Source organism: Streptococcus sp. ELY_125 (assembly GCF_058314535.1).
This window is the reverse complement of the sequence record NZ_JBZFUM010000014.1, coordinates 1-57671: the sequence shown is the minus strand read 5'-3', so window position 1 is coordinate 57671 and position 57671 is coordinate 1. Positions and strand designations below refer to the sequence as shown.

The window sequence follows — 57671 nt, the reverse complement described above, 5'->3', positions numbered from 1 at the left end:
TGTTGACAGCAAAGGTTTGTTTATGTTAGAATGAACCCTAGTTGCATGGAAGGGTAGCGAAGAGGCTAAACGCGGCGGACTGTAAATCCGCTCCTTCGGGTTCGGGGGTTCGAATCCCTCCCCTTCCATTGTTAAGATACAAAGAGCGTAAAGCGCCCAGTCAAAATAGGAAGGCGATAGAAAATCCTGATTTTCTAATCGGCTTATCTTTTTGACCCAGCGCTTAGCTCGTGTTCAGTTGCACTATTGTTATCTTAACCATCGATTCTTGGGGTATAGCCAAGCGGTAAGGCAAGGGACTTTGACTCCCTCATGCGTTGGTTCGAATCCAGCTACCCCAGTCTGAGGTATTAGGATTTACCTAAGACCGCCATAGTGATATTAGTGTGTCCTTGCGGGTTTGCCTTAAGAAAATATAGTGTTGTCAGGCAGTTGACCGATTTTTGTCAGCTGTCTACTGGAGGATTTTTTAGAATGAACGAATTTGAAGATTTGCTAAACAGTGTTAGCGAAGTTAACCCTGGTGATGTTGTCACTGCTGAAGTTTTGACAGTTGATAATGGTCAAGCAAACGTAATTATAGAAGGTACTGGTATCGAAGGTGTCTTGACACTTCGTGAATTGACAAATGACCGTGAAGCTGATATTAACGACTTTGTTAAATCCGGCGATAAAATCGAGGTGCTTGTACTTCGTCAAGTTGTTGGAAAAGACACGGATACGGTAACCTACTTGGTTTCTAAAAAACGCTTGGAAGCACGGAAAGCTTGGGACAAACTTGTAGGTCGCGAAGAAGAAGTTGTTACTGTAAAAGGCACTCGTGCCGTTAAGGGCGGTCTTTCTGTTGAATTTGAAGGACTCCGTGGTTTCATTCCAGCATCAATGCTTGATACGCGTTTTGTTCGCAATACTGAGCAATTTGTCGGTCAGGATATCGAAGCTAAAATCAAAGAAGTTGATCCAGCAGAAAACCGTTTTATCTTATCTCGTCGTGAAGTTGTTGAAGAAAAATCAGCAGCAGCCCGCAAGGAAGTATTTTCAAAACTTGAAGTGGGTTCAGTCGTTACTGGTAAGGTTGCTCGTTTGACAAGCTTTGGTGCCTTTGTTGACCTCGGCGGTGTTGACGGACTTGTTCACGTTACTGAATTATCTCATGAGCGCAATGTTTCACCAAAATCAGTTGTATCTGTTGGTGATGAGATTGATGTTAAGGTTCTTGCTATCGATGAAGAAGCAGGCCGTGTATCCTTGTCATTAAAGGCAACGACACCTGGACCTTGGGATGGCGTAGAACAAAAATTGGCTGCTGGTGATGTTATTGACGGAACTGTTAAACGTTTGACCGATTTTGGCGCTTTTGTTGAAGTATTACCGGGTATTGATGGTCTGGTTCACATTTCACAAATTTCGCACAAGCGTGTTGAAAATCCAAAAGATGTTTTGTCTGTTGGTCAAGAAGTTCAGGTGAAAGTACTTGATGTAAATGCTGAGGCTGAGCGTGTATCATTATCGATCAAGGCTTTGCAAGAGCGTCCAGCACAGGCTGAAGGTGAGGGTGAAAAACGCCCGTCACGTCCACGTCGTCCAAAACGTGAAGCTAAGCACGATTACGAATTACCAGAAACACAAACAGGTTTCTCAATGGCAGATCTCTTTGGTGATATCGAATTATAAGAAAAATGAGCTTGGGCAAGTGTCCAAGCTCATTTTTATAGAAGCAACAAATTTATAGCAGTGGCAGTGTTAGGCCTATTCTATTATTAGTCCACAAGTTTTCAAACATGGCAGTTTTCTAATGTTTGTTAGCTAGTTGGGCTGTTTTTTCATAAAAAGCAGATTTTCAGTCTAAAACCTAGCAGATAAATCTCCTGAAAGCTTGCTATAACAGTCTATATGAGTATTATTTTTCAACAAAAAAACTGTAAATAACTAGTAATTTTTTTGAAAAAATGCTAATATAGTTTGGTGAGTAAAATAATTCAGCCTCCGATATTATTTTACCAGCTAAAACTTATTAAGGAGAGAATGATTTTCATGGAGAGAAAATTACGTTACAAGTTGCATAAGGTTAAAAAGCAATGGGTGACTATTGCTGTGGCTTCTGCTGGTTTGGCAAGTGTAGTCGGAGCAGGGGCGGTCAGTCAGACTGTTTCTGCGGATGAGACTGCTAAAGATGTACAGGCGGTTGACAGTATTCAAGATCAAGGAGCCGACAATGAAGTAGTAGCGGACTCTAAAGATGCTGGTACTGTCAGTGCAACGGCCACCTCTGAACAGTCTCAGGCACAGGCAGCAGATACTGCACCAGTGGAGCAGCAGTCTCAGCCTTCAGCAGCTCAAACTCAACCAGCGGCCGATGTGAAAGCTCAGCCTACTCAACAGGCTTCAGTAAGCAGCCAAACGGCCACTTCTGAAGAGGCAGCGGTTGCAACTCAAACTCCAGAAGCCGCTAAGTCAAGTCTGACAGAGCAAGAAGAAGCTGCAGCCTTGTCTTTGGATAAGATTAAAAAGGTAGACGGTAAATACTATTATGTCTTAGAAGATGGTTCTTATAAGAAGAATTTTGTCATTACCGTTAAGGGTCAAATGTTGTATTTTGATGGGGAGACCGGGGCACTTTCAAGTACATCAACCCATTCTTTTACACAGGGTTTGACTCCGATTGTGACAGACTTTTCAGTTAACAATAAGGCCTACGATTCATCTGAAAAGAGCTTTGAACTTGTAGATGGTTACTTGACCGCTGAAAGCTGGTACCGTCCTGCTAAGATTCTGTCAAACGGCCAGACTTGGGTTGATTCTAAAGAAACTGATTTGCGTCCTGTTTTGATGGCTTGGTGGCCAAATAAGGATACACAGGTAGCCTACCTCAATTATATGATTGATGCTTTAGGAATCAAGGACGAAAAATTTACCAATAAAACATCGCAAGTAGCTCTTAATACGGCTGCTGAGTTGATTCAAAAACATATTGAACAACGTATCAGCAAAGAGAAGAGTTCAGCATGGTTGCGTGAAGCAATGGCTGCTTTCGTAGCAACCCAGTCTCAATGGAACAGCGATTCTGAAAATTATGATAAAAAAGACCATCTTCAAGGTGGTGCTATCCTCTACACCAATAATAAATTAACGGAATGGGCAGATTCTAAATACCGCCTGCTCAATCGTACCCCTACCTACCAAACTGGTAAAACTAAATATCATTTAGCCGATACTTATGGTGGTTATGAGTTCTTATTAGCTAATGATGTAGACAACTCTAATCCAGTCGTTCAAGCAGAAATGCTCAACCAAATCCACTACCTTATGAACTGGGGTTCTATCGTCATGGGAGACAAGGATGCCAACTTTGACGGTATTCGTGTCGATGCGGTTGATAATGTTAACGCCGATATGCTTCAAATCTATACGAACTACTTTAACTCTGTCTATGGCGTTAATAAGTCAGAGGCTAAGGCTTTGGCTCATATCTCTATCTTGGAAGCATGGTCTTATAACGACAACTATTACAACCAGGATACTAAAGGGGCAGCCCTAGCCATGGATAATGGTCTACGTACGTCTCTTCTTTACACGCTGACGCGTCCTTACAGTGAGCGTTCAGCTGGCATGGAAAATCTGATTAAATCAGAATACGGCTTGACTGATCGTACGGTCAACGATAAGTATGGTGATACACAGGCTTCTTATGTCTTTGTTCGTGCTCATGACTCAGAAGTACAAACCGTCATTGCTAAGATTATCGCTGAAAAGATTGACCCAACGACGGACGGCTTTACTTTCACCTTAGATCAATTGAAAGAAGCCTTCAAAATTTATAATGCGGATATGAAGAGTGTGGATAAGGTTTATACCCACTATAATATCCCAACAGCCTATGCTTTGATGCTGTCGAATATGGAGTCTGTCACTCGTGTTTATTACGGCGATCTCTATACTGATGATGGGCAATACATGGCGACGAAGTCTCCATACTATGATGCTATTGATACCTTGATGCGGGCTCGTATTCGCTACGCAGCTGGTGGTCAGACAATGGATCTCAAGGGCTATACACCTGATGACAGCATGGACACTAACCATTCAGATGCTGTCCTGAATAATACAGAAGTGTTAGTTTCTGTTCGCTATGGTCAAGATGTCATGTCTGCGGATGATACGACTGGTGGCAAATTGGCCAAAACATCTGGTATGTTCACATTGGTTTCCAATAATCCAGAGCTTAAATTGGCTAAGGATCAAGAGATTAAGGTCAATGTTGGTAAGATTCATGCTGGTCAAGCCTATCGACCATTGCTCTTAACGACTGATAAGGGCCTGCAAAAATATCTTAACGATTCAGATACGACCATCACAAAGGTTGCCGATAAGGATGGTTTCATTACTTTCACAGGCAGTGAAATCAAGGGTTACAAACAGGTTGAAGTCAATGGTTATTTGGCTGTTTGGGTGCCAGTTGGCGCTAAGGAAAATCAAGATATCCGTGTTGTTGCCTCAAACAAAGCTTATGGTAAGGACGATCAAACTTATCAAGCAACTCAGGCTTTAGAATCACAATTGATTTATGAAGGTTTCTCTAATTTCCAAGATTTTATAACGACAGATGCTGAGTATACCAATAAGCTGATTGCACAAAATACAGATCTCTTCAAGGCTTGGGGAGTAACGTCATTTGAGATGGCGCCGCAGTATGTATCAGCAACTGATGGTACCTTCCTGGATTCGATTATTCAAAACGGATATGCCTTCAGTGACCGTTATGACCTTGCTATGAGCAAGAATAATAAATATGGTTCTAAGGAAGACTTGGCTAATGCCCTTAAGGCTCTCCATGCTGCAGGTATCCAAGCAATTGCTGACTGGGTTCCAGACCAAATCTATCAATTGCCAGGTAAAGAAGTAGTTACTGGTACGCGTGTTGATAATTACGGTAAGGTTAAGCATGACCAACCTTTAGTTAAAAAACTCTATCTAGCTAACACCAAGAGCAGCGGTAAGGACTATCAGGCTCAGTACGGTGGGGAATTCCTTGCAGAATTGCAAAAGCAATACCCTGAAATGTTTGATGTTAAGATGATCTCAACTGGTAAGACGATTGATCCGACTGTTAAACTTAAGGTTTGGGAAGCTAAATACTTCAACGGAACCAATGTCCTGGGACGCGGTACAGACTATGTCCTTAGTGACAGCGGAACAGGTAAATACTTTACGGTTAATGATAAGGGTGAATTCTTACCAGCTGCGTTGACAGGTGATAAGACCGCTCAGACTGGTTTCTATCATGATGGTAAGGGAATGACTTACTATACGACTTCTGGTAATAAGGCTAAATTAGCCTTTATTCAGGAAGGTGGTCATCTCTATTACTTTGACCGTGAAGGTTATATGGTTACTGGCCCAGCTGTCATTAACAGTCAATTCTACTACATGCTGCCAAATGGTATCACTCTTCAAGACACTATTCTGGAGAGAGAAGATGGTAAATCTTACTACTATGGTAAGACCGGTATCATGTACAAGGGTAATAAATGGTTCCAAACAACAGATGCTGATGGTAACCTTCAATACCGTTACTTCGATCGCAATGGTGCTATGGCCATTGGCCTGGTTACGATTGATGGCAACATCCAATACTATGATGAAAATGGTTATCAGGTCAAGGGAGATTTTGTGACGGATAAGGATGGTCAAACCCGTTACTTCGATAAAAACAGTGGTAATCTGGTTAAGGATCAATTCCTTCTTCACCAGGGCCACTGGTATTACCTGAATGAGCAAGGTCTCCTCGCTAAGGGGGCTCAGACGATTAAAGGGCAACAGCTGTACTTCGATGTTAAGACGGGTGCCCAAGTTAAAGGGAATTTTGTCACAGATAAGAAAGGCAACATCTCTTACTACGACGCACAGTCTGGCGAGCTTAAGGTTGCAACCTTCTTTACGACTGGCCACAATGCTTGGTATTATGCTGATGCTGATGGGCATTTAGTCAAGGGTGAGCAAACCATCAAGGGACAGAGATTGTACTTTGATGCCAAGACTGGTAAACAAGTCAAAGGCGGATTTGTCAATGATCAAAAAGGCAGACGCTACTATGATGCTGACACTGGTTCCCTTGTTGTTAACGCCTTTATTGAGACGCAAGCCGGCTCTAATGAATGGTATTATATGGGAGCAGACGGCTATGCTGTTAAAGGTGATCAAAGAATTAAGAATAACCAACTCTACTTTGATGCTAAGACAGGTAAGCAGGCTAAAGGTATTATTGTTGCCGCAGCTAATGGTCGTAAATACTTCTATGATGCTGATACAGGTGCACGTGTCACAAATCGCTTTGTACTAGTTGATGGAAACTGGTATTACTTTGGTTACGATGGTGCAGCCTACAGAGGTTTCCACGATATTAATGGTCAACATCTCTACTTTAATGAAGACGGCACTCAAGCTAAGGGTACGACCGTTAGAATTGATAATAGAACCTATACATTTGATGCTGATTCAGGTGAATTACTTTCTGTTATCTTTGACTAAATAGACTAAAAGGAGTTGAAAGCTTGCCTTCAGCTCCTTTTGCATGCTCTAATTGCAGTAACTGTTTAAATACTCTTTGACTGAAAACCGATGAAAAAACTGATTTAGGGCTAGTTGTGATTTGTACTAAAAAATGCGGGAACCTAACGAGACCTCTACTTAGTATTTTTTTACTAAAAAATAAAGGTAGGAACATTTCAAGCTAAAATATCGACATTTAACGATATTTTTCTTGACGGATGGTCGTGAATTTATTAAATTAGAGGATAGTTGAGTTTTCTCAATGTTATCATTTTAATTAAGGAAGGCCTTTCTAGTCATGAAATTACCAGTTAAAAAAATTCTTTTGACTTCAGCTGTGGTAGGGGCTATGCTAGCAACAACATCTAGTGTTTCAGCCCTAGGGATTACGGAGACTAATCGTTACGGAAGAACTCCTAATCCAGATTTAACCCCAGCTCCCCGTCAGGTTTATGTCACTAATCCCAATGTTGTCAACGTTAATGTTGCTGGCTACGGTATCCCAACTGAAGGGACAGATTTTTCTCAGTATTACTGGCGTGGCGACTCTACTAGCACAAATGTAGTCTATGATGAAGGCAGCAATACTTTCACTCATACAGAATATACCATTCGTTATTGGGAAGCCAAATAAGTTAAAGGAAAAAGTCTCGGTCTTGCCGGGGCTTTTAATCTATCCAGTTTTTCGAGTAGAGTACTTATTAGGCAGAGGGTCACAGTTATTACTCCTTTTTCTCAAAGGTAGAGCTCAAACACAGGTACCGAAAAATCATTTTTAAGCGGCGAGGCTGAGCTGTTTTTGCTATAATGAAGTAACTTTAAAAGAAAGAGGAGTCATACCTTATGACGAATACAATAGATCTATCAAAACCGGTGGCCCTTATTATTAAGGAACATCCGGAAGTCAAGGACATCTTGATCGAGCTCGGCTTTAAACCCTTGGCTAACCCAGCTATGCTCCATACACTTGGGCGGACCACTAGTTTAAAAGCTGGTTCTAAATTAGCCAGTATTCCTCTGTCTAAGATTAAACAAACCTTGGAATTTAACGGTTATGATGTGATAGGAGACTAAGATGGATACAAATCGTATTGACATACTAAAGAATATTCTGATAGACCTCCACCATGGCGCCAGTCAGGAATCGGTTCAGGAGCGTTTTAATCAACATTTCAAGGGGGTATCTGCACTGGAAATCTCTTTGATGGAACATGAGCTGATGTCTGATGAGCATTCAGGTGTTACCTTTGAGGATGTCATGGAGCTGTGCGATGTGCATGCTAATCTTTTTAAAAATGCAGTTGAAGACGTTGAAGTAGATGACACAGAGCATCCTGGGCACCCTGTCTATGTTTTTAAACAGGAAAATTTAGCGCTGCGCGGTGCACTTATGCGGATTCGCCGGATTTTAGATAATTATGCCAAACCTGAGAATGCCGGATTTCAAAAAGACATTATCAAGGGTCTAAAGCATCAAATGCGTTTGCTAGGAGAGTTTCGCTGTCATTATAAACGTAAGGAAGAACTCATGTTTCCTATCATGGAGGCCTACGGTCATGATTCTCCTCCCAGAGTAATGTGGGGTGTGGACGATGAGATCCGAGAGCTTTTTAAGCAGGTCCAAGATTTGGTAGACCAACTGCCCAGTGTTGACATAGCAAAGGTTAACGAAGCGTTTGAGGCTTTTGCAGAAGAATTCGAGCAAATGATTTTTAAAGAAGAATCTATTTTGCTGATGATTCTGCTGGAAATCTTCACCCAGGATGATTGGCTGAAGATTGCTAGAGAAAGCGAGACTGTTGGTTATGCTATTGTTAAACCTGAAGAAGAGTGGATCCCTCACAGAGAGTCTTTTGAGACAGCGAAAGCTGAAACTGAAGCAGTACCTACTAGTGAGACTGAGCTACAAGGTCAATCGCTGAGCTTAGAAGAGGGGCAGCAGGTTATTGATACACCTGAAGGTCAATTTACTATTACCTTTACCCCAAAAAAGAAAACCGCTATTGATCGAACAACCCCCCAACCTTTTACTCATGGCTACCTATCCCTTGAACAGGCAAATTTGATTTTTGATCACCTACCATTAGAGATCACCTTTGTCAATAAGGACGATATCTTCCAGTATTATAACAACCATGTGCCGGCTAAGGACATGATTTTTAAACGTCTGCCCAGTCAGATTGGTCGCAATGTAGAGCTTTGTCACCCTCCTAAGGTTTTGGACAAGGTCAAAAAAGTGTTTGAAGTTCTGCGTACAGGCCAAAAAGACAAGGTGGAAATGTGGTTCCCATCTGAGCGCTTGGGGAAATTCGTTTATGTCACCTATGCAGCAGTTCGTGACGATGCTGGAGAATTTCAGGGAGTCTTAGAATATGTGCAAGACATCAAACCTTTTAGGGAATTGGACAGTGAAATTCATCGTGATGTCTAAAAACAGTAATGATTTTGAAATAAAGTGATAGCATTTTGTTAAAAAATTTTTGTAAATATCACGCTTCTTAGTGTTAAAATATGGCTGAAGTTTATTTCTAGGGAGGTTTTATTTATGTTGGCAGACGATCGTAGTGCAGGCTTTTTGGGCAGGTTAATTGTTGGTTTTATTATTATTATCATTGGTATGGTACTAGCTGTCACTATTCGTTCTGATGGCAGTAATCATATCGTAGGCACCACGGCTGGCGGTGTATTCATCGCTATTGGTGTCTTTTACGTTACAACAGGTTTTCGCCAGAAACGTTTGAGCCAGCAGGCCTATACGGAGCTTTACAATATTTATCCAGAGCTGAGCGGTAACTTGCAGTTGGCGAGAGAACAGGCAGATTATTGGGATGATGAGCTGCAGTTTTTAGTTTATCGCCATCACTTGATTACTTATCACAGTGGATTTTTCATTGCAGATTTGGACAGCGCGACTACTATTTATCACCATATCTTTAAGCCACAGACACGGAACGGTTCGGCTGAGAGGACCTTTTCATATTTAAATGTTGTCAGTATTTTTAGCAAAACAAGATCCCTCAGTATTAAAAATGTGGGAAGGATAACCGATCAGAGATTACAATCTTTATTTGTATTTTTAAGCAGCCGTTATCCCCATATGATGGTTGGTTACCGTTCCAATCAGTGAGAAGAAGGTGGCTGCTGCCATTATTAAAAACGATTGTTTGGTATCTGACTTGTAGGGAGTCATAGCAGAAATATAAGAGAGATGAACAGCTAGATGTCTCAATGCTATGTAATGAAATCGTTACTGAGTTAAAGTAAAAATAAAGAAATCGGATGAGCAGAAGGGGCAGTTAATGAAGCCCCTTTTGATTTGTTCAAGAAACTTATTTATCATAGTCTTATTTGCGAATCAAAATAATTGAATGCGCTAGCGACTCTGGTGAGATTGGAGATAAGATGAACAATGTTCATCACATTCGTTTAGGCTTCTCTGCTTTGGCCTTGTAGCAAAAGAAAGACCAGCCAACAATAATTCATTGGTGCCGAAGTGCCTAATGAACGGTGTAGGGGGAAGGCTAAGTTGGCGTCGCCAACAAATCTTGCCTCCAACCACTGCTGCGCCGAGAGCTTATTCCAAAACAGGGATACTGGGCGAGTTTTTACCCAGCCTCAACAGATTGTGATTTTAAATTTTTTACTGAATAGTACCACATATTGGTTATTGGTGGTTAAGGTCAGATAATCTATGATATAATGGGAGGTATGATTTCGGGAATTATCAATTTGAAAAAGGAAGCTGGTATGACCAGCCACGATGCAGTTTTCAAACTACGAAAAATTTTAGGGGAAAAGAAAATTGGTCACGGTGGGACCTTAGATCCAGATGTGACCGGTGTTTTACCTATTGCTGTCGGCAAGGCAACTCGGGTGATTGAGTATATGACAGAGGCTGGTAAGGTCTACGAAGGCGAAATAACTCTTGGTTACTCAACGACGACAGAGGATGCAAGCGGCGAGCTTATCAGTCGGACGCCAGTACCGCAGTATTTAACAGCAGAAGAGGTCGACCGGGCGATGACAGCTTTTGTCGGTCAGATTGAACAAATTCCTCCTATGTACTCAGCGATTAAGATCGCGGGGCGGAAACTTTATGAATATGCTCGAGCTGGTGAGACCGTTGAGCGTCCCAAGCGTCAGGTCACTATCAGGGAGTTCATCCGGACATCACCTTTATTTTTTGAAGATGAACTCTGCCGTTTCAGTTTTCGCGTGACCTGCAGTAAGGGGACCTACGTTCGTACCTTGGCGGTTGATTTAGGAGGTCATCTGGGGTACGCTAGTCATATGTCTGGACTTCAGCGCACGGCCTCAGCAGGTCTACGGTTAGACACTGCCTTGAGCCTAGCTGAGATAGCTAATAAGGTAGTGGCGAAGGATGATTCTTTTTTGCTTCCCATAGAATACGGGGTTACGGATTTACCGAGAGTAGATGTATCAGAGGATGCTAAAAAAGCTATCGCTGTCGGTCGTTTTATTCCCTTGGAGAGGCAGGAAGAAATCTTGGCTGCCTTTCATGAAGAACATCTTATTGCTATTTTAGAAAAAAGAAGGGCTTCTTATAAGCCGCGAAAGGTTTTAATTTAATATATTATGGATATTATTTCTATTAGAGGGCCGGAGGATATTGAGCTAAATACTGATACAGTTTTAGTCTTGGGATATTTTGACGCTCTGCATAGTGGCCATAAAGTTCTCTTTGACAAAGCTCGGGAAATTGCTCAGCAGGAGCAGCTGAAGGTGGCTGTGCTGACCTTCTACGAATCTCCCAAGTTAACTTTTGCGCATTTTGAGCCGGATCTGCTTAATCATTTAACCTATCCGGAAAAGCGCTATAATTTGTTTGCGGATTATGGAGTGGATTATCTTTATTTAACGAGTTTTACAGCGGCTTTTTCTAAGGTCAGTTCGGATGATTTTATCAATACTTACATCAAGCGACTGCAAGCCCAGGTTATCGTAGTTGGTTTTGACTATAAATTTGGTCATAACCGGACCGATGCAGACTACTTGTCTCGAAATTTTAGAGGTCGGGTGGTTACTGTTCCGGAAGTGAAATCAAAAGGAGAAAAAATTTCTTCGACGCGTATCCGCCAACTGGTGGCACAAGGAAACGTAGCTCAGGCAAACCATCTCCTCGGTTATGAATTTTCTACTCGAGGGCTTGTTGTTCACGGGGATGCACGTGGCCGTACTATAGGTTTTCCAACGGCTAATTTAGCCCCGATTGACCGTACATTTCTTCCGGCGGATGGGGTTTATGTTACGGATGTTCTTATGACAGATAAGCGTTATCGGGCTATGACTAGTATTGGAAAAAATGTTACTTTTGGAGGAAGCGAATTACGACTAGAGGCCCATATATTTGATTTTGATGGCGACATTTATGGTGAGCAGCTAGAGATCATCTGGTTGGATAAAATTCGTGAGATGATCAAGTTCAACAATATCGATGAGCTTGTTGATCAGCTTCATCAGGATCAAATAGCTGCCAAAAAATGGGAAGCTTCTCACCCAGTTTAAATCGGATTGGGGAAGGAAATTTTGGACAGCAAGTGAGGCTCGTTCAAAATTATCTAGTAATTTAGAATGATTTTTTGTATAATGTCAGGGTGAAAGGGTTTGAGGTTTTGCTTTTATGATTACGCTATTTTTATCACCTAGCTGCACCAGTTGCCGTAAAGCCCGTGCTTGGCTGAGCAATCATGAGGTGGCCTTTCAGGAGCATAATATTATTACCAGTCCCTTATCTCCTGAGGAATTGAGGGCTATTTTAGCCTTGACTGAAAATGGGACTGAAGATATTATTTCGACCCGATCAAAAGTTTTTCAAAAATTAGATTTGGATGTTGACGAGCTGTCTATTTCAGAATTGATTGATTTAATTGCTGAAAATCCGAGCCTGCTTCGCCGCCCGATTATTTTGGACAAGAAAAGGATGCAAATCGGTTTTAATGAAGATGAAATTCGCGCCTTTTTGCCCCGTGATTATCGGCAGCAGGAGCTTCGTCAAGCAACACTTAGAGCAGAATTAGAGGGAAGCCATGAATAAAAATTATTCTTATCCGCTCGATTCTTCTTGGAGCACTGACGAGATTACATCAGTGCTCTCTTTTTTGAATCGTATTGAGGAAGTTTACGAAACAAGAGCTGATGCCCAAACACTGCTAGGTACTTACAAAGCATTTAAGGCAGTGGTTCCGAGCAAGATGCAGGAAAAGCAGATTGATCGTGCCTTTGAAAAGAGCAGCGGCTACTCTATCTATAGAGCAGTGCAGGCTGCTAAAGCTCAAGAGAAAGGATGGATTTCTCTTGGAAGCTAAATTTCAGTTTGCACAAGATTTAATCCGTCAGGCCGGTGCCTATGTTCGCGGGCGAATGGCGGAAGATTTACAGATTGAAGAAAAAGAACGCTTTGATGATTTAGTCACCAATATTGATAAGGATACCCAAGACTTTATGGTCGAGCGTATTCTGGCTGCCTACCCGCAGGACAATATCTTGGGTGAGGAAAATAATCTTTATCATGATCTTAAGGACGGCCGCGTTTGGGTTTTGGATCCCATTGACGGAACGGTTAATTTCATTGCGCAGGGGCGTGATTTTGCCGTGATGATTGCCTATTATGAAGAAGGACTGGGTAAATTTGGACTTATTTATGATGTCATGGCTGAGAAGCTTTACAGCGGGGGTGATCAATTTCCTGTTACCTGTAATGATCGTCAGCTAGTTCCTTATCGCCCTTATCCCTTGAGTCGCCAGTTAATTGGTGCTAATGGCAGTATGTATGCCAGAAATTATCATGGCCTAGCTGACTTGGCTCAGGAACTTCTGGGTGTAAGGGTGCTTGGCAGTGCAGGTATTAGCATGAGTAGGGTTCTAGAAGGGCAATTGATGGGCTATTTTTCAGTTATTTCACCGTGGGACTACGCGGCTGCTAGTATCATGGGGCAAAAGCTTGGCTATGAGCTGCTGAGTATGTCAAAAGAACCGATAGATTACCGGAACCGTCAGGCTGTTATGCTAATTCCTAAGCAAGAGGTTGAGCGTATTAAATCTATCATAAGGTGATTCTCTTACTGAAACACACCTAGCTCTCCTCATAGTTTATGCTGAACTCAAGAGGCTGGGCAAAACATCCATGATGGCTCCGCCCTCACCCACAGGATAATGAAAACGGGCACAAAGCCCTCACTAGGTGTATAATCTTAGTGAGGGCTTTGTGGTTGACGAGTTAATGATTCTAGTAATCGAGGGCAAAACTCTTGATGCGGTGGTTGGCTGGTTTTCCTTTTGCCGCAAGGCCAAAGCGGAAAACCTAAACAAATGTGATGAACGCTGTTCATCTTATTTCCAACCTTAAAAGATCCCCCAGATCTTTGGGAGCTTATGCGGGGGTGGGTTAAAAAGGTCTGGAAGACCTTTTTAATCGGGATAAAACTTGCAAAGCAAGTATCAAAAACGGTCTGGGGAGAGACCGTTTCAGGTCACCGCCTAGAAATTAGAGAGTGGTGAGAACCAAAATTTTCAATTTTTGGTTCTTTCCTACTCCCTTTTTATTTATGTAAAAAAACGAACTAAAAATGAAACATAAGCTGTTATCGTAGTAATTATTCAGTATAAATTATATAATATTACATATAAATTAAAAAGGAGAGAGATCAGTGAAGCACACTATCAGAGAAAAACAGCGGTTTTCGATCAGAAAACGCAAACATATTGGAGCCGGTTCGATCCTTTTGGGATTGACCTTATTTATGGTGTCTTTGGGAGCGTCTGCTAAATCAGAGGATCTTGTAACTCAAAATAGTAACGCAGGTGCAGTTCAGCTAGCAGATGAGTCCCCTAATGTGGCTGATAGTGGCGATGCTTCGGCAGCTTCTAATGAAGAAAATCAGGATTCGGTCAATGAGGCTCAAGAAGCAGCAAGGACAGTAACGATTACTTATACGGTTGTTTACGCTGATACCTCTGGGCAGGAAGTTTATCGAACAACTAAGACAAAGACCGTAACCGTTCTAGATCAAACTCCGGCTAGCACTTCCGTAACGGAAAATGGCGAAGAAATTTCTTCAGCTGCTGCCTTGGCTAACTATCAGCTGCTTGGGGGAGCCGTAACGCAAACCATTACGGAATCTGCTGATAATACGATTACCTTGCAAGTCACGGCTAAAGAAACTGGCGAAGATTCAAAAAAGGCTGGAGAGGACAGGGAAGTTTCTGAGCCCTCCTCAGCAGTTTCGACTAGTTGGGAAAATACGGATCAGCAAAGGGATAGGGCACCTCAAGTAGCTGTTGTCAATCAGAATACTATCAACTCAGCAACTGAGATTGACTCGTCTGCCAGCCCTAGATTTGACCTTAAACCGGAGGAAAGCCAGCCCTTGGTTCGTGCTTTTCGCGCATCGGTAGCCAGCAGCACTGCGTTGAATATAGCGGCAACAGCACCCGAGAGCCCAAGTGATTCTGAGCTTCCACCGGAACCTGACGAGGCTGCAGATATTTCTGGTTTAGGCATTACAGAAGTCAAATTTTATAATGAAAATGAGCTGGTATCTACCCAATATGTTAAGACGGGCGATTATCTTTTAGAACCAAATCTTCCAATATCGGGAGATAAGGCCTTCAAAGGGTGGTTGTATAATGGCCAAATTTTAGACTTCAGCCAGCCCGTTGATTTTCCAGCGGGAGAAGAAGTTGCTATTCATGCGAATTACTCGGATACAGTCCGCGTAACGTTTAAAAATGACGAGGGTGTCATCGTATCAGTGAAGGAAATTCCGACAGGGACAACAACTGATGCTGATGATGTGGCTATCTTGTCTCCGAAAGATTCCTTTATTTTTTCTCACTGGTCAACTTCGCCTAATGGCAGTGATTCTTTTGATTTTAATCGAGCGATTACACGGGACACTACCCTTTATGCTGTTATTAAAAATCAAAAGACCATTGCATTTGATTCCAACGGTGGAACCAGCATTGCCAGCATTTATATTGATTCTGGATCTGTAGCAGATAATCTACCAAATGGTCTGCCCCAGCCCACTCGTCAAGGTTATACTTTTGCAGGTTGGATTAACAGCCGGACGGGTGCTGCTGTTGATACGGCTGCTGAGATTACAAATGATCAATTTTATAAGGCGCAGTGGACGGCTAATACCGATACTCCCTATAAGGTTGTCTACTGGATAGAAAATCCAACTGGAACGCGTGAATCTAGCGGTATTAATTATGCGGTTGGAGCGATTGACGAATTAAGAGGACGGACGGGGGATCTCATCATCCACCGTACCCCAACTTTCCTTACCAGCAATAATCTCTATGACCTGTCTTCTTACCAACCGGAAGTTGGTCAAAAAAGCATTACAGGTGACGGTGAAGCCGTTCTTAATGTCTATTATGAACGGCACAAATTCCGTTTGGATGTTGTGATGAGGACTTATTGGGGAAATAATACATCAACCTACTATGTTAAGTGGGGAGAGCCGCTGACTCCTTATCTGGATAATAAGGGTGTGTCATCATGGCGTATAAGCCCATCTAATAACCTATTGGCCCGACTCAACTTCCCTATGCCAACCCAGGATACGACTGTTACTCAGGATACTATCGTATTATCTGCCCGGCCAACACTTTACTATATTGATGTTGATACTGGTGAAACGATCAATCAGGTAACTATTAATTCATCTGTTGGCAATACACTTAATATTACGGCACCGGTAGAAGGGTATAGTTTTGTTCGTATTGAGGGACAAAGACCTGGTGCGACTAGTATTAGAATTGACGGCAGTGATATTAGGGCCTACTATCGTAAAAAGAAATTCAATGTCACCTTTGTGACCAATAATGATGCTATCAGAGACTTTGTGTCAAATGTCGACTACAAATCAAAAGTAGAACCCCTTGTCCCAACTTCAATGGAGCAGTATGTGACCAAGAAAAAGGACGAATTCGGGGTCAGCTACGTCTTTACCGGCTGGTATGACAATGCGACTACAAGTGGTGAGCCCGTTGATTTTTCTGATGCACGGGTGCCATCTGGCGGCTTGGTCTACTACGCTGGCTGGGCTAAAGAGTATGTAGATGTAACGGTTCATAAAGATACGGTCCTAGATAACAGTGCGACAGATAAATATGTTTTATTGGTCAGCTCGGGTAATTCTGTTCTCAATCCGGATAATAAATATGCTGTTTTAGATAGTGGGGGTAATGTTGAGAAGGATGAGACTGGTACTCCGCTAGTTGATAGTAGCAAGGTATTTGATGGTGATCTAGAGGTTAATGACAAGATTAACTTTGATGGCAGTCTACTTGCGCCAACATGGTATAAATTAGTTAATGGTCGCCTAGAAAAGGCAAACTTAGCGGATGAAATTACTGAACCAGGAACGATCCTAGTACCTGTCTGGGAGTATCCAGCCAAGACAATCGTCTATAATGCTAACGGCGGTAGTGATGCGCCAGCTACAGATGACTTGCAATTTTTGGAAAATACAACGATTGTTGATCAAGGAAACATGAAAGCTCCAAGTGAGGAGCAAGTATTTACTGGTTGGAATACCTCACCTGATGGAAGTGGCAAGCGTTATACGCCTAGGGAAGTAATTGCATTTAATCAATTTTCTGGAAATACTTTGACTTTATATGCTCAATGGCGTCAGAATCCAGATTATAATTTTTCTACGATCACTTACAATCCAAATGGTGGTAATGGTCCAGTTGTTGAGAAACGTTACAAGGCCAACAGTCCGGTCTACATTAGAAATCAAGGCTACTGGCGTCCCGATCATAATTTGATTGGCTGGTCTACAAAAGAAGGTGCCGTTGAAGGAGACGAAAACTATGGCACCGGCGCCAAAATTCCAGCATCAAATGTGACGCTTTATGCGGTTTGGACTGAAAAGCTAACCGCACAAGCAGTAACACCAAACATCTTGGTAGATAAGACTGATGCAGGGGGAAAGTCGGTTGTAACTACTAATAAACCAAATGCCACCATTGTACCAAGCACTGATGCTTATGGCCTTTCAATAGATGAAAATGGCCATTTAGTCGGTAGAGCAGATGTCACGGATTGGAACGGCAGACAAGATGAAGAGAGGAATATCAGTCTATCCGTTTCTGTAACATTAAAAGTAACACGACCAAATGGTAATTCTACTAATGAAGTTGTTACTGTTCAGGTGCCGATCCAAGTGCAACGGGATACGGATGGCGACGGGGAACCGGATGTGACGGACGTGGACGATGATGGCGACGGCCTTTCGGATGACCAGGATCAGAATCCGAAGCGTCGGGATACGACGGGGNGGATGGCGACGGGGAACCGGATGTGACGGACGTGGACGATGATGGCGACGGCCTTTCGGATGACCAGGATCAGAATCCGAAGCGTCGGGATACGACGGGGCCACTCATCAGTGCGTCGGATCAGACGGTCTTGGAGAAGACGCCATTTGAGATCGAGGTCAGCGTTAGCGATAATGACGATCCGAGCGCGAGGGTCACGGCAGTGACGGGCTTGCCAGCCGGTGTTAGCTACGATTCAGCAAGCGGTAAGATCAGCGGCTCGGCCGACCAAGAAATCTGGACGAGCGATGAGGACGAAAGTCATGCTTATCCTGTGACGATCGAGGCGATCGATGGCGCCGGCAATGCGACGACGAAGGAGATCACGATCCAAGTGCAACGGGATACGGATGGCGACGGGGAACCGGATGTGACGGACGTGGACGATGATGGCGACGGCCTTTCGGATGACCAGGATCAGAATCCGAAGCGTCGGGATACGACGGGGCCACTCATCAGTGCGTCGGATCAGACGGTCTTTCCAAATCGTACCCGAGTTCATAAAGATGGTGCTAAAGTTTCTTCATCAAAATCAAAGGAGGCTTTACCTAAAACGGGTGATTCTATTAGTTACTTGCCATACCTAGGCGTAGCCTTCCTTTTAATTCCCTTTACTTTCTTCGGACTTGAAATAAAGAAAAGAAATAATGGCAGAGACTAGAACATTATTAAGTTTTTAATATTTAAATCTGGAAAACGAGTCAGCTACAAAAGTGGCTGACTCGCTTTTTCTTATCCGCAAAAGATTAAAAGTAAAAATTTTTTTGTAAAAAATTTAATACTATCTAGTAAAAATTCATATAATTTGGTAAAATCATTAGAAGGTTGAAATAGTTTTTAATAACTTACTGTTTTAACCATCGAATATTTTTTTACAAAGGAGTTTTTTTCATGGAGAGAGAAACAAAATTGCATTACAAGATGCGAAAAGTTAAGAAGCGATGGGTGACTGTGGCCATTGCTACAGCAGCCATTTCAATGACAATGTTGGGAGTAAGCACTGTAAATGCGGACTCGGCAGTAGCTAATGAGGCATTGTCAGCGGATCAGGCTCTTGTGACTAGTCAAACAGAAGTTGTGAAACCCCAAACTGTAGCAGAGCAGCAAGTAGTTCAGGATGCTCCGGCAGCTCAAACTGCTCTTACTCAGCCTGAAGTTGGGGAAAGTGCTGATCTTTCAGTAAACAAGGGTGCTGATCAAGCCAATGTCACAAACCAAGTCAGTCAAGCTCCTGTTGAAGAGAGACAGGTACAAACCACTCAAACGGCTGTAGCTCAACCAAGGGCTGCTAGACAAGTTAACCGTTTGGTGCAGGCCCCAGCAACGGTCAAGACAGATGTTAACCAGTTGGTTGCTGAAACGCCTGAGCTAACGACTCCTCAGCTTGACAATTTAAGCTTATCTAAGTTAGTACAAACACCGTCAGCAAATGATTTTGCCGTCAATAATCAAGCTTACAGCAATCAGGCTAGCAGTTTTGAAACAGTTGATAATTATCTGACAGCTGACTCTTGGTATCGTCCTAAGGCTATCTTGAAAGATGGCCAAACGTGGGTGGCCAGTGGTGAAAATGATTTTCGCCCTATCCTGATGTCATGGTGGCCAGATACAGCGACCAAGGCTGCCTATGTTAATTTCTGGGCTAAGGAAGGCCTAATTTCTGGCAGCTACACACAAAGTTCCCGTAACCTTGATAGTGCTGCCCAAACTATTCAGGCTGCTATTGAAAAGAGAATTTCTTCCGAAGGTAATACGACTTGGTTGCGCAATAAGATGAGTCAGTTTGTTCAATCGCAGTCTCAGTGGAATATCAATTCGGAAAATCCAACAGCTTACCCTAATCAGGACCACTTCCAAGGGGGAGCCTTACTCTTTAGCAATAACGATGCAACGGCCCATGCTAACTCAGATTGGCGTTTGCTCAACCGCAATCCTACTCAGCAAAATGGTCGCGTCAATTACCATAAATCTTCTTATGGTGGTTATGAGTTACTTTTAGCGAACGATGTTGATAATTCTAACCCAATCGTTCAAGCTGAACAACTCAACCATTTCCATTACCTCATGAACTGGGGCGAAATTGTTATGGGTGATAAAGAAGCTAACTTTGATGGCGTTCGGGTTGATGCAGTGGATAATGTCGATGCTGATCTCCTGCAGATTCAGCGCGATTACTACAAGGCAAAATACGGCATTGACCAAAATGAAAAGAATGCCATTGATCACTTGTCAATCTTAGAAGCTTGGTCTGGTAATGATAATGATTATGTCAGGGATCAGGATAATTTCTCCTTGTCTATTGATAATGACCAACGCAGTGCCATGTTGAGAGCTTTTGGCTATGCAACAGCCTACCGCAGCGATTTAAGCACTTTGGCGACAGCTGGCTTGAAAAATCGTAGTCAAACCAACAGCGGTGACCCTATTCCTAATTATGTTTTTATTCGTGCCCATGACTCCGAAGTTCAGACACGGATTGCCAGCATCATCCGGGAGCGTTTAGGAAAAGCGAATACCGATGGTCTAACCAATATCACCTTGGATGACTTGGAAAAGGCCTTCGCTATCTATAATAAAGATATGTACGCAACGGATAAGCAGTACTATATCAACAACCTTCCAATGGCCTATGCTTGGATGCTGCAAAATAAAGATACAGTGACCCGTGTTTACTACGGTGATATGTACACAGATGACGGCCAATACATGGCTACAAAGACTCCGTTCTACAATGCCATTGAAACCATGCTCAAGGCACGTATCAAGTACGTTGCTGGCGGTCAAACTGCTGGTTACAATCAGGATTGGAATGGTGGAGTCTTGACCTCAGTCCGTTATGGTAAGGGAGCCAACAGTGCTACTGACCGCGGAACTAGTGAGACACGTACATCTGGTATGGCTCTTTTGATTAATAACATGCCTAACTTCCAAGCTTACCGTGGTGTGACTCTCAATATGGGAGCTGCCCACACTAATCAAGCTTATCGTCCCCTCTTGCTTTCAACGTCAACAGGTATTGCGACTTATTTGAATGACAGTGATGTTAAGAGTAGTCAGTACAAGTACACAGACAGTCAGGGACGACTGACCTTCAATGCCTCAGAGCTCCATGGTGTAGCTAATGCACAAGTTTCAGGGATGATTCAGGTTTGGGTACCAGTCGGTGCTGCTGACAATCAGGATGTTCGTATTGCTCCTAGCACTAGCCGTAACAAATCATCTGATATCTATACTCAGAGCGATGCCTTGGATTCCCAAGTGATCTATGAAGGCTTCTCCAATTTCCAAGCTTTTGCTAAGACACCTGAACAGTATACCAATGCGGTGATTGCTAAGAATGCAGACCTCTTTAAATCATGGGGCATTACCCAATTTGAAATGGCACCGCAGTATGTGTCATCAGAAGACGGTACCTTCCTGGATTCCGTTGTTTTAAATGGTTATGCTTTTAGCGATCGCTACGACTTGGCCATGAGTAAGAACAACAAGTATGGCTCCAAAGAAGATTTAGCTAATGCTATTAAGAGTTTGCACCAAGCTGGTATCAAGGTTCTTTCTGACTGGGTACCGGATCAGATGTATAATTTGCCAGGCAAAGAAGTCGTAACTGCAACCCGGGTTGACCAATACGGTAGACCTAAGGCTGGTGCGACGATCAACAAGACACCTTATGTAGTTAATACCAAGACTTATGGTGATTACCAAGAGCAGTATGGCGGTAAATTCTTAGATGAACTGCAAAAGCTCTACCCAAGTCTCTTTACGACCAAGCAAATTTCAACAGGAAAACCAATCGATGGTTCGGTTAAGATTACTAATTGGTCGGCTAAGTACTTCAATGGTTCTAATATCTTAGGGCGTGGGGCTAAATATGTGCTCGGCGACAGCAAGGGTTACTTCAATCTGACAGATAACAAGCTCTATTTACCAACGGCTCTGCTTAGCAAATCAACAAATCCGTCACAACCATCTCAGCCGTCACAACCGTCAAGGCCATCCGAGCCTTCAAAGCCATCTGTTTCAGGTATTTCTCATGATGGTAAGGGCTATGTTTACTATAAGAATGGTGTGCAGGCTAAATCTAGCTTTATCACTGAAAATAATAACCTGTATTACTTTGATCAAAAGGGATACATGGTTACAGGTATGCAAAAGATTAACGGTGCAACTTATTACTTCGGAAAAGATGGTAAGGCTCTGAAAGATGGCATCTATACGGATAATGCTGGTAAAAGCTATTACTTCAACAGTCAAGGAAAACGCCTTGAAAATGGCTACTATCCATTTGGCGATAAATGGCGTCATTTTGAAAATGGTGTCATGGCTGTAGGCCTAACTCAAGTCAAAGGTAAATCTAAGACTTACACCCAATACTATGATGCTCAAGGTTTCCAAGTCAAAGGGGAGTTGGTAACTGATAAAGATGGTAAGGTGAGATATTTCGATAAGCAGTATGGTAATATGGCTATTAATCAGTTTATCACCAATGCGCAAGGGAAAAAATCTTACTTTACTGGAGATGGTACGCGTTACGAAAATGGCTACTATCAATTTGGTAATAAATGGCGTCATTTTACCAACGGCATTATGGATGTTGGCTTGACTCAAGTCAAAGGTAAGTACAAGACTTACACCCAATTCTACGACTCTTACGGTTTCCAAGTTAAGGGCAGTTTTATTACTGACGATAACGGCAAGATAAGATATTTCGATAAAGAATATGGAAATATGGTTTCTAACGAGTTCGTCAAAAATTCAGATGGTGAAACTTTCTATCTTGATAAAAATGGTATTGCCGTAACTGGTTGGCAGGTTATCGATGGACAGCGACTTTACTTTAATACGAATGGTGTTTTAGTTCAAAGGTCAAAACAATCTCGTAATCAGAGATATGAGCGTCCTCGTTATCAAGATCGCCATTCCTTAAGCCGATACTTTTATCGCTATCCGCGTCACTCTGAAAGAAACCGTTACAGTTATGGTTTCAGAAATGATGGGTTCCATGGTATCCGTAATTTCTTCCGCTGGGATAGATTTTAATAGCTGGTATTAATAGATAAAAGTCGATTATATAAGCAGAAAAAATGCTTTAAAAGGCTAGATTGGTGCAAACCACTAGTCTTTTTTGATATAATATTTTTATGACATTACCTAAGGACTTTATTGGAAAATATCAAGCAATTTTAGGAGATGACAGTGATGATTTCTTAGCAAGTTTGCAGCACGAAGCTGTTCCGGCTTTTCGATTGAATCCCTTGAAAAAAGTGCAGCAGAGTTTTCCTGATGCGATTCCTCATACACCTTGGGGCTATTATGGGAAGATCTCGGGAAAATCTATTGCGCATGTTACTGGTTTGGTCTATTCGCAGGAACCCGCTGCCCAAATGGTAGGGCAGGTTGCTGCTCCGACCAAGGGGATGAAGGTCTTAGATTTGGCGGCTGCTCCTGGTGGTAAGACGACCCATCTGCTCAGCTATTTAGATAATACTGGTCTGCTTATCAGCAACGATATCTCTAAAAAACGCAGCAAGATTTTGGCAGAAAATGTTGAACGCTTTGGTGCGCGCAATGCCGTGGTTACAAATGAGCCCCCCCAGCGTTTAGCCAAGGTCTTTCAGGATTATTTTGACCTGATTGTCCTTGATGCGCCCTGCTCTGGTGAAGGAATGTTCCGTAAGGATACAGATGCTATCCAATATTGGCATCAGGATTATCCTGCCCAATGTGCTGGCTTGCAAAAAGAGATTTTAAGGGAGGCTATGACCATGTTAGCTCCTGGTGGCCGTCTCATTTATTCGACTTGTACTTGGGCCCCTGAAGAGAATGAAGACATCATTTCTTGGCTTTTAGAACAATATGCTGATTTAAGCCTGCTTCCGGTAGAAAAAATGAATGGGATGGTTGATGGCATTGATATGCCTGAAACCGCTCGAATGTATCCTCATCATTTTAAGGGTGAAGGGCAGTTCATCGCTCATCTGCAAGATAGGCGGCCTGCGCTCAAGAAGCCCCTAAAAGTCAAATCTCCTAGGAGCAATTTGACTCAGGAGCAGAAGCGCCTCTGGCAGGATTTTGCGGATCGGCTACTAAACATCGAGCTAACAGGTATACTGCAGACCTTCGGTGATGAGCTCTACTGTCTTCCTAAAGGCTTACCCGATTTGTCGGGCTTAAAGATAGCCCGCAATGGCCTCCATCTTGGAACCTTCAAAAAGAAGCGATTTGAGCCCTCCTTTGCGCTTGGTGTGGCTTTAACGAGTGACCAAGTGACCCAGACAGTATCGCTCGATGATCAACAATTCCGCACCTATGTTTCTGGTAATACTCTCACCTTAGATCCCCCTGTGACCAATGGCTGGTATCAGATTTTAGCAGGCGGTAATGGTCTGGGATTTGCGAAAGTTGTCGGAAGCACTTTGAAGAATTCTTATCCAAAAGGATTGAGATTTCAAGGGCAGATGTAACAGTTTTGTTACAATGAAAACTGGTATATCCAAAATAAAGGTAATGTGTTATCATTAAAAGTGGAGGTTTGATGCTTCCAATTATATATTACAATCGCTTGATTTTAGAACTAAATTGACAGGAATTGAAGATGAAAAAATGGAATAAAAAACGTTTACTTCTCCTTGCCATGATGGGGACAGCTCTCTTTTGTCTGTCCGCCTGCGCTAGCTGGATTGATCGAGGGGAGAATATCACTTCCGTCGGGTCAACCGCCCTGCAGCCTTTGGTAGAAGGAGCAGCTGATAGCTTCTCTGAAAAGAATCAAGGTAAGATTATCAACGTTCAAGGTGGTGGTTCTGGAACGGGGCTGTCCCAAGTTCAGTCCGGTGCTGTCCAGATCGGTAACAGCGATGTCTTTGCTGAGGAAAAAAGTGGTATTGATGCCAGCAAATTAGTTGACCACCAGGTTGCTGTCGCAGGGATTGCCGTTATCGCGAATAAAGAGGTAGGAATGAAAAATCTAACACCGGAGCAGCTGCAAAAAATCTTTACCGGTGAATATACCAATTGGAAACAATTAGGTGGCAAGGACTTAGAAATTACTATTATCAATCGCGCAGCAGGTTCAGGAACACGCTCAACCTTTGACAGTGTTATTATGAAGGATAAAGATAGTAAACAAAGTCAGGAGCAGGATTCAAACGGTATGGTGCGTTCTATCGTGTCACAAACACCGGGGGCTATCTCGTATTTGGCTTTTGCCTATGTTGATGATAGCGTAGCAACAGTTAACCTTAATGGCCATGCCCCGACTGCCAAAAATGTTACTACTAACGACTGGCCTCTCTGGTCTTATGAACACATGTATACTAGGGGAAAAGCTACAGGCCTAACCAAGGAATTTTTGAAGTATATTCTCAGCGATGAGGTTCAAAATGGAGTGGTTAAGGATATGGGCTACATTTCCATCAATGACATGAAAGTCATCAAGGATGCAGATGGTAATGTGACTGCAAAATAAGAGGAGTTTTCATGAAAAAACAGGATTTGGCGACGCAATTAACCTCGCCATCGAAAAATTCACGGCTGGAAAAATTTGGTAAGACTATCACCTTTCTTTGCTTAATGCTGATTGCCTTCATTGTGGCCATGATTTTAGTTTTTGTCGCTCAAAAAGGTTTGTCTACCTTCTTTGTTGATGGTGTCAATATCTTTGATTTCCTATTTGGAAAAAATTGGAAGCCGTCAGTTAAAGATGCTCACGGTCAGTATATGATGGGGGCTCTACCGATGATTACAGGATCCTTCATCGTTACTATTTTATCAGCCTTGATCGCGACACCGTTTGCAATTGGAGCTGCTATCTTTATGACAGAGATCTCTCCTAAACGGGGAGCACGCCTACTTCAGCCTGCTATTGAACTTTTGACAGGGATTCCATCAGTAGTCTATGGTTTTATTGGTTTGCAAGTAGTCGTACCGGCTGTGCGGACCCTTTTTGGCGGCACGGGGTTTGGGATTCTTTCGGGAGTTTTTGTACTCTTCGTCATGATTCTGCCCACTGTTACCTTTATGACAACAGATAGCCTGCGTTCAGTTCCCCGCCACTACCGCGAAGCTAGTCTGGCTATGGGGGCAACGCGCTGGCAAACGATTTGGCGTGTCATCCTGCATGCTGCTAAGCCAGGTATTTTCACAGCTGTTGTCTTTGGAATGGCGCGCGCTTTTGGTGAGGCGTTAGCTATCCAGATGGTTGTCGGAAATTCAGCCGTCATGCCAACTTCGTTGATTACTCCAGCGTCAACCTTAACGTCAGTTCTAACCATGGGGATCGGAAATACTGTTATGGGAACAGTTCAGAACAATGTTCTCTGGTCTTTGGCTTTGGTTCTGCTGATTATGAGTCTGGCCTTTAATATGCTGATGAGGTTCATTACTAGGGAGAAAAAGGTAAACTATGAACGCTAAACAATTTGATAAAATTATGACAGCAATTCTCTATACGATTGCTGGTATCATTGTTACCATACTGGCTGCTTTGATTCTCTACATTCTGCTCAGAGGACTGCCGCATGTCAGCTGGCATTTCCTGACAGGAAAGTCTTCTTCATATGAAGCTGGTGGTGGTATCGGTATTCAGCTTTATAATTCTCTCTTTTTGCTGGTTATTACGCTGATTATTTCTATTCCTCTTTCTACAGGTGCTGGAATTTATCTGGCTGAGTATGCTAAAAAGGGACGCTTGACAGATTTTATCAGAACCTGTATTGAGATTTTGTCATCACTACCATCGGTTGTTGTGGGGCTCTTTGGTTATCTGATTTTTGTTGTTCAGTTTCAATACGGTTTCTCCATTATCTCCGGTGCTCTGGCTCTAACTGTCTTTAACTTACCGCAGATGACGCGGACAGTCGAGGATAGTTTGCGAAATGTCCATCATACCCAACGTGAAGCAGGATTGGCATTGGGACTTTCTCGTTGGGAAACGGTGCTTCATGTGGTTATTCCCGAAGCAATTCCTAGTATCGTTACAGGTGTTGTACTAGCTTCTGGACGTATCTTTGGTGAAGCGGCAGCGCTTATCTATACAGCGGGGCAGTCAGCGCCTGCTCTAGACTGGGGCAACTGGAATCCTTTAAGTGTTACCAGTCCTATTTCCATTTTTAGGCAGTCGGAAACACTGGCTGTTCATATCTGGAAGGTCAACAGTGAAGGCACCATTCCTGATGCGACTATGGTGTCAGCTGGTAGTGCCGCAATCCTTCTAATTTTCATTTTAATCTTTAATTTATCTGCTCGCTATCTGGGCAAGAAATTACATGCTCGCTTGACATCAGCGAAATAAGGGAATATATATGGCAGAATATAATTGGAATGAGCGTCATATCATGACCTTTGAAGGCAAGGAATTGGCACTTGAGACCAAGGACTTGCATGTTTACTATGGCCAAAATGAGGCCATCAAGGGTATTGATATGCAGTTTGAAAAAAATAAAATTACGGCCTTTATTGGTCCATCCGGCTGCGGGAAATCAACTTTCTTGCGCAGTCTCAATCGTATGAATGATACTATTGATATTGCTAAGGTGACGGGTGAAATTTGGTATGAAGGGATTGACATCAATCGGCCCGAAATCAATGTTTATGCTATGCGTAAACATATCGGTATGGTTTTTCAGCGTCCTAATCCCTTTGCTAAATCCATCTATAAAAATATCACCTTTGCTCACGAACGTGCTGGTGTGAAAGATAAACAGACCCTAGATGAGATCGTTGAAACATCGCTTAAACAGGCAGCTCTTTGGGATCAAGTCAAAGACGATTTGCATAAATCTGCCTTCACCTTGTCTGGTGGACAGCAGCAGCGTCTTTGCATCGCTCGGGCTATTTCGGTTAAGCCGGATATTCTCTTAATGGATGAACCTGCTTCAGCTCTTGATCCCATTGCTACCATGCAGCTGGAAGAAACAATGGCTGAACTCAAGAAGGATTATTCGATTATTATCGTTACCCATAATATGCAACAGGCTGCCCGTGTCAGCGACTATACAGCCTTCTTTTACTTAGGTGATTTGATTGAGTATGACAAGACGGCTAAGATTTTCCAAAATGCGCAGTGTCAATCAACCAGCGACTATGTCTCTGGTCGCTTCGGATAGAAAGGAATCTTATGACAGAACCTATTTTACAGGTCAAGGACCTGTCAGTCTACTATAATCAGAAGAAAGCCCTGAATAATATTACTATGGATTTCTTGCCTAATGAGATCACCACCCTGATTGGACCCTCTGGTTCAGGTAAATCAACTCTGCTGCGGGCCATCAATCGTATGGGGGATCTCAATCCCGAGGTGACCTTGACGGGAGCTATTACATATAATGGCCACAATATTTACGGACCAAGAACTGATACGGTGGAACTGCGTAAGGAAATCGGCATGGTCTTTCAGCAGCCCAACCCTTTTCCTATGACTATTTACGAAAATGTTACCTATGGTCTTCGTATCAAAGGAGTCAAGGATAAGGCCGTTCTAGACGAGGCAGTAGAGACATCCTTGATCGGAGCTTCTATCTGGGATGAGGTTAAAGATCGTCTTCACGATTCAGCCTTGGGTCTGTCTGGCGGACAGCAGCAGAGAGTTTGTATCGCCCGTGTATTGGCAACTAGTCCCAAAATTATTTTAATGGACGAGCCGACATCGGCTCTTGATCCAATTTCTTCAGGGAAGATTGAAGAAACGCTCTATGGTCTAAAAGACCAGTACACTATGCTTATTGTGACCCGCTCCATGCAGCAGGCGTCGCGGATTTCTGATAGAACAGGTTTCTTCTTGGCCGGTGATTTAGTTGAATTCAATTCAACCAAGGAAATGTTCCTCAATCCTGCCCATGAAGAGACTGAAGATTATATCAGTGGTAAATTTGGCTAGGCTGACTAGGCAATCATTATCGAATAGATAGGAAAGCGATTTTATGTTACGTACACAATTTGAAGAAGAATTAGATAAATTGCACAATCAGTTTTATGCAATGGGGACTGAGGTCAGTTCCCAAATCAGTAAGACCGTTCGCGCCTTCATCAGTCACGATCGTGAATTGGCGAAAGAGGTCATTGAGTCTGACGATGTTGTCAATAATTATGAAACCAAGCTGGAAAAAAAATCCTTGGAAATCATCGCCCTGCAGCAGCCAGTCTCAACAGATTTGCGTTCAGTGATTACCGTGCTCAAGGCCTCCAGTGATGTTGAACGCATGGGGGATCATGCTTCAGCTATTGCCAAGGCTACTATCCGCATGAAGGGTGAGGAGCGTATCCAAGAAGTTGAAGAGGCCATCAATAGGATGGGGCGTGCGGTTCGTGATATGGTAGAAGAAGCGTTGAATGTATATATCAAAGCTGATGAAGCAGCAGCCTATGAAGTAGCTGCACATGATGAGCATATTGACGACCTTTTCGTTGAAACACAGAACCTAACCGTTGAAGCGATCCGCCAGAATCCAGATGCTGCTTTTGCGGCCAAGGAGTATTTCCAAGTTTTGATGTATCTGGAACGGATTGGGGACTATGCTCGTAACCTCTGTGAATGGGTTGTCTACCTCAAAACAGGAAAAATTGTCGAACTTTAGTAATGGATATGTTATAATTGGGGCTGGGACGCGAGTTCTGGCCCTTAACCTTGGTCTGTTCTTGCATAGTGTGGCAGTGACAAAATGTAATAGAATCTTTAAAAGAATGAAGGAGTTTTATGAATTCTGTAGAGCACTTTATTGAAAAATTTGTACCCGAAAATTACAATATTTTCTTAGACATTAACCGCGAAGAAAAGACTTTTTCAGGTAATGTAGCTATCAGTGGTGAAGCACTTGATTATCAGGTATCTTTTCATCAAAAGGGTTTGAGTGTGAGCTCAGTCCTTTTGGACAATCAGGCTGTTGAATTTACCTTAGATGACGAGCATGAGGCTGTTCATCTCAATTTATCTGAGACAGGCAGTATGACTCTGGTGTTAGAATTCTCCGGCCAAATTACAGACAATATGACTGGTATCTATCCATCCTATTATACGGTTGATGGGGTTAAAAAAGAGATTATTGCGACCCAGTTTGAAAGCCATTTCGCCCGTGAAGCTTTTCCATCTATTGATGAACCTGAGGCTAAGGCCAGCTTTGATTTGGCTATCAAATTTGACCAAGCGGACGGTGAAATCGTACTGTCTAACATGCCAGAAACAAATGTTGAATTGCGTCAGGAAACGGGTGTTTGGACCTTTGATACAACACCGCGCATGTCTTCCTACCTCTTGGCTTTTGCCCTAGGAGACTTGCAGAGTAAGAAAGCAAGCACCAAAAATGGCACAGAGGTGGGGATTTTTGCAACTAAAGCTCACCAGCCTTCTTCGTTAGATTTTGCTCTAGATATTGCTGTACGTGTTATTGATTTTTATGAGGACTACTACGGTGTGGCTTACCCTCTTTCTCATTCTTACCATATTGCTCTGCCTGATTTTTCAGCAGGTGCTATGGAAAATTGGGGCTTGATAACCTACCGTGAAGTTTACCTAGTGGTTGATGACAATTCAACCGTCAGCAGTCGCCAACAGGTCGCTTTAGTCGTAGCGCATGAGCTAGCTCATCAATGGTTTGGTAATCTGGTCACCATGAAATGGTGGGATGATCTCTGGTTGAATGAATCCTTTGCCAATATGATGGAATACGTTTCGGTTGATGCTATCGAGCCAGATTGGAATATCTTTGAAGATTTCCAAACAACTGGCGTACCCTTGGCTCTCAAACGTGACGCTACCGATGGTGTCCAGTCTGTCCACGTTGATGTCAACCATCCTGATGAGATCAACACTCTTTTTGATCCGGCTATTGTTTACGCCAAGGGAAGTCGCCTCATGCATATGCTGCGCCGCTGGTTGGGAGATGCAGCATTTGCATCTGGTTTGAAAGCTTACTTTGAAAAGCATCAGTACGGCAATACTGTTGGGCGTGATCTTTGGAATGCTTTGTCAGCTGCCTCTGATAAAGATGTTGCTAGTTTTATGACTGCCTGGTTGGAGCAGCCTGGATATCCTCTCGTGACTGTTAAAGTTGTTGATGACACTTTGATTGTGAGTCAAAAACAATTCTTTATTGGGGAGCATGAAAAGCAGCAGCGCCTCTGGCAAATCCCCTTAAATAGCAACTGGTCAGGCTTGCCAGAAACACTTTCCCAAGAAAGTATTGAAATTCCTAACTATTCCAGTTTAGCTTCTCAAAATCAGGGTGCTCTGCGTTTGAATACCGGCAATACTGCCCACTATATCACTCACTATCAAGATGAATTGTGGGACGCTATCTTGGACGAGTTCGCAGCTTTAGATAAGACTTCTAAACTGCAGGTCCTCCAAGAGCGCAGACTTCTGGCTGAGAGCGGAGAGATTTCTTATGCAGATTTAGTTCCTCTTTTGAACAAACTGCCTGAAGAAACCTCTTATATGGTGTCCGCAGCCGGTGAGCAAATTGTGTCCGGGCTGGACCATTTTATTGACGAAGGAACACCAGCAGAACATTCCTTCAAACAGCTAATTGAGGAAGTTGCAGGACAAAATTTTGTTCGTCTTGGTTATGATAAAAAGCCAGGCGAAGCAGATGAAGATGAAATGGTCCGCCAATCGGCTATCCGTCTGATGCTTAAGGCAGATAATAACAGTGCTGTAGCGCAGGCTCATGCTATATTCCAAGAATATAAAGAGAGATTAGAGGACTTGCCGGCTTCCATTCGTGCTTCTGTCTTGACTAATGAAATGAAACATGCTGAGACTCCAGCCTTGGTTGAGCAGTACTTGGCAGCTTACGTTGCTAGCAATGATGGTAACTTTAAACGTCAAATAGCTAATGCGCTCTCTTATACTAAGGATTCAGCGACTCTGACACATATCTTGACTCAGTGGAAGGATAAGGATGTCGTGAAGCCGCAAGATCTATCCATTTGGTATGCTTATTTCCTCATGCGCCCTTTCACTCAAATGATTGTCTGGAATTGGGCTAAGGACAATTGGGATTGGATAAAGGCCACATTAGGTGGAGATATGAGTTTTGATAAGTTTGTTATTTACCCTTCAAATAATTTTAAAACTCCAGAAGCTCTGACAGAATATAAGGCCTTCTTTGAACCGCAATTAAATGACAAGGCGATTGCACGCAATATCACAATGGGAATTAAAGAAATTTCAGCTCGTCTTGATCTGATTCAAAAGGATAAGGCAGCTGTTGAGACTGCAATTCAAGCAGCAGTTGGTTAAATTGAGTAAGGCTAACCTTAGCTGGCATGTCCTCTAAGGAAGTCTTACTCTTTTTGATTTTATGCTCTTTGAATATACTATGCTGTCAAATCTTTTTACCCTATTGCCAATTCCGCACAACTAATTGTGTTCAAAAGATCTCCTGATTTTTTGAAACTATCATTTGCATAATCGAAGATAAGAATTGCTAAACAGGTATATGAAAGTTTCTATAAAAAAGCTAAAAATATGAAGGCTGGGTGAGGTTAGCTACGACAAGCGCGGGGATTTATGGTAAGATATAGGGGTAAGTCTTGGCAGTGTAACTTTTCCTCCTACGCAGCCCTTCAATAATTCTAGGATTTATTAAAAGGGCGCTTGCTAGTAGTTACATACTAAGGCGTTTAATGTAAAATAGAAGGAGGCCTTCTCGTTTTTTTCTGTGTCGTAAGACTAGAAAATGTTATGTAGGCAAGAGAGACCTCCTTGGGTATGTACGTATAAAGGGGACGCATATGAAACAAACCAATTTGATTAAAATTTTGCTGATTGAAGATGATTTAAGTTTATCAAATTCAGTTTATGATTTTCTAGATGATTTTGCAGAGGTGACTCAGGTTTTTGATGGGGCAGAAGGGCTGTTTGAAGCTGAAACAGGTGTCTATGACTTGATTCTTTTAGATCTGATGTTGCCGGAAAAAGATGGTTTTATAGTCCTTAAGGAATTGCGTGAAAAGGGCATTAAGACACCTGTCTTAATTACGACGGCTAAGGAGGCTTTGGACGACAAAGGGCATGGTTTTGAACTAGGAGCGGATGATTATCTGACGAAACCATTTTATCTTGAAGAGCTGAAGATGCGTATTCAGGCTCTGCTCAAGCGTTCAGGAAAATTAAACGATAGCAGTATTACTTACGGTGATTTGACTTGCGACATCTCAACCAATAGCGTTGTTGTCAACGGTAAGGAAGTCGATCTATTGGGTAAGGAATTTGATCTGCTTGTTTATTTCTTGCAGAATCAGAATGTTATCTTGCCCAAAGCACAGATTTTTGACCGTATTTGGGGTTTTGACAGTGATACAACAGTCTCAGTAGTAGAGGTCTATGTTTCTAAGGTTAGAAAGAAATTAAAAGGTACAGACTTTGAAAAACACTTGCATACACTACGCAGTGTGGGGTATATCTTAAAGGATGCTATCTAGGCTAAAGAAACAGCTATTTTCGGAAGGTTTCTCAACTTTTTTTCGATTTTTTTCAGTTTTTACGACCATTTTCTTAATTATGACTGTCATGATTTTGCAGATTATGCGAGTCGGAATTTATTCTTCAGTCGACGATAATATCGATAAGGCTGCCGATAATGTCGAATCTTATATTTATATGAATATGTATAAGGCGAACTTTTACTCAGCTTTTGAAGGCAGCAATGCTTCCAATTTATCAGTTTTCACAGATGGTGATGATTTTCTCGGTGACGGTAATAGCAATATCAGAGGAAGTAAAAGATCGCATGTAGAATTGAGTGCTAATGTTGAGATTATTCTCTATGACAGCAAGGGCAAGATCCTTAATAGTTCTGAGATCTTTTCAGGTCTCAATCGGCTGACTATGGATAAGAATCATCTCAATCAGGTAGAGGAAATTAGTGTTGATGGAACCTTTCGTGAGACGGAACACTATCGTTATAAAACCATAGCAGCGTCTGATAAGCGTTTTCCTAAGGTAGCCTACGTGACTATCGCCATCAGTGTTAATCAGTTGGATGGCTTGAGTTCACGTTATCGTTTTATCATTATTTCGGTGATGATTTTCTTCTGGCTAATTTCTATTTTTGCCAGCTTATATCTGGCTTATTGGTCGCGTAAACCGATTTTAGCCAACTATGAGAAGCAAAAGAATTTTGTTGAAGATGCTAGCCATGAACTGCGGACACCTTTGACTGTTCTACAGAATCGCTTGGAATCCCTCTTTAGAAAGCCAGATGAGACTATCTTAGATAATTATGAGACTATTGCTTCTAGTTTGGAGGAAGTTCGAAACATGCGGATGTTGACAATTAACCTTTTAAACTTGGCAAGGCGGGATGAAAAGCTTAAAGCAACCCTTGAAGAAATTACTCCTAGTTTTTTTGAGGCTATCTTTGAGAGTTATGCCATGATTGCTGATGAAAACGATAAGGACTTTACCTTTTCTAACCAGCTAGATGCTTCTATTAAGTCTGATAAAACCTTAATTAAGCAGTTGATCACCATCTTTTTTGATAATGCTGTTAAATATACAGGCGACGACGGTGCTATCGATATTCAAGTGATGCTCAAGGATAAAAAGCTAGTGATTACAGTAGCAGACAATGGTCCCGGTATCAGTGATGAAGATAAAATTAAGATTTTCGATCGTTTCTATCGCATTGATAAGGCTAGGACTCGTCAAATAGGTGGCTTTGGTTTAGGCCTGTCACTTGCAAAACAAATTACAGATGCCTTAAACGGAAGTATTACGGTTAATGATAACGACCCGACAGGAACTGTTTTTGAGATTAAATTAATGGTGTAGGATGAACTTTGTATAAAGTCTCATTCATTGTTAATTATAGTCGGTAACTAAAAAGATAGGACCAGATCGGTTCTATCTTTTTTGGTATTTAAAGTAGTAAAAGTTCTTTTTTGAAGCTGGGGGAAGTTCCTAAATCTAGATTTTTTCATACTCTAAAGGGCTCTGTAACTTCCAGTGGGTATGGATTTACTACTTACAAAATTACAGAAGTCCACAAAAAAACCTCCAAAAGGAGGTGAATTCTATTAACCAAGTTTAGCTGCAAGACGAGCTTTATCACGGCTAGCTTTGTTTTTGTGAATCAGTCCCTTTGAAGCGGCTTTATCGATGCTTGAAGAAGCAGCGCGGAAAAGTTCTTCGGTTGGGTTTGCTTCAAATGCCTTGACAGCAGTGCGCAAAGCTGATTTTTGAGCTGAGTTTTGTGCGTTTTGTTTAACGTTTTTTTCAGCACGCTTGATAGCTGATTTAATATTTGCCAACGTTTTTCACCTCCAATTTTACTAACCATTCCATTATATAGAAATTTCAAGGGTTTGACAAGCCCTAATCATTTTTTCAGGTAAATTTTGTCAATCTTATGGCTTTGTGATTTATGCAATATCAGTTCGGCACGGTTTCGAGTAGGTTCAATATAATTTTTTAAATTAAGAAGATTAATAGTCTTCCAAATGTTTTTGGCGACCTTTAAGGCTTCTTCAAAGCTAACTTTAGTCAAGGAGTGATAGTAATTGCGCTCGTCTTTTTTAGCCAGACGCAGGAGTGCTTGGAAGCGTTCCAAGTACCAAGTTTCAATCTGGGCAACCTCAGCGTCAATATAGATAGAAAAATCGTAGTAATCATTCATATAGAGGCGATGATTCTGCTGATTTTGGAAGACATTGATTCCTTCGACAATAAGAAAGTCAGGCGCTGATATGGTTTGCTTTTGATCAGGAATAATATCGTAGATTTCATGAGAGTAGACTGGAATAGCCATCTCCTGACCGTTTTTCATACTGTCTAAAAAATTTATCAGCAGTTCCATATTGTAACTTTCGGGAAAGCCTTTTTTGTCTAACAGGTTTCGCTCGACTAAGGTTTTATTGGGGTAGAGAAAACCATCTGTCGTCACCATCTCGACTTGACTGTCGCGAAAGGTTCTGGCCAGTAGGAGCTGAAGCAGGCGGCTAGTTGTTGATTTGCCGACGGCAACTGAGCCAGAGATCCCGATAATGAAGGGTCTTTTTTTAGGGTGTTTTTGCAAAAAGATTCCCTTGGCAAAGCTGAGATTTTCTTGAGCATTCTTATAGATTTGAATGAGGCTGACCAAGGGCAGGTAAACATCGATAACATCTTGAATATCAATATTATCATTGAGACTTTTGATAGAATCTAATTCTTTTTGAGTTAATGGCGGTTGCCCGGAGTGACGTAACTGCTGCCAAGTTTGCCGATCGATAGCTTCAAAATTAATAAATTCATGAGACATAGGTCTATTGTAGCACAAAATATGATAAAATGAGGTAGCTGTGCAGGCAGAAAAAAAACAAAAAGAAGACAAGAGTGAAAAAACGTTAGACATTAAAAAGCAGTCTTCTAGAGAATTTTTAATCGCTGACGAACTTCCATTTGAAACTTGGCGTTGGACCCATTTTTGTTTCTGATTTTTGAAAAAGACATCTCGTCAGTCTCTCTAGATGCCTGGACCATTGACCGGGGCAAGCCACCACTGTATTACATATTATGGCTAGTTTATATGAAGAGATTGAAAATTTATGGGGGTGGGACAAACAGCCGCGATGATTAGTCCCATCAGGTGGCCCCAGCTTCTGATAAGGGGGGTGTGGCCTTAAAAAAGTCTGTCTACTGTAAAAAATATTGAAAGGAAAATGAGCCATTATGGCAAAGATGTATTATGCTGCTAATCCCGATGCTGATCATGACATTCATGATTTAAGGGTTCAACTGTTAGGGGAGGATTTGCATTTTTACACCGATGCAGGGGTATTTGCTAAAAAGATGGTTGACTATGGTAGCCAACTGCTCTTAAATCAGCTGAATTTCGAGGCTGGCAAAACAGTGTTAGATGTTGGCTGCGGTTACGGTCCTCTGGGAATTGCCCTAGCTAAGGCGCAGGGGGTTAGAATGACTATGGTGGATGTTAATCATCGTGCCCTTGACTTAGCACGTCGTAATGCTGAACGCAATGGTATTTCAGCGACTATTTTTGCATCATCGACCTACAAGCAGGTTGAAGGAAGCTTTGATTATATTATCAGCAATCCTCCTATCAGGGCAGGTAAACAGGTGGTCCATGCCATCCTTGAAGGAGCTTATGACCATATTAATGAGGGAGGCAGTCTAACGATTGTCATCCAGAAAAAACAGGGAGCACCAAGTGCAAAGGCTAAAATGTTGGATGTTTTTGGCAATGTCGCTATCCTAAAAAAAGATAAAGGGTACTATATCTTAAGGAGTAAAAAAGATGAGAGCAGTTGATTTAATTCAGAAAAAACGAGATGGTTACGAATTAACCACTCAGGAGATCAGATGGCTTATCAATGGTTATGTAGCAGGTGATGTGCCTGATTATCAGATGTCAGCTTTTGCCATGGCGACTTATTTTAAGGGCATGACTATGCGGGAGACTCGCGACTTAACAATGGCAATGGTTGAGTCGGGAGATCAGCTAGACTTATCAGCTATTGCTGGTATCAAGGTGGATAAACATTCGACCGGAGGTGTCGGTGACAAGGTGACCTTGATTTTAGCTCCTTTAGTAGCGAGTTTTGGTATTCCTGTGGCTAAGATGAGTGGCCGTGGTTTGGGCCATACGGGTGGTACCTTGGATAAATTGGAATCCATTAAAGGTTATCAGATTGAGGTAACGCAGGCTGATTTTATTAGACAGGTACAAGACAAGGGCCTTGCTGTCATTGGCCAATCAGAGAATATGGTAAAGGCAGATAAGCTGCTTTATGCACTGCGTGATGTTACTGCAACGGTTGATATTATGCCCCTTATTGCTAGCTCAGTTATGTCCAAAAAAATTGCAGCAGGGGCTGATGCTATTTTGCTAGATGTTACGGTCGGTAATGGCGCTTTTATGAAGAATTTAGATGATGCTCAAGCGCTTTCTGAGACCATGGTTAAGCTTGGCAGAGAAGTTGGACGCCAAACTGTAGCAGCAGTAACAGATATGAGTCAGCCTTTAGGGCAGGCCATTGGCAATCGTTTGGAGGTGCTAGAGGCAGTTGCTATCATGCAGGGTCAGGGGCGGACTGACATTACAAACTTTATTTGTCAGTTGGCGCAGCTGATGTTAAAACTAGGAGGAACAGACATTGATTTAGTAGAAATTAAAAACCACTTGACCAATGGTTCGGCTCTGCAGAAATTTGAAGATTTAGTAGCCGCTCAAGGGGGAGAGGTTTCTGATATTTATCGTCCTGTTAAAACAGAGTACATCTATGAGGTAAGAGCGGATAAGGCTGGTTATATTAGTGCTTTACCAGCGCTGTACTTTGGGCATTTCGCTATGGAACTGGGAGCTGGACGCTCCGTAAAAACCGATCAATTAGACTATGATGCTGGTATTATGTTCGAGAAAAAAGTTGGAGATGCGGTTTTTTCTGGTGACTTGTTAGCAAAAATTTACTCCAATCGAAAAATTCCTCAAAAAAAGATTACAGAATTTGTAAAAAATGTTACAATAAGTGACGAAAAGACTGCCACACAAGAGATATTAACCATTATTGATTAGGAGAGTGCTGTGTCTATTAATAAATATATTGATCATACCTTATTGAAACCTGAGGCTACTAGAGAACAAATTGATGCTATTTTGGCAGAGGCTAAGGAGTACGATTTTGCCAGTGTCTGTGTCAATCCTACCTGGGTTACTCATGCAGCGGCAGCTTTAAAAGACTCCGACGTCAAGGTTTGTACCGTTATTGGTTTTCCTCTAGGCGCTAATACTTCTGCGGTCAAAGTTTTTGAAACTAAGGATGCTATTGCTAATGGCGCAGATGAAGTGGATATGGTTATTAATATTGGTGAGCTAAAATCAGGGAATACTGCTGCTGTTGAAGCGGATATTCGTGCTGTCGTTGAAGCGAGTGGGGACAAGTTAGTCAAGGTTATCATTGAGACTTGCTTATTGACAGATGCGCAAAAGGTTAAAGCCTGTCAATTAGCTGTTTCAGCCGGTGCTGATTATGTCAAAACCTCAACAGGCTTCTCGACAGGGGGGGCTACGGTTCCTGATGTAGCATTGATGCGTCAAACCGTTGGACCTACCGTGGGCGTCAAAGCTTCCGGCGGTGCTCGTTCTTATGAGGATGCTCAGGCTTTTATTGATGCAGGTGCAACTCGGATTGGAGCCTCAGCAGGTGTAGCTATTGTTAATGGAGAAGTAGCTGATCATGACTATTGATTTAGTCCAGTTGGCTAAGGAGGCCAGTCAGTATTCCTATACGCCTTATTCGCATTTTCCAGTAGGAGCAGCCCTTTTAACAAAATCGGGACAGATCTTTCAAGGATGCAATATTGAAAATGCCAGTTTTGGTTTAACTAATTGTGCTGAGCGTACTGCCATTTTTAAAGCGATATCAGAAGGATACTCGGATTTTGCAAAGATTGCCGTTTACGGTTATACTAAGGAGCCAATCTCGCCCTGCGGTGCCTGCCGGCAGGTTATGGTAGAATTTTTTGATTTAGACTGCCAGGTAACCTTGGTTGCTAAGGATGGTGCGACAGTCGAGATGACAGTCGGTGAGTTATTGCCATACTCATTTCGGGACTTCGATTAAGTCCAGCTTATTTTGGATTAGACCCTAAGGGTTTAAGATATACTTGCAACCTAGTTGCGACTTTTTAGAGGAGGAGTTCATTTATGAAGATGAACAAAAAAATTATTGGTCTCGGTTTGGCTGCTGTAGCTGTATTTACACTTGCAGCTTGTAGTCGTTCGTCCCAGTCGGGCTCAGATAGTTCTGTTAAGGCTGCTATCGTAACCGATACAGGTGGTGTCGATGACAAGTCCTTTAACCAATCTGCTTGGGAAGGTTTGCAAGCTTGGGCTAAGGAAAACAAGCTGAAGAAGGATACAGATTATACGTATTTCCAATCAGATGATGAATCACAGTATGCGACAAATCTGGATTCGGCTGTAAGTAAGGGCTATAACCTTATCTTTGGTATCGGCTATAACTTGCACGATGCTGTTAGTGAAGCGGCTGAATCTAACTCTGATACTAATTATGTTATCATTGATGACGTTATTAAAGATCAGGATAACGTAGCCAGTGTCCTCTTTGCAGACAATGAAGGAGCTTATTTAGCAGGTATCGCGGCAGCTATGCAGTCTAAGACAGGAAAAGTCGGATTTGTTGGTGGTGTTGAGTCAGATACCATTACACGCTTTGAAACAGGTTTCAAAGCAGGTGTTGCTTCTGTTGATAAGAATATTGAAGTTGAAACCCAATATGTTGGTAACTACAATGATTCAGCTAAAGGACAAACGATTGCCGCTTCTATGTACTCTGGCGGTGTTGATGTGATTTACCATGCTGCTGGTGGTTCTGGTAAGGGAGTCTTTTCACAAGCCAAGGAAATTAACGAAGGCTTGGATTCTAACAGCGATGAAAAGGTTTGGGCTATCGGTGTTGACCGTGACCAATCCGAAGAAGGAAACTATACAGCTAGTGATGGTAAAAAGTCAAACTTCATTCTAACTTCAACAATCAAGGAAGTGGGAACAGTTGTTAAAGATATTTCCAATGATCAATTAGATGGTAAGAAGTTTGAAGCTAAAACAACAACCTACGGTCTGAAAGATAAGGGTGTTGATATTGTGACCAAGAATTTACCAGATGATATCAAGAAGGCAGTCGATCAAGCCAAGAAAGATATTATTGATGGCAAAACAAAAGTTGATGATGGTGTGAAATAAACCAGCCTAAATGGTATAATAATTTCTAGAGGGCGACCTTAACGGTCGCTTTTTAAGAGACTGAGATAAGAGATTTCAAAACTTAACTAGGTTTGCTGTTTTATGGCTATGCAGCAGCTGAGTAGACAATCTGAATCCTTCATTGAGATGTTGTGTTGATTGTCGTGGACAAACTTCTCTTTTAAACTGTTCGATCTGCAGAAGTTTTTAATATTACCTTGCTGGGATTCGGGCAGTCTATTCTCAGGAATTTGGATCACAAACTGTGCAAGCAAAGATACGTTTTTCTAGAACTTTTAGTAATTTTTCGTCAAATTCTCTATTTTTGTTTTGCCGATTGAAAGTCTTCATATCTTAATAAAGGAGAAGGGGCTAGCAAAAACTCGTCTACTATTCCTGTTTTAGAATGGACTCTTGGCACCGTGGCTGGAAGCAAGACTTGTTAGCTTGGCCAAGAAGTCTTACCCCTCTCTCTTCACTGTCCTAAATCTGTTATTTGAAAGGAAACACTATGGCACAGGAAACTGTCATTGAAATGCGCAATATCACTAAAAAGTTTGGTGACTTTGTTGCTAACGATCATATCAATTTAGATGTCAAAACTGGTGAAATCCACGCCTTACTTGGTGAGAATGGAGCCGGAAAGTCGACCCTAATGAATATGCTGTCAGGCTTATTGGAACCAACAGAAGGAGAGATCCTTCTAAAAGGGAAAACGGTCAAATTGGACTCTCCTTCTAAGTCTGCTAGTTTAGGAATCGGGATGGTTCACCAGCATTTTATGCTGGTAGAGGCCTTTACAGTGGCTGAAAATATCATTCTCGGCAGTGAAGTTACCAAGGGGCCTTTTCTTGATTTAAAGAAAGCGACAGCAGACATTAAAGCGCTGTCTGAGAAATATGGTTTGGCAGTTGATCCAGAAGCCAAGGTTGCCGATATTTCGGTCGGTGCACAACAGCGGGTAGAAATTTTAAAAACCCTCTATCGTGGGGCAGACATACTGATTTTTGATGAACCAACAGCTGTTTTGACACCAGCGGAAATTGCGGAGTTGTTAGACATTATGCGCAATCTTGTCAAAGAAGGTAAATCTATTATTCTGATTACTCATAAACTTGATGAAATTAGGGCAGTGGCTGACCGAGTAACCGTTATTCGTCGAGGTCAATCGATAGAGACTGTTCCTGTAGCTGGAGCCAGCAGTCAGCAGCTAGCTGAAATGATGGTAGGCCGCGCTGTTTCCTTTAAGACTGACAAGGTTGCTTCTAATCCTCAAAATACTGTTTTAGCTATCGAAAACTTAGTTGTTGATGAAAATCGTGGGGTTCCTGCTGTTAAAGGACTATCGCTGAATGTTCGCGGTGGTGAAATTGTAGGAATTGCTGGTATTGATGGCAATGGGCAAACTGAGCTTATTCAGGCTATTACTGGCCTACGGAAGGTCAAATCGGGATCAATTAAAATTAAAGACCAAGAGATTACCCAGCTGTCGCCTCGACATATTACGGAGATGAGTGTCGGTCATATTCCTGAAGATCGGCACCGTGATGGCATGGTTTTGGAGATGACCTTGGCTGAAAACATGGCTCTGCAGACCTATTATAAGGAACCGTTTAGCCACCACGGTATTTTAGACTACAACTTTATCAATAAAAATGCTAAGCGCTTGATGGACGAGTTTGACGTTAGGGCAGCAAATGAGCAAGTACCTGCAGGATCTCTGTCAGGCGGTAACCAGCAGAAGGCCGTTATTGCGCGTGAAGTTGACCGGGATCCGGACCTTTTGATTGTCAGTCAGCCAACACGCGGCTTAGATGTCGGTGCTATCGAGTATATCCGGCAGCGGCTGGTAGCTGAACGTGATAAAGGAAAGGCTGTCTTGGTAGTCAGCTTTGAGTTGGATGAAATTCTTGATTTATCTGACCGTATTGCTGTTATCCACGACGGTAAAATTCAAGGAATATTAGCCCCTGAAAAGACGGATAAACAGGAATTGGGTGTTTTGATGGCAGGTGGAGAATTTACGAAGGAGGGCGTACATGTCTAAGAAAACGCAGAGCTGGGCTGTACCACTGATTGCTGTTCTATTAGGACTGCTGGCTGGTGCTGTTCTCATGTTAATTTTTGGCTACAATCCCTATTGGGCTTATAATGATCTATTTTATTCAGCTTTTGGCTCCATCAAAAATATTGGTGAAATCTTACGGGCTATGGGACCGCTGATTCTGATTGGTTTGGGCTTTGCTGTGTCTTCTAAAGCAGGATTTTTTAATGTTGGTCTGCCTGGACAGGCGCTAGCTGGTTGGGTTATGGCCGGTTGGTTTGCCCTTTCTTTTCCAGATTTACCCAAACCTATTTCTATCGTTTGTACGATTATTATTGGTTTAATTGCTGGAGGTATTATCGGTGCTGTTCCTGGGATTTTACGTGCCTACCTAGGTACCAGTGAAGTCATCGTAACAATTATGATGAACTATATTGTATTGTATGTTACAAAGGCTCTGATTTTAAATGTCTTCTCAAACGATCTGATGCGTACAACAACTGCTAGCATTAAGGTATCCGATTCGGCTTCTTATCAGACCGGTTTCTTATCTGCTCTGACAAATCATTCGCGTTTTAATCTTGGCTTTATTTTTGCTTTAATTGCAGTTGCGCTCATCTGGTTCCTCCTAAAGAAAACACGGACTGGTTATGAGATTACAGCTGTCGGTCTCAACCCAAATGCAGCTGAATATGCTGGCATGTCGTCTAAGCAGGTTATTGTTTGGTCAATGATTATTTCAGGTGCTTTAGCCGGTCTTGGTGGTACCGTAGATGGTCTTGGAACTTATGAAAATGTTTATGTTCAGACCAGCTCATTGCAAATTGGCTGGGATGGGATGGCAGTAGCTCTATTAGCCTCTAACAGCCCCGTCGGCATTCCTTTCGCAGCGCTTCTGTTTGGTGCTTTGTCTGTTGGTAAGACAGGGATGGTTGGCGTGCCTTCTGAAGTTATTGACGTTGTTTCGGCTCTGATCATCTTTTTTGTCGGTAGTAACTATATTATTCGACATTATGTTAAGCCCCGTAAAAAAGTAAAAGAAGGAGGTCAGTAAAATGGGATTTTTAGCAGTAATCGTCCTCTTAGTGTCGTCAACACTTAGATATTCAACGCCTCTGATTTTTACAAGTATTGGGGGAACCTTTTCAGAGCGCAGTGGAATTGTCAATGTTGGACTTGAAGGCATTATGGTTATCGGTGCTTTTTCAGGGGTTGTCTTTAACCTAGCCTATGCTGACAGCCTTGGAAAAGCGACACCTTGGGTTGCCTGTCTGATCGCTGGTTTAGTGGGCATTGTTTACTCACTCATTCATGCTGTGGCAACAGTTAACTTCCGAGCAGACCATGTTGTCTCTGGTACGGTGCTCAACCTCATAGCCCCTGCTTTGGCCGTTTTCTTATGTCGTGTTTTATATAGCAAGGGTGAAACGGATACTATCAGTCAATCTTTTGGGCGTTTCTCCTTTCCGCTCTTACAGGATATTCCTGTGATTGGCCCCATCTTCTTTAGAAATACGTCTTTAATTGGTTATGTAGCTATTTTGGTAGCTTTTATATCTTATATTCTTATTTTTAAAACTCGATTTGGGCTGCGTTTGCGATCTGTTGGCGAACACCCGCAGGCAGCTGATACATTAGGCGTTAATGTTTATCTGATGCGCTATGCTGGTGTCATGTTATCCGGTTTCTTAGGTGGTATCGGTGGTGCGGTCTATTCTCAGGCTATTTCTAATAGTTTTTCTGTAACGACAATTGCAGGCCCTGGCTTTATTGCTCTGGCAGCGATGATCTTTGGCCGTTGGAATCCTATTGGCGCTATGCTTTCTAGTCTCTTCTTTGGTTTATCTCAATCTTTAGCTATTATTGGCCACAAGATTCCGGGGTTGGCGCACATCCCGTCAGTTTATTTAGAAATTGCTCCTTATGTTATGACTATTCTTGTTTTAGCTGTTTTCTTTGGTAGAGCAGTAGCACCTAAGGCAGACGGTATCAACTATATTAAAACCAAATAAATCTATTTATAAGGCTGGATACTGTAGGTTTCCAGCCTTTCTTCTATCTATTAAGAATTAACTGTGATAAAATAGCAGTGAGTGAGATAATATAGAACAGGTATTTATAAAAAATTGGGAGTGTTGAAATATGTTGGCGAATCAATTAACTGTACATTTTCACAGTCGTCGGAAAGATTATAGTGATTATAGTATGTGGAAATGGCTGGACGGCTACTGGGGAGAGGATGCGTATTTCGATGGGCAAGATGATTTTGGCTTAATCGGTAGGATCAGTTATCCTTTTGAGCGCTTTGCCAATCCAGTCCATCTGCTTGTCAAAACAGCAGATTGGTCTTTTCAGACTTGTGATTATGATGTTCGTCGCTTTTCTGGAGATGCGCCTAACAGTATTTGGTTAGTTGAAGGGGATCCGCAGGTGTACTATTCGAAGCAAGTTGCCTTAACCAGCCCCTTCTATACTGGTCAGGACAACCGCGCTTTTGATATGGGAATCAGAGCTAATGATTTTGATTATCAGTGGGCTTACCAAGGCTGGTTGGGTTTTCGTTACCAAGAGGATCAAACGACATTTAAACTGTGGTCTCCCTTGGCTGACCATATCTACCTTCTCCTCTATCCAGAAGATGGCGGAGCTGTCCGTATCCTTCCTATGGAGCGGGGACATAAGATCAACACGGACCATCATGAACTCAATACCAGAGGAGTATGGTCTATCAGTGTAGATGGGAATCTTAAGAATTGGTCTTACCAGTATCGTATTTATCATGAAAAAGACTTTTATCAAGATACTAGGGACCCTTATAGCATCGCTTTGAGTCTTGATAATAGGCGCTCTTTAATTGTTGCGAAGGAGGATTTACAACCTCAAGGTTTTACGACCAAACACGGTAAGGAAGCGACGTGGCGGACGGAAAACGTTTGTTCCGCTGTTATTAGTGAGCTACACCTGCGCGATTTTACTATTGATGAGTCATCAGGTATTGCCGATGAGTTTAGAGGAACTTTCTTGGGGGCTTGTCAATCTGGTAGCCGAAACCCTTCCGGTTTAACAACGGCTTTTGATCATATTAAGGCTATGGGGTATTCCTATGTCCAGTTGCAGCCAGTTTTTGATCACCATAAGAGTTATGATCTTGATGGGCAGCTGAATTATAACTGGGGGTACGATCCTGAGAACTACAATGTTCCCGATCGCCAATTTGCAGCAAATCAAGAGAATCCTAGAGCTCCGATTCTGGAGTTTAAACAAATGATTCAAGCTTATCATGATGCTGGTATTGGTGTTATCATGGATGTTGTCTATAATCACACCTACTCATCTTATAATTCTCCCTTTCAACTCTCTTGTCCCTACTATTATTACCGTATGCGCTCCGATGGTTCTTTTCAAGATGGGTCTGGCTGCGGTAATGAAACCGCTAGCGAAAAAGAGATGTTTCGCAAGTATATGCTAGACTCTGTCCGATACTGGGCTGAAGAATACAATATCGATGGATTTCGGTTTGATTTAATGGGACTGCACGATGTCACTACGATGAATATGGTTCGAGATCTTTTGGATGGAATTGATTCACGTATCCTGCTTTACGGTGAAGGATGGGATATGGGAGAAGGCTTGGCGCCTAAACAAAGAGCAGCCAAAATCAATGCTGACCAGATGCCTCGTATCGCCTTTTTCAATGATAATGCGCGTGATGCTGTCAAGGGTTCAGAGGTCTACGGTGAGCTTAAAGCTGGTTTTGTCTCTGGAGCTCCAATGGAATGGGAAGTTTCTCAAGCGCTGATAGGCAGTCAGTCTTTTGCGCCTTACAGCAGTCCCAGGCAGGTTCTGAACTACGTGGAAGTTCATGATAACTACAATCTTAACGACCTCTTGACCATTTTTCACCCTAATGACAGTCTAGATGATCGTAAAGAACGGGTTTATTTAGCTAATGCTCTTAACTTACTCATGCAGGGAATCAGTTTTATGCAGTTAGGTCAGGAGTTCATGCGCAGTAAGCTTCATCCGACAGGTGCAGCTGGTGAGATGATATCTGAAGATTTACAAAGAGCCAGCAATAGTTACAACGCAGGAGATGCGGTCAATGCTATTGATTGGAATTTAGTCACCCAACATCAGAGTTTGTTGCAAGCTATTAAGAAACTGATAGCTATGAAAAAAGACGGACGTGAATTTTCAATGCTTACTTTTGATGATATAAAGGCGAATATTCGTATAAAAAGAAACGATTATAATTCGGGTATTGTTCATATAAGTTTGGACAAAACCAATTTAATTTTTAATAACCGTGAAAAAAGCTTAAAAATAACCTGACAAACACTTTATAATATGTTATTATGATAGTGATAAATAAAGCGTTAACATTTCTAATGTTTGACTGGGTCATTGACAATTTAAGCAGCCTCGCCTAAGGGGTTGCTTTTTGTTTTTCTAGAAAAAGGGTTCTCTGATCAGATTAAGAAAAGGTGGTGGTTAGATGGATAAAGAATTAGAACTTTATACCTTCGGGACTGGTGAAAATTTTCATGTCCAAGATTATTTAGGTGTTCATAAGGAAGGTGAGCAGTATAGTTTTCGGGTTTGGGCTCCACATGCTGAGCACGTTCAGGTGATTGGCGATTTTACAGGTTGGTTTGACCATCCTCTGGATATGACATTGAATCACGCGGGAGTCTGGGAGGTTAGGACTGACCTTGCTCAGGAAGGTCAAATTTATAAGTACTTGGTGACACGCCGCGGTGGTCAAGTCGTTGAAAAAATTGATCCTTGTGCTCTCTATTTAGAAGAGAGGCCCGGAACAGGAGCGGTTGTCAAAACTTTTGAAAATAGGAAATGGAAAGATGGCCTTTGGATGGGACGCCGGAAGCGATTTGGCTTTAAGGAGCGTCCAGTTAATATTTATGAAGTTCATTCCAGTTCTTGGAAACTGGGCTCTGACGGTAAGCTCTTGACATTTAAAGATTTAACGAAAGAGCTAATTCCTTATCTGGTTGAGATGCATTATACACATGTAGAGTTTATGCCCCTTATGGCTCACCCTCTAGGGATGTCGTGGGGTTACCAGCTGATGGGATATTTTGCCTTTGAGCATACTTATGGTGAGCCTGAGGAATTCCAAGAGTTTGTCGAAACTTGTCACTTAAATAACATTGGAGTCATTGTTGACTGGGTTCCTGGGCATTTCACCCAGAATGATGATGCCTTAGCTTACTATGATGGGACACCTACCTTTGAATATGCAGATAGCGACCGTGCCCACAATAGGCGCTGGGGTGCATTGAACTTTGATCTCGGTAAAAATCAGGTCCAGTCCTTCATGGTATCCAGTGCTCTGTATTGGATTGAGCAATATCATATTGATGGTTTACGGGTTGATGCTGTCAGCAACATGCTTTACCGTGATTATGATGATGGGCCATGGACTCCTAATGTCTTTGGGGGAAACCGTAATTTGGAAGGTTTCAATTTCCTACAAAAGCTTAATGGCGTGATTCATTATCATCATCCAGATGTCATGATGATAGCTGAAGAATCCACGGCAGGAACACCAATCACGGCACCGATTGAGTCTGGGGGATTGTCTTTTGACTATAAGTGGAATATGGGCTGGATGAATGATACACTTAAATTTTTTGAAGAGGATCCTATTTATCGCCAGTACGATTTCAATCTCCTGACTTTTAGCTTTATGTATGCTTTTTCGGAAAGCTTTATTTTACCTTTCTCGCACGACGAGGTTGTCCATGGGAAGAAGAGTCTCATGCATAAGATGTGGGGGGATCGCTACAATCAGTTTGCTGGTCTGCGTTGTTTGTACGCTTATCAGATGTGCCACCCCGGTAAGAAATTACTCTTTATGGGATCTGAGTTTGGCCAATTTTTGGAGTGGAAGTATGATTATCAACTGGAATGGGCTAATCTAGAGGATAAGCTTAACACTCAGATGCAACATTATACTGCTCACCTCAATCAATTTTATAAGGAGAACAAACCTCTGTGGCAGATTGATGATTCCTACGACGGCATTGAGATTATTGATGCGGATAACGCTGCTGAGTCTGTTTTATCTTTTGTCAGACGCGATAAAAAGGGGAACCTTCTGGTTTGTGTCTTTAACATGGCTCCAATTGAACGCAAAGAATTCACAATTGGTGTGCCAGTTGCAGGACTCTACGAGGAAGTTTTAAACACCGAGCTTGAAGAATTTGGGGGTGTATGGAAGGAATCTAATCCAGACTCTAAAACTCAAGCAGGCTTATGGAAGGACTATCAGCAGACTTTGACCTTTACCATGCCAGCTATGGGAGCCAGTATCTGGAAAGTTAAGCGTCGTTTGAAAAAATAGCAATGGGAAACGTCTAAGGGGAGTTGCTTGATTTACCTTTGGTGGTGACCGTTTCCAGAAAGGCGCTGGTCTGAAATAGAGAAACTGAAATGAAGCGCAGTAATACGGCTTTGTCTGCGGTGGTCTTTACATTTTAATGGCTAAGAATATCCTTGATTTTCTAAAGTTTATTGGGCTGTTGAAGTTTGTCTTTTCAACTAAGAATCAAGGAGTGATAAGAGTAGGGGAGGAAATACTCAATTTTTTACTTAGGATTGTTACTTTTCTTCCTTTTCCCTTGAAGTGTCTAAAAGATTGTATCATAATAACTGAATTATTTACGACTCTAAGAAATAAGAGACATGACTGTGTTGGTGCTTTAGCTCCTACAGATATGGTATTTCTGGAATATTTCAATTTGCTGCTTGAGCATCTTCGCTATGATCCTTATTTCTCGCTAAGTTATTTAAAATGAATTTGTATCTTATGGAAGGAGATAGAATAGATGAAAAATGAAATGCTAGCGTTGATTTTGGCTGGAGGTCAAGGAACGCGTTTGGGGAAATTAACCCAAAGTATTGCGAAACCTGCTGTGCAGTTTGGAGGGCGTTACCGTATTATTGACTTTGCCTTATCCAACTGCGCTAACTCTGGTATTAATAACGTTGGGGTTATCACTCAGTACCAACCCTTGGCTTTAAACAGTCATATTGGAAATGGCTCTGCTTGGGGATTAGATGGTATTGACAGTGGTGCTACGATTTTGCAACCTTACTCGGCCACAGAAGGTAACCGCTGGTTCCAAGGAACTAGCCATGCTATTTATCAAAATATTGATTATATTGATAGTATGAATCCTGAATATGTCCTGATTTTATCAGGGGATCATATCTACAAGATGGACTATGATGACATGCTTCAGACACATAAAGATAATATGGCTAGTCTGACAGTAGCGGTTATTGATGTTCCACTCAAAGAAGCCAGTCGTTTTGGTATCATGAATACAGATTCTAACGATCGCATTGTAGAATTTGAAGAAAAACCAGAGAATCCTAAATCTACTAAGGCTTCCATGGGAATCTATATCTTTGATTGGCAAAAGCTCAGAGCTATGCTTTTGGAAGCTGAGAAAAATAATATTGATATGTCTGACTTTGGTAAGAATGTTATCCCAGCTTATCTCGAGCAAGGGGAACCTGTCTATACCTATAATTTTGCAGGCTATTGGAAAGATGTTGGGACGATTGAATCCCTCTGGGAAGCTAATATGGAATATATTGGTGAGGACAATGCTCTTCATAGCCGCGATCGCAATTGGAAAATTTATTCTAAAAATGTGATTGCGCCACCTAACTTTATTACAGATGAGGCGCAGGTTTCTGATTCGCTAATTGTGGATGGCTGTTTTGTATCTGGTAAAGTTGAACACTCTATTTTATCAACCAGTGTTAAAGTAGAAGAGGGCGTGGAAATCAAGGACAGCTTTATCATGAGTGGTGCGACCATCAAAAAGGGAGCTAAGATCTATCGAGCTATTGTTGGCGAAGGCGCTGTGGTCGGTGAAGGTGTTGAAATTGATGGTACAGACGAAGTGCAAGTTGTAGGCTATAATGAAGTAGTGGGGGTTTCAAATGAAGATTGATAAGTATTCTGCTATTCTAGGTAACGCAGTTGGCTACCATGATATGGGGAAATTAACAGAAAAGCGTCCTTTGGCGAGTCTTCCCTTTGATGGGAAATATCGTTTGTTGGACTTTCAGCTGTCTAGTTTAGCTAATGCTGGTATTCGCAGCGTATACGGAATTTTCCGCGGTCAAAATATTCGTTCGGTTTTTGATCACATTCGCTCAGGGCGAGAATGGGGGCTCAATACGCTGTTAAGCCATTATTTCCTAGGCTTTTACGAGAATGATGATCAGACCCATATCACAGATTCCGATTATTACAGCCAAATTTTGACTTATCTTAAACGAGCTAATACAGATCAGACCGTTTATATGTCTAGTGATATTCTCTGTAATATCAATTTACAGCAGGTTATCCACTTGCATAATGTCAATAGTCAAAGTATGACGGTTGTCTATAAGAAAGTTCCAAGAGAACATATATCTGAGGCTAATGAAGTTTTGAGTATTGATGAGACAGACCATGTTGTCGGTAAACTAGATCCTAAAACGACGCAAGAACCAGTACCGATGTCAGCGGATATTTTCATCGTCAATACGCCTTGGTTAATTGAACGACTTGAAGAAGAATCTAAAAAGGAAAATCCACGAAAGATACGCTACTTGTTACGTGATCTTTTGGTAGAGTCTGGCGCTTTAGCCTTCGAGCATACGGGTTACCTCTCTAATATCTGTTCGGTTAAGTCCTATTATGATGCTAATATGGATATGCTGGATTCGCAGAAATTTTATGCACTCTTTTATGGTAACCAAAAGGTTTATACTAAGGTGAAAAATGAGGAATCTTCTTACTTTGCATCAGGCTCAGATGTTAAGCGTTCACAGTTTGCCTCTGGTTCAATTATTAAAGGGACTGTACATCACTCAATTGTCTCGCGTTCTTGCCGTGTTGAAGAGGGAGCGCAGGTCAGTGATTCTGTTATTTTCCCCAAAGTCTCTGTTGGTGCTGGTGCGGTTATCGATCATGTTATTGTGGACAAGGGGATCAGTATCCCTGCTGGTGTGACCCTGCGAGGAACAGTTGAGAATCCCTTGGTGATTGGTAAGGGTCAAGAAATTACTGGAGATATTATTCAATGAAAATCATGTTTGTAGCAGCAGAAGGGGCACCTTTTGCAAAAGCCGGTGGTTTGGGTGATGTCATTGGCGCATTGCCCAAGTCTCTTTTTAAAAAGGGACATCAAGTAGCTGTCGTCCTCCCCTACTACGATGTTATTGATGCTAAGTTTGGTCAAGAAGTAGAAAATGTCATGTACTATTTCACTAATGTTGGCTGGCGTCATCAGTATGTTGGTGTCAAGAGTTTAGTAAAAGATGGGGTAACATTTTATTTTTTAGATAATCAATCCTACTTTTTCCGCGGTCATATTTATGGCGATTGGGATGATGGTGAACGCTTTGCTTTCTTCCAGCTAGCAGCCCTTGAGTTGATGGAAAAGATTGATTTTATTCCAGACGTTCTACATGTTAATGACTACCATACCGCTATGATTCCTTTCTTACTTAAGGAAAAGTATCATTGGATTGAGGCTTATCGCTCTATTAAGACGGTTTTCACGATTCATAATATTGAGTTCCAAGGCCAATTTGATGCCAGCATGTTGGGGGATTTATTCGGTGTCGGCGGTGAACGTTATGCCGATGGAACACTTAGGTGGAATGACAGTTTAAACTGGATGAAGGCGGCGGTGCTTTATGCGGATCGTGTGACTACAGTTTCTCCATCCTACGCCCAAGAGATTATGACTCCTGAATTTGGTAAGGGACTGGATCAGATTATGCGGATGGAATCTGGTAAGCTGTCTGGAATAGTCAATGGTATTGATACTGATCTTTTCAATCCGGAAACGGATAGCTATCTAAAGGCACCGTTTTCAATTGACAACCTATCTGGAAAAGCTGTTAATAAGGCGAAGTTACAAGAAGATTTAGGACTGCCGGTTGAGGCAGATACACCCCTAATTGGTATTGTTTCGCGCTTGACCGATCAAAAGGGCTTCTCCTTAGTTGTCAGTGAATTGCAGCATATTTTACAGTTTGATTTGCAGGTCGTTGTTTTAGGAACGGGATATTCGGATTATGAGAATGCTTTTGCTTGGTTTGCCAGTCAATACCCAGATAAGCTATCTGCCAATATCACCTTTGATCTTGGGTTAGCGCAACAAATTTATGGCGCTAGCGATATATTCCTAATGCCGTCAGCCTTTGAACCGTGCGGTCTGTCGCAGATGATGGCGATGCGTTACGGTACTCTGCCACTTGTTCATGAAGTAGGTGGGCTTAAAGATACAGTTATTCCTTATGATGAGCGTGATCAATCAGGAACTGGTTTTTCTTTCCATGGCTTTTCAGGTTATCTTATGACCAATACATTAAAATATGCTTTGGACGTTTATCATAATCGTCCAGATGACTGGAAACTTTTGCAACACCAAGCTATGTCGCAAGACTTTTCGTGGGATACCGCCAGCCAAGCCTATGACCATTTATACCAAAATATGGTCAATTAATTATTTGTTGGTAGTATGCACTTAGATAAGAAGGTAGAAGAAGCATGACACTTACTAAAGAGCAATTTATCCGTGATTTTAAAGATACCCTGCATGAAGAACAACTGATCAAAGTTCCTGATGCAACAGCCAAAGAATTATTTGCGACCTTGGCAAAGGTTATTCGCAAGTATTATACGCCTTTGTGGCTGGAGCGAAATCGTAAACTCACCGCTGATAAGGAAAAAATTGCTTATTATTTTTCTATTGAATTTTTACCCGGCCGTATGTTGGAGACGAATCTTTTAAATCTTGGAATTTTGGATATCGTTAAAGAGGGGTTTGCGGAATTAGGTATTGATTTTGACCATATCAAGAATGCCGAGCACGATATGGCTCTGGGAAATGGCGGTTTAGGTCGGCTAGCGGCTGCTTTTATGGATTCACTAGCTACCACGGGCTATCCTGGATTTGGTAATGGTTTGCGTTATCGCTATGGTCTTTTCAAACAAAAGATTATTGATGGTCATCAGATGGAATTGCCTGATGATTGGTTCGGTACACTGGGAAATGTTTGGGAAGTTCGGAAGGATCATGATGCCGTAGATGTTCGCCTATTTGGTGATGTTTTCTTGGAGCAAAATGAGGACGGCCACCTTGTTCCTACTTATCATAATAGTCAGGTTCTGCGTGCTGTGCCGTATGATGTTCCGCAGATTGGTTTTCAAAATGATATCGTCAATAATTTGCGCCTTTGGGATGTCGAGATTCCAGAAGATCAAGAAGTGAATTATCCGACTTTGGCTTCTAGACGTGCTGTCAACGATATTACAGCTATCCTCTATCCAGATGATTCAACTTTAGAAGGCAAACAGTTGCGTTTGATTCAGGAATATTTCATGACCAGTGCCGGCCTGCAAACTATTATCAAGCATTATCTTAAACAAGGAAATCCACTGGAAGCTATACATGAAAAGGTTTCAGTCCATATCAATGATACGCATCCGGCAGTAGCACCAGCTGAGTTTATGCGCCTTTTGGTTGACGATTATGGACTGTCTTGGGATATTGCTTGGCAGGCGACTGTTAAAACTATGAGTTATACTAACCATACGATTTTATCAGAAGCCTTGGAAAAATGGGATGCAGAGCTCTTCAAGAAGGTTCTTCCGCGTGTATATCAGATTATTCTTGAGATTGATAACCGCTTTGTCGCCAACCTTGGTAAAGCCGGGTACGATGCTAGTGTCGTTAATAATACCCGTATAGTTAGAGATGACCAGATTCATATGGCAAATCTCGCTATTATTGGTGGACATTCTGTTAATGGTGTTGCCAAACTTCATACAGAATTATTGAAAGAAGACACTCTGCGCAGTTTTTATAAATTGTATCCGGAAAAATTTAATAATAAAACTAACGGCATTGTTCCTCGCCGTTGGACGCAGATTGCTGCTCCCGAGTTAGCTGGTGCAATTGATCAAGTTATTGGTACTGGCTGGCGCAAGGATATCCATGAATTGGAAGGATTAGCGACCTACCTAGATGATCAAGAAGTGTTAGATACTTTTTATCGGGTTAAAAAGGATTCTAAGGAACGTTTAGCTTCCTATATTAAAGAAACAACAGGAATTGAGGTTTCAACGGATGCGATCTTTGATGTTCAGGTCAAGCGCCTCCATGCTTATAAACGTCAGCTCTTGAACGTTCTTCATATTATTAAGCTTTACTGGGATTTGAAGGACAATCCTGATAAAGACATGGTACCGCGTGTTTTCATCTTTGGCGCCAAAGCGGCACCCGGTTACCATTTTGCCAAATCGGTTATCAAAATTATCAATGAGTTGGCCCGACTGATCAACTATGATGAAAGTCTGCAAGGAAAGTTAAAGGTTTTCTTCTTGGAAAATTATAATGTTAGTCTGGCCGAGCTTATTATTCCAGCCGCAGATGTTTCGGAACAAATTTCATTAGCTTCTAAGGAGGCCTCGGGAACTTCTAATATGAAATTTATGATGACAGGAGCTGTTACCCTAGCTACACTTGATGGCGCTAATATTGAGATTAAAGATGAAGTGGGAGATGATAATATTGTCATCTTTGGTATGGATAAAGATGCTGTCTATGCTCATTATCAGTCTAATGACTATCATTCACGGGATCTTTATGAAAATGACCCCATCATCCATAGGGTCGTTGACAGCTTCGTTAATGGAACCATTCCGAATATTCAAAGTGAGGGAGTGGAAATCTATGAAGCTCTAATCCAGCACAATGATGAATATTTTCTGTTAGAGGATTTTCATGCTTACGTTGACGCTCAGGCAAAAATTGATCGTCTTTATCGCGCTAAAGAAAATTGGGCTCGTATCAGCTTGACTAATATCGCAAAGTCACACCGCTTTACTTCTGACGATACGATTAGCCAATATGCCAAGGAAATTTGGGAATTAAGAAAATGAGTTGTTTCTGCTGATAAGGCTTATGGGCAGACTATGAGACTTAGCGCAGAAGAAGTGAGTAGCTTTTATCTTAATGGTTTTTCCAACTTTTATATTTGAATGGTAATCTACTAAATCTAAACCCTCATTGCTTATTTTCTGGATATTGGTAATAGAGCCAGTCTTTTGAGACTGGCTTTTATGTATCTTGCAAAGCAAATAAGTAATAGGTAGAAAAAGTATACCTCAATTTTTCAGCAATACCATTAAAATTTTCTTTGAGATTTCTGGAAACTATGAGCATAATTCTTGTAATCGTTTTCATATCATGGTAAACTCAAAAAGTAAATTAATAGAAAGTTGGAAAACTTATGTCAAAAATTGTTGTTGTCGGGACTAACCATGCTGGTACGGCCGCTATCAAGACGATTTTAAATAATTATGGTAGTGAGCATGAGGTAGTAACCTTCGACCAAAATTCAAATATATCCTTTTTGGGTTGTGGCATGGCTCTGTGGATTGGTAATCAAATCTCTAATGGAGACGGTCTTTTCTATTCCGATAAGGAAGAGTTAGAAGGCCTGGGTGCCAAGGTCTACATGAATTCACCGGTGATTCATATCGATTACGACAAAAAGGAAGTGACAGCCTTAGTCAATGGTAATAACCATGTTGAATCTTATGATAAATTGATTTTAGCAACAGGTTCTCAGCCTATTTTGCCACCGATCAAGGGAGCGGCTATCAAAGAAGGTTCCAAAGAGTTTGAAGCAACTTTGAAAAATCTCCAATTTGTTAAACTCTATCAGAACGCCCAAGATGTTATTGAAAAACTGAAGGACAAGGATATTAATCGTGTAGCAGTTGTCGGAGCAGGCTATATTGGCGTAGAATTAGCGGAAGCCTTTCAGCGTAAAGGCAAAGAAGTCGTGCTTATTGATGTAGCCGATACTTGTATGGCAGGTTATTATGATAAAGACTTGACAGATAAGATGGCGCAAAATTTAGAGGAGCACGGTATAAAATTGGCTTTCGGTCAGACCGTTAAGGAAATTACCGGGCAAGATAGGGTTGAAAAGATTATTACGGATAAAGCAGAGTTTGATGTAGATATGGTTATTCTAGCTGTGGGATTCCGCCCTAATACTTCACTTGGTCAGGGCAAATTAGAGACCTTCCGCAACGGTGCCTGGATTGTTAATAAGAAGCAAGAAACAAGCGTGAAAGATGTTTATGCTATTGGTGACTGTGCGACAATTTATGATAATGCAACGGGGGACACAAACTATATCGCTCTGGCATCGAACGCTTTGCGGACTGGCATTGTTGCAGCTCATAATGCTGCTGGGCATGAATTGGAAGGCATTGGTGTTCAAGGTTCCAATGGCATTTCTATCTATGGTTTCAATATGGTATCAACCGGTCTGACTTTGGAAAAGGCTGAGAAACTTGGCTTTAATGCAGCTGCAACTGAAGTCACTGATTTACAAAAGCCTGAGTTCATCGAAGATGACAATAATCCAGTGACCCTTAAAATTATTTATGATAAGGATAATCGCCGCGTATTGGGAGCCCAGATAGCTTCTAAGGAAAATATTTCTATGGGAATTCATATGTTTTCTCTGGCAATTCAAGAGGGAGTCACAGTGGATCAACTAGCTTTGACTGATATTTTCTTCCTTCCGCATTTTAATAAGCCTTATAACTATATTACAATGGCTGCTTTGGATGCAAAATAAGTTGATTTGAATCGTTAGTGAAGAAGAGGAGAAGAGGAGGGATATTGGTACTCTTCTCTTTTTATCTTGAGCAACAGAATTTGCTTTCTTGCTTTCTTGTTTTCATGTTTTCAAGCTCGTGAAAAAACGCTCCACTGGAGCTGACTCGCTTTCCTTATTTTTAAGCTCGTGAAAAAAACGCTCCATCGGAGCGTCTCAGACTGAAGACAAAGCTCTTGGAATTACATTTCTAAGAGCTTTTTGCTCTGTTTAGGAGTATACTAAAAGAAAACAGTTTGTGAGGTAAGGCCATGTTTCACAAAGAAAAGCCAGATTATAAC

Annotated in this window: 42 protein-coding genes, 2 tRNA genes and 1 pseudogene; 43 read left to right on the top strand and 2 right to left on the bottom strand. The window is 41.9% G+C overall.

Annotated elements, in window-relative coordinates; translation table 11 throughout:
* Positions 1–47 precede the first annotated feature (47 nt).
* The 27 genes and pseudogenes from AC4HAL_RS06895 to AC4HAL_RS06765 all read left to right on the top strand — a co-directional run bounded on the left by AC4HAL_RS06895 (position 48) and on the right by AC4HAL_RS06765 (position 34675).
* Positions 48–128, top strand: a tRNA-Tyr gene (locus tag AC4HAL_RS06895).
* Positions 129–269: 141 nt separating this feature from the next.
* Positions 270–341, top strand: a tRNA-Gln gene (locus AC4HAL_RS06890).
* 133 nt (positions 342–474) lie between these two features.
* Entirely contained in the window at positions 475–1674 is a 1200-nt protein-coding gene (rpsA, locus tag AC4HAL_RS06885; protein WP_491093561.1) for a 30S ribosomal protein S1, read from the top strand.
* A 360-nt stretch (positions 1675–2034) separates the two neighbouring features.
* Positions 2035–6528 carry a glycoside hydrolase family 70 protein gene (locus tag AC4HAL_RS06880; RefSeq protein ID WP_491093560.1) on the top strand — a complete coding sequence of 1498 codons (4494 nt, stop codon included), beginning with the start codon at positions 2035–2037 and terminating at the stop codon, positions 6526–6528.
* Between the two features lie 319 nt (positions 6529–6847).
* Positions 6848–7183 carry a hypothetical protein gene (locus AC4HAL_RS06875; protein ID WP_447452104.1) on the top strand — a complete coding sequence of 112 codons (336 nt, stop codon included), beginning with the start codon at positions 6848–6850 and terminating at the stop codon, positions 7181–7183.
* Between the two features lie 209 nt (positions 7184–7392).
* On the top strand, positions 7393–7623 hold the full coding sequence (locus tag AC4HAL_RS06870; RefSeq protein WP_447452105.1) for a DUF1858 domain-containing protein: 231 nt from the start codon (positions 7393–7395) through the stop codon (positions 7621–7623).
* Between the two features lies 1 nt (position 7624).
* Positions 7625–8980 (top strand): DUF438 domain-containing protein, encoded by a 1356-nt coding sequence (locus AC4HAL_RS06865; RefSeq protein ID WP_491093559.1) that lies wholly within the window; start codon positions 7625–7627, stop codon positions 8978–8980.
* Between the two features lie 114 nt (positions 8981–9094).
* Positions 9095–9676 (top strand): hypothetical protein, encoded by a 582-nt coding sequence (locus AC4HAL_RS06860; protein WP_491093558.1) that lies wholly within the window; start codon positions 9095–9097, stop codon positions 9674–9676.
* 581 nt (positions 9677–10257) lie between these two features.
* Positions 10258–11139, top strand: a complete 882-nt coding sequence (gene truB, locus AC4HAL_RS06855) for a tRNA pseudouridine(55) synthase TruB (protein WP_491093557.1) — start codon at positions 10258–10260, stop codon at positions 11137–11139.
* Between the two features lie 6 nt (positions 11140–11145).
* Positions 11146–12075, top strand: a complete 930-nt coding sequence (locus tag AC4HAL_RS06850; protein WP_491093556.1) for a bifunctional riboflavin kinase/FAD synthetase — start codon at positions 11146–11148, stop codon at positions 12073–12075.
* Positions 12076–12190: 115 nt separating this feature from the next.
* Entirely contained in the window at positions 12191–12604 is a 414-nt protein-coding gene (locus AC4HAL_RS06845; RefSeq protein WP_447452110.1) for a Spx/MgsR family RNA polymerase-binding regulatory protein, read from the top strand.
* On the top strand, positions 12597–12875 hold the full coding sequence (locus AC4HAL_RS06840; protein ID WP_491093555.1) for a UPF0223 family protein: 279 nt from the start codon (positions 12597–12599) through the stop codon (positions 12873–12875). The genes AC4HAL_RS06845 and AC4HAL_RS06840 overlap by 8 nt, the downstream gene beginning before the upstream one ends.
* The gene (locus tag AC4HAL_RS06835; RefSeq protein WP_491093554.1) at positions 12865–13623 is read left to right on the top strand and encodes an inositol monophosphatase family protein; all 759 of its coding nucleotides are present in this window, start codon (positions 12865–12867) and stop codon (positions 13621–13623) included. The genes AC4HAL_RS06840 and AC4HAL_RS06835 overlap by 11 nt, the downstream gene beginning before the upstream one ends.
* Positions 13624–14309: 686 nt before the next feature.
* The gene (locus tag AC4HAL_RS06830) at positions 14310–17891 is read left to right on the top strand and encodes an InlB B-repeat-containing protein (protein ID WP_491093565.1); all 3582 of its coding nucleotides are present in this window, start codon (positions 14310–14312) and stop codon (positions 17889–17891) included.
* Positions 17888–18565, top strand: coding sequence for an Ig domain-containing protein (locus AC4HAL_RS06825; RefSeq protein WP_491093553.1), 678 nt, complete (start codon positions 17888–17890; stop codon positions 18563–18565). The genes AC4HAL_RS06830 and AC4HAL_RS06825 overlap by 4 nt, the downstream gene beginning before the upstream one ends.
* Positions 18566–18795: 230 nt before the next feature.
* Positions 18796–22428 (top strand): annotated as a pseudogene (locus AC4HAL_RS06820) (glycoside hydrolase family 70 protein); the annotation flags it as partial.
* A gap of 63 nt (positions 22429–22491) precedes the next feature.
* On the top strand, positions 22492–22944 hold the full coding sequence (locus AC4HAL_RS06815) for a hypothetical protein (protein WP_491093564.1): 453 nt from the start codon (positions 22492–22494) through the stop codon (positions 22942–22944).
* A gap of 101 nt (positions 22945–23045) precedes the next feature.
* The gene (locus AC4HAL_RS06810; RefSeq protein WP_491093552.1) at positions 23046–24368 is read left to right on the top strand and encodes an RsmF rRNA methyltransferase first C-terminal domain-containing protein; all 1323 of its coding nucleotides are present in this window, start codon (positions 23046–23048) and stop codon (positions 24366–24368) included.
* A 131-nt stretch (positions 24369–24499) separates the two neighbouring features.
* Positions 24500–25372, top strand: a complete 873-nt coding sequence (locus tag AC4HAL_RS06805) for a phosphate ABC transporter substrate-binding protein PstS family protein (protein WP_491093551.1) — start codon at positions 24500–24502, stop codon at positions 25370–25372.
* Positions 25373–25383: 11 nt separating this feature from the next.
* Complete coding sequence (pstC, locus tag AC4HAL_RS06800; protein WP_447452238.1) at positions 25384–26319, top strand: phosphate ABC transporter permease subunit PstC; 936 nt, start codon at positions 25384–25386, stop codon at positions 26317–26319.
* Positions 26309–27196 carry a phosphate ABC transporter permease PstA gene (pstA, locus tag AC4HAL_RS06795; RefSeq protein WP_447452239.1) on the top strand — a complete coding sequence of 296 codons (888 nt, stop codon included), beginning with the start codon at positions 26309–26311 and terminating at the stop codon, positions 27194–27196. Before pstC ends, pstA begins: the two co-directional genes overlap by 11 nt.
* Positions 27197–27206: 10 nt before the next feature.
* Complete coding sequence (gene pstB, locus AC4HAL_RS06790) at positions 27207–28010, top strand: phosphate ABC transporter ATP-binding protein PstB (protein ID WP_398601067.1); 804 nt, start codon at positions 27207–27209, stop codon at positions 28008–28010.
* A gap of 11 nt (positions 28011–28021) precedes the next feature.
* The gene (gene pstB / locus AC4HAL_RS06785; protein WP_491093550.1) at positions 28022–28780 is read left to right on the top strand and encodes a phosphate ABC transporter ATP-binding protein PstB; all 759 of its coding nucleotides are present in this window, start codon (positions 28022–28024) and stop codon (positions 28778–28780) included.
* Between the two features lie 43 nt (positions 28781–28823).
* The gene (phoU, locus tag AC4HAL_RS06780) at positions 28824–29477 is read left to right on the top strand and encodes a phosphate signaling complex protein PhoU (protein ID WP_447452241.1); all 654 of its coding nucleotides are present in this window, start codon (positions 28824–28826) and stop codon (positions 29475–29477) included.
* Positions 29478–29596: 119 nt separating this feature from the next.
* Positions 29597–32140, top strand: coding sequence for a M1 family metallopeptidase (locus AC4HAL_RS06775; RefSeq protein ID WP_491093549.1), 2544 nt, complete (start codon positions 29597–29599; stop codon positions 32138–32140).
* A gap of 509 nt (positions 32141–32649) precedes the next feature.
* Complete coding sequence (locus AC4HAL_RS06770) at positions 32650–33324, top strand: response regulator transcription factor (protein WP_491093563.1); 675 nt, start codon at positions 32650–32652, stop codon at positions 33322–33324.
* On the top strand, positions 33314–34675 hold the full coding sequence (locus AC4HAL_RS06765) for a sensor histidine kinase (RefSeq protein ID WP_491093548.1): 1362 nt from the start codon (positions 33314–33316) through the stop codon (positions 34673–34675). The genes AC4HAL_RS06770 and AC4HAL_RS06765 overlap by 11 nt, the downstream gene beginning before the upstream one ends.
* A gap of 245 nt (positions 34676–34920) precedes the next feature.
* On the opposite strand, the gene rpsT is transcribed toward AC4HAL_RS06765, so the two are convergent.
* Both rpsT and coaA read right to left on the bottom strand, forming a co-directional pair.
* Positions 34921–35154: a 30S ribosomal protein S20 gene (gene rpsT / locus AC4HAL_RS06760; protein ID WP_447452244.1), complete on the bottom strand. Its 234-nt coding sequence runs from the start codon at positions 35152–35154 to the stop codon at positions 34921–34923.
* A 68-nt stretch (positions 35155–35222) separates the two neighbouring features.
* Positions 35223–36143, bottom strand: coding sequence for a type I pantothenate kinase (gene coaA, locus AC4HAL_RS06755; RefSeq protein WP_491093547.1), 921 nt, complete (start codon positions 36141–36143; stop codon positions 35223–35225).
* Positions 36144–36183: 40 nt separating this feature from the next.
* On the opposite strand from coaA, the gene AC4HAL_RS06750 reads away from it, so the two are divergent.
* The 16 genes from AC4HAL_RS06750 (at position 36184) to nox (ending at position 57351) form a co-directional block, all read left to right on the top strand.
* Positions 36184–36318, top strand: coding sequence for a hypothetical protein (locus AC4HAL_RS06750; RefSeq protein WP_491093546.1), 135 nt, complete (start codon positions 36184–36186; stop codon positions 36316–36318).
* Positions 36319–36553: 235 nt separating this feature from the next.
* Complete coding sequence (locus tag AC4HAL_RS06745) at positions 36554–37153, top strand: class I SAM-dependent methyltransferase (protein ID WP_491093545.1); 600 nt, start codon at positions 36554–36556, stop codon at positions 37151–37153.
* Positions 37140–38417, top strand: coding sequence for a pyrimidine-nucleoside phosphorylase (locus AC4HAL_RS06740; RefSeq protein WP_491093544.1), 1278 nt, complete (start codon positions 37140–37142; stop codon positions 38415–38417). Before AC4HAL_RS06745 ends, AC4HAL_RS06740 begins: the two co-directional genes overlap by 14 nt.
* 9 nt (positions 38418–38426) lie before the next feature.
* The gene (gene deoC / locus AC4HAL_RS06735; RefSeq protein ID WP_491093543.1) at positions 38427–39089 is read left to right on the top strand and encodes a deoxyribose-phosphate aldolase; all 663 of its coding nucleotides are present in this window, start codon (positions 38427–38429) and stop codon (positions 39087–39089) included.
* Positions 39079–39465, top strand: coding sequence for a cytidine deaminase (locus AC4HAL_RS06730; protein ID WP_447452249.1), 387 nt, complete (start codon positions 39079–39081; stop codon positions 39463–39465). Before deoC ends, AC4HAL_RS06730 begins: the two co-directional genes overlap by 11 nt.
* An 89-nt stretch (positions 39466–39554) precedes the next feature.
* Positions 39555–40607, top strand: a complete 1053-nt coding sequence (locus AC4HAL_RS06725) for a BMP family lipoprotein (protein ID WP_447452343.1) — start codon at positions 39555–39557, stop codon at positions 40605–40607.
* A 511-nt stretch (positions 40608–41118) separates the two neighbouring features.
* Positions 41119–42654: an ABC transporter ATP-binding protein gene (locus AC4HAL_RS06720; RefSeq protein ID WP_491093542.1), complete on the top strand. Its 1536-nt coding sequence runs from the start codon at positions 41119–41121 to the stop codon at positions 42652–42654.
* Positions 42647–43705 carry an ABC transporter permease gene (locus AC4HAL_RS06715; RefSeq protein WP_491093541.1) on the top strand — a complete coding sequence of 353 codons (1059 nt, stop codon included), beginning with the start codon at positions 42647–42649 and terminating at the stop codon, positions 43703–43705. Before AC4HAL_RS06720 ends, AC4HAL_RS06715 begins: the two co-directional genes overlap by 8 nt.
* Position 43706: 1 nt before the next feature.
* Complete coding sequence (locus AC4HAL_RS06710) at positions 43707–44663, top strand: ABC transporter permease (RefSeq protein ID WP_491093540.1); 957 nt, start codon at positions 43707–43709, stop codon at positions 44661–44663.
* 130 nt (positions 44664–44793) lie between these two features.
* Entirely contained in the window at positions 44794–46983 is a 2190-nt protein-coding gene (gene pulA / locus AC4HAL_RS06705; protein WP_491093539.1) for a type I pullulanase, read from the top strand.
* 163 nt (positions 46984–47146) lie between these two features.
* Positions 47147–49015, top strand: coding sequence for a 1,4-alpha-glucan branching protein GlgB (gene glgB, locus AC4HAL_RS06700; protein ID WP_491093538.1), 1869 nt, complete (start codon positions 47147–47149; stop codon positions 49013–49015).
* 484 nt (positions 49016–49499) lie between these two features.
* The gene (locus tag AC4HAL_RS06695; RefSeq protein ID WP_447452255.1) at positions 49500–50639 is read left to right on the top strand and encodes a glucose-1-phosphate adenylyltransferase; all 1140 of its coding nucleotides are present in this window, start codon (positions 49500–49502) and stop codon (positions 50637–50639) included.
* Entirely contained in the window at positions 50629–51762 is a 1134-nt protein-coding gene (gene glgD, locus AC4HAL_RS06690) for a glucose-1-phosphate adenylyltransferase subunit GlgD (RefSeq protein WP_447452256.1), read from the top strand. The genes AC4HAL_RS06695 and glgD overlap by 11 nt, the downstream gene beginning before the upstream one ends.
* Entirely contained in the window at positions 51759–53192 is a 1434-nt protein-coding gene (gene glgA, locus AC4HAL_RS06685; protein WP_491093537.1) for a glycogen synthase GlgA, read from the top strand. The genes glgD and glgA overlap by 4 nt, the downstream gene beginning before the upstream one ends.
* Before the next feature lie 44 nt (positions 53193–53236).
* Complete coding sequence (locus AC4HAL_RS06680; protein WP_491093536.1) at positions 53237–55633, top strand: glycogen/starch/alpha-glucan phosphorylase; 2397 nt, start codon at positions 53237–53239, stop codon at positions 55631–55633.
* Positions 55634–55983: 350 nt separating this feature from the next.
* Positions 55984–57351 carry a H2O-forming NADH oxidase gene (gene nox, locus AC4HAL_RS06675; protein ID WP_491093535.1) on the top strand — a complete coding sequence of 456 codons (1368 nt, stop codon included), beginning with the start codon at positions 55984–55986 and terminating at the stop codon, positions 57349–57351.
* The last annotated feature ends 320 nt before the right edge of the window (positions 57352–57671 follow it).

What these genes read in the sequence shown, in the direction of transcription:
- rpsA (WP_491093561.1), top strand. Translation starts at nt 475, where the DNA reads ATGAACGAATTTGAAGATTTGCTAAACAGTGTTAGCGAAGTTAACCCT.
- AC4HAL_RS06880 (WP_491093560.1), top strand. Translation starts at nt 2,035, where the DNA reads ATGGAGAGAAAATTACGTTACAAGTTGCATAAGGTTAAAAAGCAATGG.
- AC4HAL_RS06875 (WP_447452104.1), top strand. Translation starts at nt 6,848, where the DNA reads ATGAAATTACCAGTTAAAAAAATTCTTTTGACTTCAGCTGTGGTAGGG.
- AC4HAL_RS06870 (WP_447452105.1), top strand. Translation starts at nt 7,393, where the DNA reads ATGACGAATACAATAGATCTATCAAAACCGGTGGCCCTTATTATTAAG.
- AC4HAL_RS06865 (WP_491093559.1), top strand. Translation starts at nt 7,625, where the DNA reads ATGGATACAAATCGTATTGACATACTAAAGAATATTCTGATAGACCTC.
- AC4HAL_RS06860 (WP_491093558.1), top strand. Translation starts at nt 9,095, where the DNA reads ATGTTGGCAGACGATCGTAGTGCAGGCTTTTTGGGCAGGTTAATTGTT.
- truB (WP_491093557.1), top strand. Translation starts at nt 10,258, where the DNA reads ATGATTTCGGGAATTATCAATTTGAAAAAGGAAGCTGGTATGACCAGC.
- AC4HAL_RS06850 (WP_491093556.1), top strand. Translation starts at nt 11,146, where the DNA reads ATGGATATTATTTCTATTAGAGGGCCGGAGGATATTGAGCTAAATACT.
- AC4HAL_RS06845 (WP_447452110.1), top strand. Translation starts at nt 12,191, where the DNA reads ATGATTACGCTATTTTTATCACCTAGCTGCACCAGTTGCCGTAAAGCC.
- AC4HAL_RS06840 (WP_491093555.1), top strand. Translation starts at nt 12,597, where the DNA reads ATGAATAAAAATTATTCTTATCCGCTCGATTCTTCTTGGAGCACTGAC.
- AC4HAL_RS06815 (WP_491093564.1), top strand. Translation starts at nt 22,492, where the DNA reads ATGGATGTTGGCTTGACTCAAGTCAAAGGTAAGTACAAGACTTACACC.
- AC4HAL_RS06810 (WP_491093552.1), top strand. Translation starts at nt 23,046, where the DNA reads ATGACATTACCTAAGGACTTTATTGGAAAATATCAAGCAATTTTAGGA.
- AC4HAL_RS06805 (WP_491093551.1), top strand. Translation starts at nt 24,500, where the DNA reads ATGAAAAAATGGAATAAAAAACGTTTACTTCTCCTTGCCATGATGGGG.
- pstC (WP_447452238.1), top strand. Translation starts at nt 25,384, where the DNA reads ATGAAAAAACAGGATTTGGCGACGCAATTAACCTCGCCATCGAAAAAT.
- pstA (WP_447452239.1), top strand. Translation starts at nt 26,309, where the DNA reads ATGAACGCTAAACAATTTGATAAAATTATGACAGCAATTCTCTATACG.
- pstB (WP_398601067.1), top strand. Translation starts at nt 27,207, where the DNA reads ATGGCAGAATATAATTGGAATGAGCGTCATATCATGACCTTTGAAGGC.
- pstB (WP_491093550.1), top strand. Translation starts at nt 28,022, where the DNA reads ATGACAGAACCTATTTTACAGGTCAAGGACCTGTCAGTCTACTATAAT.
- phoU (WP_447452241.1), top strand. Translation starts at nt 28,824, where the DNA reads ATGTTACGTACACAATTTGAAGAAGAATTAGATAAATTGCACAATCAG.
- AC4HAL_RS06775 (WP_491093549.1), top strand. Translation starts at nt 29,597, where the DNA reads ATGAATTCTGTAGAGCACTTTATTGAAAAATTTGTACCCGAAAATTAC.
- AC4HAL_RS06765 (WP_491093548.1), top strand. Translation starts at nt 33,314, where the DNA reads ATGCTATCTAGGCTAAAGAAACAGCTATTTTCGGAAGGTTTCTCAACT.
- coaA (WP_491093547.1), bottom strand. Translation starts at nt 36,143, where the DNA reads ATGTCTCATGAATTTATTAATTTTGAAGCTATCGATCGGCAAACTTGG.
- AC4HAL_RS06745 (WP_491093545.1), top strand. Translation starts at nt 36,554, where the DNA reads ATGGCAAAGATGTATTATGCTGCTAATCCCGATGCTGATCATGACATT.
- AC4HAL_RS06740 (WP_491093544.1), top strand. Translation starts at nt 37,140, where the DNA reads ATGAGAGCAGTTGATTTAATTCAGAAAAAACGAGATGGTTACGAATTA.
- AC4HAL_RS06730 (WP_447452249.1), top strand. Translation starts at nt 39,079, where the DNA reads ATGACTATTGATTTAGTCCAGTTGGCTAAGGAGGCCAGTCAGTATTCC.
- AC4HAL_RS06725 (WP_447452343.1), top strand. Translation starts at nt 39,555, where the DNA reads ATGAACAAAAAAATTATTGGTCTCGGTTTGGCTGCTGTAGCTGTATTT.
- AC4HAL_RS06720 (WP_491093542.1), top strand. Translation starts at nt 41,119, where the DNA reads ATGGCACAGGAAACTGTCATTGAAATGCGCAATATCACTAAAAAGTTT.
- AC4HAL_RS06715 (WP_491093541.1), top strand. Translation starts at nt 42,647, where the DNA reads ATGTCTAAGAAAACGCAGAGCTGGGCTGTACCACTGATTGCTGTTCTA.
- AC4HAL_RS06710 (WP_491093540.1), top strand. Translation starts at nt 43,707, where the DNA reads ATGGGATTTTTAGCAGTAATCGTCCTCTTAGTGTCGTCAACACTTAGA.
- pulA (WP_491093539.1), top strand. Translation starts at nt 44,794, where the DNA reads ATGTTGGCGAATCAATTAACTGTACATTTTCACAGTCGTCGGAAAGAT.
- glgB (WP_491093538.1), top strand. Translation starts at nt 47,147, where the DNA reads ATGGATAAAGAATTAGAACTTTATACCTTCGGGACTGGTGAAAATTTT.
- AC4HAL_RS06695 (WP_447452255.1), top strand. Translation starts at nt 49,500, where the DNA reads ATGAAAAATGAAATGCTAGCGTTGATTTTGGCTGGAGGTCAAGGAACG.
- glgD (WP_447452256.1), top strand. Translation starts at nt 50,629, where the DNA reads ATGAAGATTGATAAGTATTCTGCTATTCTAGGTAACGCAGTTGGCTAC.
- glgA (WP_491093537.1), top strand. Translation starts at nt 51,759, where the DNA reads ATGAAAATCATGTTTGTAGCAGCAGAAGGGGCACCTTTTGCAAAAGCC.
- AC4HAL_RS06680 (WP_491093536.1), top strand. Translation starts at nt 53,237, where the DNA reads ATGACACTTACTAAAGAGCAATTTATCCGTGATTTTAAAGATACCCTG.
- nox (WP_491093535.1), top strand. Translation starts at nt 55,984, where the DNA reads ATGTCAAAAATTGTTGTTGTCGGGACTAACCATGCTGGTACGGCCGCT.